The organism is uncultured Tenacibaculum sp. (assembly GCF_947494125.1).
Taxonomy (GTDB): Bacteria; Bacteroidota; Bacteroidia; order Flavobacteriales; family Flavobacteriaceae; genus Polaribacter.
In genome coordinates, this window is the sequence record NZ_CANLTU010000012.1 from 1 (window position 1) to 57671 (window position 57671).

A 57671-nucleotide genomic window follows, 5' to 3' on the forward strand; every position below is an offset into this window, starting at 1 on the left:
ATTCAACTCGTAGACAGAAAAGGAAAAATGCACCAACATCAAGGCCACTTCTCTATTTTAAGAAAATAATTTATTAAATTAGCTAATGAATTAATATTAATTCATTAGCTATGAATAAATTAACAGTATTTTTTATCTTTATTTTTTCCTTTTACGGCTTTAGTCAAAACGAAACCATTAATTGGTATTTTGGAAATGAAGCTGGAATGAAATTCAATAAAGCAACTCCAGAATCCGTAAATAATGGAAAAATGAAAGCTCCTGCTGGATGCTCTTCATTTTCCGACAATGACGGAAATCTTTTGTTTTATACTAATGGAAAAACGGTATGGAATAAAAATCATGAAATTATGGAAAACGGGGATAATTTAGCTGGTGACATAAATCATACTCAAAGTACTATAATAATTCCTAAACCCAATAATAACGATACTTTTTTTATTTTCACAACACGAAAAAAAAAATCTGATAAATTTATTGATGGTCTTTATTTTAATGAAATAAAAATAAATAATAATTTTCCTTTAGGTAAAGTTTCACAAAAGAACAGGAGGTTAAACTCTTTTTCTGCTGAAAAAATAACAGCAATTCATAGTGCTGATTCAAAATCTATATGGGTAATTACATTAACTAATAAAATTTCAGCAAATAAAGAGAATTTCAACTCCTTTTTCATTTATAATGTTAATGAAAATGGAGTGAATCTACTTCCACAAAGAACTTTAATAAATAATATTAAACCATCGATTGGAACATTAAAAGCTAGTCCTAATGGAGAAATTGTTGTATTAACTGTACCTGGTACATTATATTTTTATAAATTTAATACTTCAACAGGTGAAATATCTCAAGATAAAATAATTACTACGGCTATAAGTTTTACCAGTGGAATTTCAGCTTATGGTGCAGAATTTTCTCCAAATTCAAAAATAATGTATTATACAGGCTATGAATATGGTAATGGTCCTCCTAATTTTGTTTTAAAGCAATTTGATTTAAGCTCTAATGATATTTTCCAACTAGGTAAAACTATTTTTTCTAAACCAAACTTCTTTCCTTGCTCTATACAATTAGGCCCAAATAGCAAAATTTATGTTTCTTATAATAATGATTTTTATAATGGATCAATAAAAACAATAGGCGTTATTAATGCCCCAGATAAAGAAGGAAGTCAATGTGATTATATACATGATAAAATAAATTTAAACCCAAACAATTCAACTAGAGGGCTTCCAAATTTCATATCTTCTTATTTTAGAAATAGAATTATTACCGAAAATAAATGTGTGTTTGACTTATTTGAATTCTCTTTAGATTCTTATGCTCCAATTACTTCTGTTTCTTGGGATTTTGGCGATGGCAATACAAGTACACAAATGAACCCTAAACATAGTTATGTTACACCAGGAGAGTACACTATAAATGCCACAATAATTATTAATAACAAAAAAAATAATATTTATAAAAAAGTCAAGGTCTTTCCTTTACCTGAATTAATAAAAAATCAAAAATTAGTTCAATGTGATGATAATAACGATGGTATTAGTTTGTTTAATTTAAACAATATAAATGATAAAATTTCTAAAGATGACAGCCTTACGTACACTTTTTATAAAAGTTTAACAGATGCACAAGGTAATTTAAGCCCTATTCTAGATCCCGAAAATTTTTACAACGAGAGTAACCCTCAAGTTATTTATACAAAAGCTGTTAGTATTAATGGGTGTACAGAAATCGAAAACTTTACAATTGAATCTTTATTTAAACCATCTATAAATATAGCTCCTATTATTGAATGTGAAATACCTAATAGTAATAGTGAAAGTAATTTCGACCTACAAAGAAAAAAAGTAGAACTAAATACACTTTTAAATTTATCTAAGTTATACAAAATATCTTTTTTTCCTACTTTTGAAGATGCTCAAAAATCAACAAATGAATTATCTGATTTATATAAATCCTCAACAACAACTATTTGGGTTAGAATTGAAAATGAAAATGAATGTTCAGGTATATCATCAATACAACTTATTGTAAATAACTTACCTGTTACAGGAATAAACGAATCATATACAATATGTGTCGATCCAACAGCACATGTTCCAGTTATAGCATCCGCGGATAACAATAATAATAAATTTGAATGGAAAGATAATAATGGAAATATTATAAGTACTAATAACGAATTTACCTTAACTAAAACAGGAAATTATTCACTTACCGTATATAAAACACTAAATAATATAGAATGTTCCAATACATCTAATTTTGTTGTTATTAATCCTACTCCTCCAGAAATCACAAGTCTTGATTTTGATTCTCAAAGTGAACAAAAAAACAGTGTTTATGTTACAGTAAATGGTAATAGTTCGTATGAATTTTCTTTAAACAATATTGATTATTTTGGTAGTGGAACTTCTCATACATTTTATGATGTAATACCAGGAATAAACACCGTTTATGTTAGAGATATTAAAAAATGTGAAGCCATTACAACAGATAATATTAGTATTATTGGTTATCCTAAGTTTTTATCTCCAAATGGGGATAATAAAAATGATATTTGGACTGTCTACGGAGTAAATTCTAATTTTTTTAAAAAAATAACTATAACAATTTTTAACAGATTTGGAAAAGTTCTATACACAATTAATAATCAAAATGCTGAACAAGGTTGGAATGGAACCTTAAATGGTAAACCTCTACCGCCTAATGATTATTGGTTTTATGCAAAATTAGTCGACTTAAATGACAATATAATTGAAAAAAAAGGGCACTTTTCTCTTCAACAAAATAAATAAAAAATAGGAAAAACACCACTTAGATAAAAAAATATTTTCCCTATCTTTAAATGTTATAATAAATTCATAGCTATGAAAAAATTATTATTTATTTTTTTTCCATTATTTTGTTTCTCTCAAAATGAAACAAACAATTGGTATTTTGGAGATAAAGGTGGAATATATTTCAATAAAGGTGAAATTAGTATTCTAAATAATAGCCAAATGAACACTCCTGAAGGTTGTTCTACAATCTCAGATATTAATGGTGATTTATTATTTTATACTAATGGACAAACAGTATGGAATAAAAACCACGAAATTATGGAAAATGGAGAAGGATTAGCTTCCGATAAAGAAAATACACAAACTTCCATAATCATTCCTAAACCTGGAAGTAAAGAAAATTTTTACCTGTTTACTACCAAAATTTCAAACTCAACATCACCTTTACTTGCTCAAGGAATATATTATACAGAAATTGAAATCTCAAATAAGTATCCTTTAGGGAAAGTATTATTTAAATATATTCGTCTTATAGGTGGTTCATCTGAAAAAATTTCAGCTGTTCATCATGCTGATGGAAAATCTATTTGGGTTATGACCTATACCAGTTTATCAGGTCTTCCTAATAGCCCTATAAATGCGTTAACCTTATTTAAAATTGATGAAACTGGTATTAATTCTAGAATAGTCTCAATTCAAGAAGAAATACAATCTAAAAAAGGAGCCATGAAGGTTTCTCCTGATGGGAAATATATTGCAGTATCAGATTATAACAAGCAATTTATATACTTATACAATTTTAATAATGAAAATGGAACTGTTAATTTAAAAGAAAGAATTTTTGCAGATACATCTCTATTTAGCCCAAAGTATGTTTATGGTCTTGAGTTCTCTTCTGATTCAAAAATATTATATTATACAGCAGAAATTGGACAAACTGGTATTAGTACTGTTAATCAATATATTATAAATTCAGACACTAATGATCCTCTTTTCCCTAAAAAAACTCAAATATTTAGCTCTAAAGATGAATTTTTTGGTTCCTTACAATTAGCTAATAATAGTAAGATTTATGTTGCATTATGTAATAAAAATACAAACTCAATAATTTCATCAGAAAAAATAGGAGTAATAAATTTCCCTCAAAAAATTAACCCAGAAGCAAATTATCAACACCTATCTATTGATCTTGAAACTGGTGCCTCAAATAAAGGACTTCCTAATTTCATATCTTCCTATTTTAGAAATAGAATAATTACAGAAAATAAATGTGCTTTTGACTTATTTGAATTTTCTTTAGATTCTTATGCTCCAATTACTTCCGTTTCTTGGGATTTTGGCGATAACTCAAACACAAGTACAAATATAAATCCAACACACACATATACCTCACCTGGAAATTATATTGTAACTGCCACTATAACAATAAATAATCAACAGCAGAATATTTATAAAAAAGTCAAAGTTTTTCCTTTACCTGAATTAATAAAAAATCAAAAATTAGTACAATGTGATGATAATAACGATGGTATTAGTTTATTTAACTTAAACAATATAAATGATAAAATTTCTAAAGATAATAGCCTTACGTACACTTTTTATAAAAGCTTAAAAGAAGCACAAACTAATTCAAACCCTATTCTAAATCCTGAAAACTTTCACAACGAAAGCAACCCTCAAGTTATTTACACAAAAGCTGTTAGTATTAACGGGTGTACAGAAATTGAAAGCTTTACAATTGAATCTTTATTTAAACCATCTATAAATATAGTACCTATTATTGAATGTGAAATACCTAATAGTAATAGTGAAAGTAATTTCGATTTACAAAGTAAAAAAGTAGAACTCAATGCACTTTTAAATTTATCTAAATTATACAAAATATCTTTTTTTCCTACTTTTGAAGATGCTCAAAAATCAACAAATGAATTACCTAATTTATTTAAATCCTCAACAACAACTATTTGGGTTAAAATTGAAAATGAAAATGAATGCTCAGGTATATCATCAATACAACTTATAGTAAACAACTTACCTATTATTGCAATAAACGATTCTTATACAATATGTGTAAACCCTGCAATACATTCACCTATAATTTTAAATGCAGATAATCAAAATGATAAGTTTGAATGGAAAGATATTAACGACAATATACTAAGTACAAATAGCCAATTTACTTTAACTAAAACTGGTAAATTTTCACTCACAGTATATAAAACTGAAAATGGAGTACAATGTTCTACTAGCAAGGATTTTTTAGTTGATAATCCTACTTCTCCAAATGTTACTAATTTAGATGTTAGTTTTGAAAATGAACAAAGTAATACTGTTTATATTAGTGTAAATGGCAATAGTTCTTATGAATATTCTTTGGATAATATAAATTTCTTTGGCAGTGGAGCGTCACATACTTTTAATGAAGTACAGCCAGGTATAAACACTATTTATGTGAGAGATCTTCTTAAATGTGAGCCTGTAATATCTACAGATGTTAGTGTCATAGGTTATTCTAAATTTTTAACTCCAAATGGAGATGATAAAAATGACACTTGGATTATCTATGGCCTAAAATCTAAATTTTTCAAAAAAATAGACGTTACTATTTTTAATAGGTTTGGAAGAGTTCTTTATACTATAAATAACCAAAATGCTGAACAAGGTTGGAATGGAACTTTAAATGGTAAGCTACTCCCCCCTAATGATTATTGGTTTTATGCAAAATTAACTGATTTAAAAGATAATATTATTGAAAAAAAGGGGAACTTTTCCCTTCAAAAAAACTAAACTCAAGAATAGGAAAAACACTATTTATCAAGTAATTGAGGAAAAAACCTATAGTCCCAACTTTCTTTTTTAAGTAACTTTGTATTTAGCTACAAACTATTAAGAATGAAGAAAGTAATCATCGCTTTTTTCCTCCTCTCCTCTATAATAACAACTGCACAAAAAGAAGCTAACATATGGTATTTCGGAAGAAATGCAGGAATTGATTTTAGTGCGGGTAATCCTACTGCGCTCACAAATGGACAATTAAATACATTTGAAGGTTGTTCAACTATTTCAGATAAAGATGGTAACCTACTCTTTTATTCAGATGGTAGTACAGTTTGGAATAGAAATCACAATATAATGCCTAACGGCACAAATCTCTTAGGAAATAGCTCTAGTACACAATCTGCTTTAATAGTACCAAACCCAACGATAAACAATATTTATTATTTATTCACAGTCGATGCTCAAGAAAACAATATGCATGGAGTTAATTATTCTATAATAGATATGAATTTGGATGGAGCTAATGGAGATATTATCACCAAAAACATTCCTTTAATAAGCACAGCTACAGAAAAAATAACAGCAGTTATTGGTAAAAGTTGCGACGCTATATGGGTAATTACAGCAGATACCAATAATTTTTATGCTTATGAAGTTACTACAGCGGGAGTTAATACCACAGCAATACAATCAAGTTTGGTGAGTCCTTTAGGACTTTTATCAAGTAGAGGCTATTTAAAAACATCTCCAGATGGCACAAAATTAGCAATGGCTGCTGCTGAATCTGGATCTTACATCTATGATTTAGATACTAACTCTGGTTCTATTTCTAACGGAAGACGTCTTGACTTAGATTTTAATGATGGATATGGAATTGAATTTTCAATAACTGGAAATAAATTATATGTGGCTACTGGAATATCTTCCAATGGAGGGACAGCAAATCTTTATCAGTTTGACGTATCTAATCCAGACATAAATAATATAAACAATTCAAGAGGGGCTCCTTTTTATACCTATCAAGGCTCAAGAGCTGCTTTACAAATTGGGCCAAACGGTAGAATTTATCATGCAGTAAACAGACAACCTTTTTTAGGAGTAATTAATTCACCCGAAAACCCTAAAGTCTCAATAAATTACGTACATAATGGTGTAAACTTAAACGGAAGAGAATCATCTCAAGGCCTCCCCCCCTTTATTCAATCTTATTTTTTACCAACTACTATTTTAAATGCAGATAATGACCTTGTAATTAGTAATGATAAACAGTTTTTTTGTTCAGGAAGAGATTACCTTTTAAAAGCAGGTAGAATAGAAGTTGGAGCAACTTATACTTGGGTAAAGGATGGAAACATCATAGGAACAGATTCTATACTAACAACTAATGATATAAATTTTGGCCCTGGAATTTATGAACTAACTATTGAATTAAATAATGCATGTAATACTACTTTAACAGCTAATGCAGATATAGAATTTGTTCCACAACCAACAATAGTTAGCATACCTGATTTTGAAAAATGCGATACGGATTCAGATACTTCAGATCAGAGAACAACATTTGATTTAACTACAAAAGAAGGTCAATTAACTAATAATGCAACCAATGTTAGTGTAGATTTTTTTGACCAAGCAGACATTAATTTCTTAAATCCATTACCAAAAACTAATTACATTAATAACACCAATCCAGAAATAATTACAGTTCGTGTTAGTTATAATGCTTCAAATAATACAAATTGTTTTGTTACAGGTACATTAACTCTACGAGTTTTAAGCTCAAATTTCACTAGTAATTTAACGAATGTTTATGTTTGTGAAACAGATGTAAATGCAACGAATTTAAATGCTACAAGTAGTCTTGGTTCTGGCAATGGATATTATGATTTTTCAAAAAAAACAGAAGAGATTATCACTTTAAATCCAGCAATCTCACTCAATTCTCATTCTATTGATTTCTATAGAAGTTTAAATGATGCGAATAATCAAGTAAATCCCATAGTAATACCTTATGAAGATGATTTATTTACCAATGATTCTGATATTTTTGTTAGAATCTCACCCAAATCAGCATCTTCATGTTTTACAATTACTAGTTTTAAATTATTTATTGAACTTTTACCTGCCCCCAGAGGAAATCCTAATCCAATTCTTTTGTGCCTAAATGTTCCAAAAGATACCATACCAATAGCTACTGTAGATTTAGATGCTTCAACTGGAAATATATTAGATACATATCTGTGGTATAAAGACGGACAGTTAATACCTAATGAAACAAGTGCTATTTATAAAGCTTCAGATAAAGGTATTTATAAAGTAGAAGCCTATCGAAATAATTCATTAACAGAAAGTCCATGTGCAGGCTATAATACTTTTACAGTAACTGTTTCAAGCAAGGCTGTAATTGTAAATATTATTCCTACAGATGATACTTTAAATAACAATAATATAGTTATAACTGTAGAGGGTGAAGGAAGTTATGAATACGCTTTAAATGGTTCTAATATTTTTAATACCGGACCTTATAATCTCACTTATACTTTTTCAAATTTAAGTATAGGAATATATACAATTAAAATTAGAGATAAAAATGGTTGTGGGATTACAAATTCAAATGAAATTCCTATTATTTTCTTTCAAAAACATTGCACACCAAATCAAGATGGCATTTATGATACTTGGAGGATATTGGGAGTAGACAATGATTTTTTTCAATCTGTAGAAGTAAATATATACGATAGATATGGAAAAAGAATCGCTGTAATACCTAGCAAAGATCATAAAGGCTGGGGAGGAATTTACAATGGTAAAAAACTACCTTCTTCAGATTATTGGTACAACGCTATACTTCTTGATAAAAATGGAATAATTCGCACTAAAAAAAGCCATTTTAGCTTACTAAGAAAATAAATATTCATACTTAATTACTCTATCAAATCGAGTAGTATATCAATAAAACTATCCGTATTTTTGTTGTATGAACTTTGAATTACACTCAGAATTTAAGCCTACAGGAGATCAACCTTCAGCCATAAAACAATTAGTAAACGGAATAACATCAGATGAAAAATACCAAACCCTTTTAGGAGTTACTGGTTCAGGTAAAACCTTTTCGGTTGCCAATGTAGTTGCTGAAGTAAATAGACCAACTTTAGTTTTAGCTCATAATAAAACTTTGGCAGCTCAATTATATTCTGAGTTCAAACAGTTCTTTCCAAACAACGCCGTAGAATACTTTGTTTCTTATTATGATTATTATCAGCCTGAAGCATATATTCCGGTAACAGGAACATTTATAGAAAAAGATTTATCTATTAATGATGAAATAGAACGTTTACGAATTAGCACTTCGTCCTCTCTCCTATCTGGTCGTAGAGATGTATTAGTAGTTGCGTCAGTTTCTTGTTTATATGGTATTGGAAATCCAAATGAGTTTAAGAAAAATGTTATTCCAATTAAAGTAGATCAACAAATATCACGAACAAAATTCCTACATCTATTAGTAACTAGTTTATATGCACGTACAGAAGTAGAAATAAAAAGTGGTACATTTAAAGTAAAAGGAGATGTTGTAACTATTTACCCATCATATGGAGATAGTGGATATAGAGTTCACTTTTTTGGGGATGAAATTGAAGAAATAGAGACTTTCGATATAGAAAGTAATCAAATCGTTGAAAAGTTAGATGAATTAACTATTTATCCAGCTAATTTATTTGTTACATCTCCAGATGTACTACAAGAAGCCATTCATAAAATACAAGATGATATGGTAAAACAAGTGGATTATTTTAAAGAAATTGGCAAGCATTTAGAAGCAAAAAGGCTACAAGAACGAACAGAATTTGATTTAGAAATGATTCGTGAATTAGGTTACTGTTCAGGAATTGAGAATTACTCTCGTTATCTAGATGGTAGAGATCCAGGAACCAGACCTTTCTGTTTATTAGATTATTTTCCTGAAGATTATTTAATGGTAATTGATGAAAGTCATGTTACTATTCCTCAAACACATGCTATGTATGGAGGTGATAGAAGCAGGAAAGAAAACTTAGTAGAGTACGGGTTCCGGTTACCTGCTGCAATGGATAATCGACCATTAAAATTTGATGAATTAGAAATGCTTCAAAATCAAGTAATTTACGTTTCTGCAACCCCTGCTGATTATGAATTACAGAAAACAGAAGGTGTATTTGTTGAACAAGTAATTAGACCTACTGGCTTATTAGACCCTGTAATAGAAGTACGTCCAAGCTTGAATCAGATTGATGATTTAATTGAAGAAATTCAAATTAGAGTAGAAAAAGACGAACGTACACTGGTTACTACGTTAACCAAACGAATGGCTGAAGAATTAGCAAAATACTTAACTAGAATTCAAGTTCGTTGTCGTTATATACATTCGGATGTAGATACCTTAGAACGTGTGCAAATAATGCAAGATTTACGAAAAGGTATTTTTGATGTTTTAATTGGTGTAAACTTACTTCGTGAAGGGCTAGATTTACCAGAAGTATCTTTAGTAGCTATTTTAGATGCAGATAAAGAAGGTTTTTTACGTAGTCACAGATCAATAACTCAAACTGTTGGTAGAGCTGCTCGTAATGTAAATGGACTCGCTATTTTATACGCTGATAAAGTTACAAATAGCATGCAACGCACTATAGACGAAACAGAAAGACGTAGAGAGAAACAAATTAATTATAATACTAAAAACGGGATTACTCCTACTCAAATTAATAAAAAATTAGACAATACGCTTTCTAAAGATACTATTACTACATATCAATATGATAATGCTATTCAAAAAGCTGCGGAGCAAGATTTAGAATATTTACCTAAAGAAGAAATAGAAAAACGCATTCGTACTAAACGTAAACAGATGGAAGAAGCCGCTAAAGCTTTAGACTTTTTAGTAGCTGCGCAATTACGTGATGAAATTAAAGTTTTAAAAGAAAACTTATAACTTTAATCTTTACTTCCCCAAGGTGCACTTGGTATATTTATCTCTTTTGTTAAATCAAATTTTACAGAGAAGAACCTACCAACACCTACTCTACGTAAATTATAAGTAAAACTTGTTTTATCTATAGTTACCCACCAAACATTAGTAGAAGCATAAGGTATTAAACTCGCTGTATGTTGGTCAGCAGGGAAAAACTGAATATGAGCTAGGCCCTTATTCGGATTAACACCCCCATATTGAGTAATTTTATCTTCAGATCCATCTTTATGTCTATGATCATGTTTCAAACTAATAAATTTATCTTCATTTAATTTAAAAACCCAAGTACGTGATTTATTATTCCCCACAAAAAAAGGGATTCTTATTGTATTATCTTCGCAAACGCGAAAATGCATCACTAATTTTTCTCCAGTAAAACCATCACCTTCTTTTCCTCCTTCAACTATTTCCCCTTCATATGCTTTCCCGCAATGACTTTTTAAACTATTCCAAAATAACTCAGAATTAGATACCTCTTGCGCTATTAATTGCAAAGGGAATAATAGTAACATCAATAATAACTTTCTCATTTTTATAAATCTGTTTTCATTAAGTTCCACCAAGATAAAACAAAAAAACCTCACAAAAAGTGAGGTTTTTAATATATAACTAAGAATTTAATTTTTAAGCTTCTAAAACTTCTTGTACTTTATCAGCTGCTTCTTGGAACTCAGTAGCTGAGATAATTTCCATTCCACTATTATCAATTAATTCTTTTGCTTCTTTAGCGTTTGTTCCTTGTAAACGACAAATAATAGGCACATTAATTTTGTCTCCCATATTTTTATAAGCATCAACAACACCTTGAGCAACACGATCACAACGAACGATTCCTCCAAAAATGTTAACTAAAATTGCTTTTACATTAGTATCTTTTAAAATAATACCAAAAGCCGTTTCAACACGTTGAGCATCTGCAGTACCACCAACATCTAAAAAGTTAGCTGGATCACCACCTGCTTGCTTAATTAAATCCATAGTTCCCATTGCTAATCCAGCTCCGTTTACCATACATCCAACATTTCCATCTAAATCTACATAGTTTAAACCTGCAGCTTTCGCTTCAACCTCAATTGGGTTCTCTTCACGAATATCACGCATTGCTGCATAATCTTTATGACGATATAAAGCGTTTTCATCTAAAGTTACTTTAGCATCTACAGCCATAATTTTATCATCAGATGTTTTTAACACAGGGTTAATTTCAAACATTGCTGAATCTGACTTGATGTATGCAGTATATAAAGCGGTAACAAACTTTACCATTTCTTTTAAAGCTCCACCACTTAAACCTAAGTTAAAAGCAATTTTACGAGCTTGGAAAGGCATTAATCCTGTTGCTGGGTCAACTTCTTCAGTAAAAATTAAATGAGGAGTTTCTTCAGCTACAGTTTCAATATCCATACCTCCTTCTGTAGAATACATAATCATATTTCTACCAGTACCACGATTTAATAAAACCGACATATAAAATTCACTCGGCTCACTATCACCAGGATAATAAACATCCTCAGCAATTAAAACTTGGTTTACTAATTTACCTTCTGCTGAAGTTTGAGGTGTAATTAACATCATTCCTAAAATGTCATTAGAAATACTTTTTACCTCATCTAAGTTTTTAGCTAGCTTAACTCCTCCACCTTTTCCACGACCACCTGCGTGTACTTGTGCTTTAATTACATGCCAACCAGTTCCTGTTTCTTCAGTTAACTTTTTTGCTGCTTCAACAGCTTCTTCTGGTGTATTTGCAACAACTCCGCGTTGAATACGAACGCCAAAACTGCTTAATATTTCTTTACCTTGATATTCGTGTAAGTTCATTAGATATGAATTTTTTAAAGTCGAACAAAAATACAAATTCAAATGATAATACATTGCATTTTACCCTTTATTTTAATGTATTTGATAGTATATCACAAGATTTCTACTTTCACATATCTTTAACATTTGAAATGTAACGATCGCTTTTTTAACATGTCTTTACTCTAATTAACATGATTTTATGATTTATTTTATTAAATCATAAATAATTTAGCTTAACCATTTTACACTATCAATCAACTATGTATAAAATCGCTATATTAATCAGCGCTATATTTCTAATATCCAGCAGCATAACTGCTCAAGAAATTAACTCAAATAGGAAGAAAATTAATGCTACTCGTGTAGATTCTCCACCAAAGATTGATGGAATTTTAGATGATACTGCTTGGAGTAATACTCCTATTGCAAAAGATTTTGTGATGATGCGTCCTAATAATGGTGAAGCGGAACCAGATACTCATAAAACTGAAGTTAAAATAGTATATGATGATAATGCTATTTATATTTCTGCATTAATGCATACACCAGATGCTTCTAAAACTCCTGCCGAGTTTACCAATAGAGACAATTTTGGTAATTCAGATTTTTTTATGGTTATGATTAACCCAAATGATGATGGACAAAATCCAACCATGTTTATTGTAACTGCATCAGGTGTACAAATAGATTCAAAAGTTTCTAATGGGAACAATGAAGATTACAATTGGAGTGCTGTTTGGGAAAGTAGTATAAAAATTAATGATACTGATTGGGTTGCAGAAATGAAAATTCCATACAGAGCCTTACGATTTGCGAATGAATCAGTTCAATCATGGGGAATGAATTTCCATAGAGAAATTAGAAATTTAAATGCTCGTTATACTTGGAATCATATCAATAATCAACAAGGTTCTTGGACTCAATACGATGGTTTAATTGAAGATTTTAAAAATATTACACCTCCTACTCGATTAAGTTTTTACCCTTACGCATCAACAACAGTAACTTCTTTTGATGGCACTACTGATTTTGATTGGAGTGTTGGTATGGATGTAAAATATGGAATTACAGAAAATTTTACGCTAGATGCCACTTTAATTCCAGATTTTGGACAAACTGCCTTTGACAATGTAACCTTAAACTTAGGTCCATTTGAACAACAATTTAGTGAACAACGTCAATTTTTTACTGAAGGAACAGAACTTTTTACAAAAGGTCGTTTATTTTATTCTAGAAGAATTGGAGGAAATCCTATAGATCAATTTTCTGATGAGAGAAATTTAATTGATGAAGAAGTATTTACAAATGGTAAAAAAGTAAATGAAGAAATTACCGATTATCCTGATGTTAAAATGCTAAATGCTATTAAAATATCGGGAAGAACAAAAAAAGGGTTAGGTATTGGATTTTTCAATGCTATAACTGATAAAACTGAAGCTACAATTACCAAAACTGAACAAGTTATTAATGGTACAGAAACTATTTCTAATGTTAGTACATATAAAACGGTAACAAGTCCATTAACTAATTATAACATTATGGTCTTAGACCAGCAATTTAATCAGAATTCATCTGTAACATTAATTAATACTAATGTTACACGTGATGGTAGATATAGAGATGCAAATGCTACTGGTTTACTTTGGCATGTTGAAGATAAAGGGAGTAATTATAATATAGATGGTTCTTTTAAAATGACAAATATTTCTGATGATGTTGACAATCCTAACACGGGATATTCTTTCGACACAAGTCTTGGTAAGCAATCTGGAAATTGGAGAGGGGAAGTTGGATACAACTTCGAAAATAAAGACTTCAATCCTAACGATTTAGGAATTTTATTTAGAAATAATAGACAAAGAATTTATGGCTTTCTTGGATACAGGCTATTAAAACCAAAAGGAATGTTTAATAATTATGGAGTTAATTTTTATTATAATATAAACTTTTTACACAACCCTGGAACTTATACTGGAGCTAATGGAGGACTATCTTTTTGGTCTCAAACAAAAAAACGTTTTGGTTTTGGAGGGAATTTAAACTTTAGTACTGAAACAAAAGATTTTTTTGAACCGAGACAAGGTACCACAAGTGGTATATTTTTTAACAGCCCACAAAGGCTTAATGTTAATCATTGGGGGTCTTCAGATTACAGAAAAAAATTAGCTTTTGATTATAGTTGGTATTATACTTTTTTCAAGAATAACCCTAGAGAAGGCTACGGTTTTAGAATTTCGCCTAGATATCGTTTTAACAACCAGTTTTCTTTAATTTATGGTTTTAGGTATAATAAAACAAACAACGATCAGGGGTATGTAACTACCTTAGATAATGATGATATTATTTTTGGACAAAGAGATAGGTCTTCTTACAACAATTCTGTTTCTGGAAAATATAGTTTTAGTACAAAATCATCTTTGTCTTTAACATTCCGTCATAACTGGAGTAAAGTACCATATCAAAATCAGTTTTATAAATTAAACACAAATAACGGTTTACTTGAAGCAAATGCTTATTCAGATAATCATGATGTTAATTTTAATAGTTGGAATTTAGATCTTAATTATGTTTGGCAATTTGCTCCTGGTAGTCAATTAATTGCTTTTTACAGAAATTCAATTTCTAATTTTAATGAGCACGCGCACCAAGGTTTCTTTAAAAATTTAGATAGTTTATTTGATGAATCTAATCGACATACATTTTCTGTTCGTTTAGTATATTTTATCGACTACAATAATCTTAAAAATATATTATAATAGGGTTTATTATATATAGTTTGAAATAAGGTAAGCTTTAAAGTTTATCTTATTTCTTTTTTATACTTTCGTTACATTGAATTTAAGATTATGATTATTACTAAAAACATCCATAAGCAGTATGGTGATGTTGAAATATTAAAAGGAGTAGATCTTCATATTAAGAAAGGTGAAATTGTTGCTATTGTTGGTCCATCGGGAGCAGGAAAAACAACCTTACTTCAAATTTTAGGAACATTAGACAAGCCTAACAAAGAACAAGGTTATGATCTTTTAGTTGATAATGTTTCTATTAAAAATTTAAATGATGATGAAGTATCTTCTTTTAGAAATAAAAACATAGGGTTTATATTTCAATTTCATCAACTATTACCTGAATTTACTGCTTTAGAAAATGTTTGTATACCTGCATTCATTGGAGGAAAATCAAAATCATCAACAGAAAAGAGAGCTAAAGAATTATTAAGTTTTTTAGGATTATCTCATAGAGAAAACCACAAACCTAGCGAGCTTTCTGGAGGAGAACAACAAAGAGTTGCAGTAGCTAGAGCTTTAATTAATGAACCATCTGTTATTTTTGCTGATGAACCTTCAGGTAATTTAGATTCAAGTTCTGCTAAAAAACTACATGAACTTTTCTTTGAACTCCGAGATAAATTTGGACAAACATTTGTTTTAGTTACTCATAACAAAGAATTAGCGAAAATGGCTGACCGTACCCTAACTATGAAAGATGGAATTATTATTGATTAATGTAACAAATTCATGTTTAATGCTACTTATAGCAAACCAACTTAACCATGAGAGATACATTTTACGAGCTAATTTCTTTTTTAAAAAATCCTGTATTAGAAAAAGACAATAATCAAAATAATGCATATCGGTTTAAGAAGTTCTTACATATTCTTATTATAAGTATATTAACTGGTGCTGCATTATCTCCTTTATTTGTATTAATAGAACATTTAGGCTTGGTTAATATGGATGAACATGCTATGGAAGAGTTAATGAAAAACATGTCTAAATTCAAAATTTTTCTCTTCGCAGTAATAGCAGCTCCATTAATAGAAGAATTAATTTTTAGAGCGCCAATAACATTGTTTCGTCAACAAAAATCTTTCAGAGTAGCTTTTTATATTTTCGCTATTACTTTTGGCTTGATTCATTTAACAAATTTTACAATAACGAATAACGTACTTTTACTTGCCCCTATATTAGTTGCTCCACAAATAATATTAGGAGGTTATTTAGGGTTTATTAGAGTTCGTTTCGGATTAATTTGGAGTATTCTTTTACATGCCTCTTACAATGCTTTCTTTGTTTTTATTAGTTTTGCTGGAGATTTACTGTAAATGAATAAAACTGAACTAAAAGAATTTCTTGACGAAAAAGTAGTAAAGTATAATAACTTAGACTTTATTGAAAGTGATCCTATACAAATTCCTCATCGGTATAATTTAAAAGAAGATATTGAAATTATTGGTTTTTTAGCAGCAACAATAGCTTGGGGAAATCGTAAAATGATTATTAAAAATGCTTCTAGAATGACTGAATTACTCGGTAACTCTCCCTATGATTTTGTAATGAACCATACTGAAGATAATCTAGAAAATTTCGATGGTTTTGTTCATCGTACTTTTAATGCTGATGATTTTAAGTTTTTTATAAAATCTTTGAAAAACATTTATCTAAATCATAAAGGATTAGAATCTATATTATCAACTAAAGAAAATGATAATTATAAATTAGCTATCCATAATTTTAAACAAGTTTTCTTTGAAATCCCACATTTAAGCAGAACATTAAAGCACGTTTCTGACCCATTAAAAAATTCAGCTTCAAAAAGAATAAACATGTTTTTACGCTGGATGGTACGTGATAATAAAACTGGAGTAGATTTTGGTATATGGAAGACACATTCTCCAACTCACTTACATTGCCCTTTAGATGTACATTCTGGAAATGTTTCACGCAAACTAGGCATATTAACTAGAAAGCAAAACGATTGGAAAGCATTAGTTGAGTTAGATACTACTTTACGAGAATTTGATAAGAATGACCCGGTTAAATATGACTTTGCCTTATTTGGATTAGGTGTTTTTGAGAAGTTTTAATACTTTTAACTTTCTTAACAACCATACTATGAAAAAATTCATAATCATATTTGCTTTATTATTTTCAACTATTAGCATTGCTCAAGATAATCGAGTTCCTATTGACACTACAGTTACTACAACAAATTCTGTGGTTATTAAAGGAAAAAGAATTCAGTATAAAGCACAAACAGGAACACAACCTGTATATGACAAAAATGGTATTATTAAAGCTACTCTTTTCTATACATATTATAAAAGAACCGATGTAAATAATAGCGAAAAAAGACCTTTAATTATGTCTTTTAATGGAGGTCCGGGTTCTGCTTCAGTTTGGATGCATATTGCCTATACAGGTCCAAAAATCTTAAAAATTGATGATGAAGGAAATCCTATTCAGCCTTATGGTATTAAAGACAATCCTTATTCTGTATTAGATGTAGCTGATATTGTTTTTGTTAACCCAGTAAACACAGCATATTCAAGACCAATTTTACAAGAAAAAAAGAAGTTAGATAAAAAATATTTCTTTGGAGTTAACGCAGACGCTAAATACTTAGCTGGTTGGTTAAATACTTTTATTACTCGCAATAACAGATGGAACTCACCTAAATATATTATTGGAGAAAGCTATGGAGGTACTCGTGTTATGCAATTAGCTTACGAATTACAAAATAGTCAATGGATGTATTTAAATGGAGTCATTATGGTATCTCCTGCTGATTATCAATTATTAAGAACCAAAAACTCTGAAGATTATGCCATCAATCTTCCATATTTTACTGCTGCTGCTTGGTATCATAAAATGCTTCCTCAAAAATTACAACAACAAGATTTATTAGATATTTTACCTGAAGCAGAAAACTTTGCTATTAACAAATTACTTCCAGCTTTAGCGAAAGGTGGCTATATATCTAAAGAAGAAAAAGAAAATGTAGCTGATAGAATGGCTTATTATTCTGGAATAAAAAAAGAAGTGATCCTTAAACATAACTTAGAAGTTCCAAATCAATACTTTTGGAAAGAGTTACTTAGAAATACATCTGGTAAAACTATTGGACGTTTAGATAGTAGATATTTAGGTATTGATAGAAGAGAAACTGGAAGCTCTCCAGATTATAGTCCTGAATTAGTTTCTTGGTTGCATTCATTTACCCCTGCTATTAATTATTACATACAAAACGTACTTAAGTTTAAAACCGATATAAAATACAATATGTTTGGCTCTGTTCATCCTTGGGATTTTAGCAATAATAATGCTAGAGAAAATTTACGCAAATCAATGGCACAAAACCCTTATTTAAACGTATTAGTACAGTCTGGTTATTATGATGGAGCCACTACGTATTCTGCAGCCAAATACACTATGGGGAAAATAGACCCTAGTGGAAAGTTTAAAAATCGTTTAAGTTTTAAAGGTTATAGAAGCGGACATATGATGTACCTTAGAAAAAAAGATCTAGAAAAAGCGAATGAAGACCTACGTGAATTTATAAAAAGAAGTTCAGAAAATATAGGCCCAGCAAAATATTAAAATTTAGTTTTTAATTTATGAAGAATGATTTAAATAATATGATGTGTTTAGATACCTATTTATCTTCTTTAGATGAAGATAAATATCAAGAGACAACATCGTTAATTAATCCTACCAAAGCACAAAACATTAACTTACTTAGCTGGGGTATTCAAGATTTATTTACTGACAACACTCTTGTTTATGATCTTAAAAACATTCATAAACTAGCTACTAACTTTAATTGGAAGAATAACTTAAATTCTATTTTAAAAGAAAACTCCTACGAATCATTGGTTATCACCAACAGTGATAAAAAAATAATTTGGGTAAATAATGGGTTTAAAAAAATGACTGGTTATGAGAATGAATTTGCCTTAGGTAAATCACCAGTATTTTTGCAAGGAGAAAAGACTACTGAAATATCTAAAGAAAAAATCCGTAAAAAACTTCTAAAAAACAAGCCTTTTAAAGAAGTGATTATTAATTATAGAAAAGATAAGTCAACCTATAAATGTGAATTAAAAATTTTCCCGCTTTATTCTACAACTGAAACTACACATTTTTTAGCTTTAGAGAAAGAAGTGGTTTAATATTGAATTAATGCAAACATTTATTCATTACTTTTTACATTTTGGTTCCCCTATAATTATAGCTTATATATTTTTTAGAAAAGAATGGAAAAAGGCTAGCCTAATTTTATTAGCTACTATGCTAGTTGATTTAGATCACTTACTAGCCAATCCAATTTTTGCTTCTAATAGATGTAGTATAAACTTTCATCCTTTGCACACATATTATGCTATGGTTGTGTATGTGTTCCTTCTCTTTTTAAAAAAACCGTTTAGTATTATAGGCATCGGATTATTGCTACATATGCTAACTGATTATATTGACTGTTTATTGATGTAGTATTCCAAAGACATTTAAATAAGCGCAAATCAACCAAAAATTTAGTCCTTTCATCTACACATAAATACCTTTCATCTAATTTCACTTTTTCTCTTTTAACTTCAGAGTATATTTGATTATATAACTTATTAAATATGCTTCACTTAACTACAACAGACATAAATGAGATAACTTTAGAAATAAAGAACTTAGTAAAAAATAACACAGCGCTAATTTCTATTGGTGAACACACAGATATAAATATTGATAACCTTATTAGTTCTTTAAATGAAGCCAACATCAATTTTATTGGTGGAGTTTTCCCTATGGTAATTTGGAAAAATAATGTGCAAGACAAGGGTATTATTGTGCATGAATTGAGTAATGTAGTTGAGACTTATACAATCAGAAACATCAGTCAAAAAGAATTTAAAATTCCAAAAACTAATTTTAAGGAAAATACAGATTATAGCTTAATCACTTTTGTAGATGGTTTAACATCAAACATTTCAAATTATTTAAGTAAGCTTTATCAGGAATATGGAATGAAAACCAATTATTTTGGAGGTGGTGCAGGCAGTTTAAGTTTACAACAAAAACCTTGTGTTTTTTCTAAGGAAGGTTTTTTAGAAGATACTGCTGTAGTTTCTATTATTGAAATGAAATCCTCTATTGGTGTAGAACATGGTTGGCAAAAACTAGACGGTCCTTATGTTGTTACAAAGACCAATGGTAATTCAATTGAAGCTATAAACTGGGATGCTCCATTTGATTTGTATAAAAAAGTAATTGAGAAAGATTCTGGAATGAAATTTTGTGATACTGGCTTTTTCGAATTAGCCATGAGATACCCTTTAGGTATAATAAAACAAGGGACTGACTATATTATTAGAGATCCTTTATCTACAGATGAAAATAACTCTTTGGTTTGTGTTGGTGAAGTTGAAGAGAACACAATGATTAATATTATGAAAGGTGATAAAGACTTATTAATTAATGCAGCTAGAACCGCTGCTGAAAGTGTAGCCAATCAAGCTAAAAGACCAAAATTTGCTATGGTTATTGATTGTATTTCTAGAATCCTATACCTAAAAGATGATTTTAAACATGAATTAGAAAATGTTTCCGAAGCTATTTCAAATCAACATCCAACTATAACAACCTGTGGTGCATTAACACTAGGTGAAATATCTTCTTATGGAAATGGATATATCGAATTTTATAATAAAACTATCGTAGTTGGTTTATTTGAATAAATGGAAAAAGACAATAAAATACTAGATATTCTAAGGCTTTATGAGTACTCAATGAGTATAGGAAAATCTCTTGATTATTATGAAAATTGTGACTCATTCTTAAAACTTCTCCTTCATAGAAGAAACTTAAATGCTTGTTGGATTCTTAATTTAAATGAAAAAGATCAGTTAACAAAAAAGTATTCGATTCCTCATGGTAATACCATAAATTCAAAACTAAGTTCAAACTTAAAATCTTTCTTAAACTCAATAAACAATTATATTATAATTGAATATAATAATGATTTTAAAGAATTTATACCTATAAAAGTAACTGAAGGAACTATAGTAATATATAAGCTCTATCAAGACAACTATTTATTTTTATACACCAACACTTCTAATATTTTTAAAAAAAACTCTGAGCAACTATTACCAGTAATAAACAAACTATCAAATACTTTGGAAGCTTGCATGATTTTTGAAAATAAACAGAAATTATTAGAGCAACTCGAAGAAAAAAATAAAGACCTTAGCAATTACGCACATATAGTTTCTCATGATTTAAGATCTCCTCTGAGAAATATTGAAACGCTTATTACATGGTTAAAACAAGATCATGTAGATAACTTAAATAATGAAGCTATCCAATTCCTTAATTCTATAAGTGATAATATTTATATTATGGAATCATTGGTAAAAGGAATCCTAGAATACTCTACTATTAATCGAAATGATTTAAATTTATCTAAACTAAATTTAAACTCTATTATTAACAAAATTCTTGAGTACATTGATATTCCTGAAAACATAGAAATCAAAATTTCCAAAAACTTTCCTTCTATTTTAGGAAACGAGCATAGAATACAACAATTGTTTCAAAATTTAATAGGCAATGCTATTAAATATAACAATAAGAAACAAGGCTTTGTTGAAGTCGGATTTTACGAAGAAGATGAAAAAACTATTTATTATGTAAAAGATAACGGTAAAGGAATTGACAAAGCGTACCACTCTAAAATATTCAATGCATTTTTAAAACTAGAAGATACTAAAAACTCTATAGGTATCGGGTTATCTATAGTTAAAAAAATAATTACCAATTATGGAGGTGAAATTTGGTTAACTTCAGAAATTGATAAAGGCACCACTTTTTTCTTTACGCTGGAAAATTAATTTTATTATATCTTTTTTAAATCGCAATACCAAAAGCTCGTATCATAATTTTTCACTTTCTCTTTAGTTGAAGAATGACAGTTTTGAGAATTGTCTTTATTTAAAGTATAGGATTTTAAAACCTTCTCTCCTACTTCAAACTCTACTGGTTTTTTAAATATTGGTCCATCAAAACAAAAAGTATGAAATTCTCCATTTTCTCCGCAAACATCAATAGTATCAGGTAATTCATTGATAAAATCTTCATCAATTATTCTTCCTACAAATTCTTCTCCTAACAATTTAGCATTCACACATACTGTAATTGTTTTAAAACCTAATGCTAAAAATTCCCTCAATAATTCTTTAGTATCTTGTTTCCATAATGGATATACTCCTGTAATACCTACTTCTTTTAATTTAGAGTCTCTATATTTTTTTAAATCTTCTAAAAAAATATCTCCAAATATTGCGTGATTTAAGCCTAATGATTTTAATTCAGACGTTTTGTCTTTCATTTTCTCATTATATAAATCCATAGTTACATCAGCTGGAAAATAAATTTTCTCTAAAGGAATACCAATGCTTTCAGCTTGTGCTTCTAATAGATTTTCATGAAGACCATGCATAGAAACTCGCTCATAATCTTGATTTACATTCGTAATTAGTTTTTCTATATCATATTCACCTTGTTGCAATACTTTATACAAAGCATAAGCTGAATCTTTTCCTGAACTCCAATTAAAATAAGCTTTTTTCATAACTGTAAAGATGTATAAAAATCTTTTTTAAAACAATTTTTATACATCCTATTAGTAATACTTTATTTAGGAAAGAAATCTCCATTTCGAAGTCATAAATAAACGACGTGATTCTTGTAAATAAGCATCCATAATTCTAGGTTTTCGATTTAAAATAATTTTAACAGTATCTTCAGTTGGTTCTGGATACTTTATAGCTAAAATATCTATTTCTACTATATGTCGGGCTAACCAAATAGGCAATTTTGCTTGCTTTGTTAGTTTATGCATATATTCATCTCGTGTAATATTTTCATAAATAACTTTCTTATTCGTAACATGCGATATTCTAGCAGCCATACTTTGATGTGATATTGCTTCTGGTCCTGAAATTATCACCTGTTCTCCATTTAAAGAATCTTCTGTAAGTAAATACTTCACTGCAACCTCAGCCACATCTCTAGCATCTACATAATTTCTTTTTGCGTTCTCCATAACTCCAAATATTTTACCGAAATATTTAATTGAAAAAGTATTTCGTTCCCAGTTTTGCATGAACGAATGAGGTTGCAAAAAACAATAATCAATACCACTTTCTACTAAAGTTTTTTCAACTTTTCGATGCCAATCACTTACTTCTACATGTATATTATTTGGTACTACTGGGGCTGACAGTTTAACTATCTTTTTAATATTCAATTCTTGCGCTACTTCAATTATATTTGTTTCATAATTTATTTGGCTAGGAGAAGTTCCCGTTAATAAAAAAATAGTATCTGAATTAATGCATGCTCTTTTAATTTCTTCTTTTAATTTTAAATTTACTGCTATATAAGTAATGTTATTATTTTCTCCATTCAACTTTATAGGCACCTTTCTTCTAGGACTTCTTAATACTCCTCTTACAAAACAATTATACTTACTCAACTGTCTTAATACTTCTGTCCCTACTGTTCCTGTTGATCCAAAAACAACAATGGTTGGTTTATTAAAATTCATCTTATTAAAATTGTTTTTAATGGGAATTTCCATATAGTTATAATTGTTCCTAATGTTGATGAAAAAAGAATATCAAACATATATGGCTCAAGCTTAAATAGTTTTATTATTAGTAGAGATATAACTGCCATTAATATGATTATAAATAAAGCTCTTACATATCTATTTTTAGGGAACTTTTGCCCTTTTTGAAATTGTTGTAAAAGCAAATACACCAATATTGTTGCTATTAACGATGGTATTGCTATACTTACATAACTAGCTTTCATTAATGTTGAATTTTCTAGAATCCATCCAGAAGTCCAAGACATTATTGCTGGAAAAAAATATGACGGAACTGCTACTGATAAAAATGCTTTTGTTGTAAAACTATTATATTCTAAATCTTGATTTTTCATAGTTTTAATTGTTAAATGGTTTTATTTTTATTCCTGCAGAAAAATAACCTCTTAATTGTGTATCATAACCATAAATTACCTTCTCATTTATATCTTCAAAATCATATTTCTCATAAACTGAATGTGTCGCTCTAATCATAAGACCTATACTTTTACTTACCCAATAATTGTATTCAGCTCCAACAGTTACAGTAGTAAAAACTGATCTATCAATAGCTGCACTATTTGGTTGGTTTTGTACTAATGGCTTATTTATATCTACAGTAAAATCATTCAAGTCTCCTAATAATTTTATAGCATGCCTTTTATTAAAATTATACTTTATATAAGTATTAGGTAAACCTACAGCAAAGGTTATTTTATTATTTATACTCCCCATAAAATTTACTATTGGATTCACCATTGTTTTCCCCGACAATGTTAAATATCCTACTCCAAAACTTAGTATATAATAATTTTTAGCATTTTTACTTGTAAACCTTTTTTCAGCAAATAAAATTCCATTTATATTTAAATCACTACTGGTTACTTTCTCATTAAAGTTTCCAATAACATGTGGCATAAACAAAGCATTTAGAGACCAATTTCTTGAAATTCTATATTGTGCTAGTAAGCTATAATTTACATTGTAGTATTTTTCTTTCTCTCTTAGTAGAGGCAATTTATTATCTTTATATGATATTGAATGATAATCAGTACCTACTGTATTATATAAAGCTATTCTATTAAAAGTTATTGGAGGCAATCCTAACTTAGCACTTATCCTTTGATAATCATATAAAGAATTGTCTTGTATTTCAGGAGTATAATGTAAATAAAACATATCTCTGTCTTTATCTAAAACAAATACATCTCCCGTTACTTGTCCGTATGCTTTACCAATAAAGAGCAATACCACAATTACTATTTTTTTACTGTTCATTTTATTTGTATTAATTAAGTTTAATACAAAGATTGCTCGAAAATGTTTTCAGTAAATTACCAAATGATAATTAACGCATCATTTCGTATTTAATTGAGGGTTGGCTTTTTATTTAATACGTATTATTTACACTTTTGCCGTGCTTATTTCTTTACGTATTCTACTAAGTGATTGTGGTGTAATTCCTAAAAATAATGACAAGTCTTTTAAAGGGACTCTGAATATTAAATCTGAACGTTTTAGTAAATCTAAATAACGTTCTTTTGCTGTTAAAGTTTGAAAATTATGTATTCCATATAACACACTTGTAAATGCATCTTCCCATACTAATCTTCCAAATTTTTGCCATAATGGAAAACGGTCATATAGCATTTCCATATCATTATATGAAATACTGTATAACTCTGTATCTTCAATGGCTTTTATATATGATTTTGATCGTTTTTTCTTTTTTATCTTACTTATATCAGCTATCAGTTCATTCTCAAAAGCAAAATACCTAGTGTATTGTATATCATCTTCAACATCATAAATAATAAGTCCACCAGAAGCTATAAAGTAATAATCTGTTACTACCTGCTCTTTTTTCATAATAAACTTATCTTTTAACAATATTTTTCTTTTAAAAAAAGATAAAATCGTTTCTAATTCTTTTTTTTCAAGAGTAACATATTTACCAATGTATTTAATTAGTTTTTCCATTTCAACTATTCCTTAAAAACTTATTATAAAGGTGCATAAAAAAACCTGCTTAGAAGCAGGTTTTTTTATTAAAATTTATTTTCTTTTCTGATTTAAACTTACTGGTTTTTCTTGTTTAACCAAAGGCTTACCATATAAATCAAAATCTCCTGCTTCGTATATTTCTATATCAATGAATTCTCCTAATTTAATATAGTGTTCACGAGCATCAACAATTACATCATTATCTACATCTGGTGAATCGAACTCTGTACGTCCGTAAAAATATTCTCCATCTTTTCTATCAAACAAGCAGCGAAAAGTTTTCCCTACTTTTTGTTGATTTAATTCCCAAGAGATTTGAGACTGAACTTCCATTATTTCGTTTACTCTTCGAAACTTCACATCAGCAGGTACATCATCTTCTAAAACAAAAGCTCCTGTATTTTCTTCGTGTGAATACTCAAAAGCTCCTAAACGTTCAAAACGCATTTCTTCAACCCAATCTTTTAATTCTTGAAATTGCTCTTCAGTTTCTCCAGGATACCCTACAATTAAAGTAGTACGGATTGCCATATTAGGAACATACTCGCGAAATTTATGAATTAAACTCGTTGTTTTTTCGTGGGTAGTACCACGCTTCATCGATTTTAAAATCTCTGTATTAATATGTTGCAACGGAATGTCTAAGTAATTACAAACCTTAGGTTCTTCTCGCATTACATCTAATACATCCATCGGAAAACCTGAAGGAAATGCATAGTGCATACGTATCCATTCAATACCCTCAACTTTTGTTAACGCTATTAGTAAATCTGCTAAAGCTCTCTTTTTATAAATATCTAATCCATAATAGGTTAAATCTTGAGCGATTAACATTACTTCTTTAATTCCTTTTTCCGCTAATTTAGTCGCTTCAATAACCAAATTTTCTATTGGAGTTGATTTGTGCTTTCCTCTCATTAATGGAATTGCACAAAACGAACAAGGTCTATCACAACCTTCAGCTATCTTTAAATACGCATAATGCTTTGGTGTTGTTGTTAAACGTTCACCAATTAATTCATGCTTATAATCAGCTTCTAAAACTTTTAATAAAGCTGGTAAGTCATGTGTACCAAAATACTGATCTACATTTGTTATTTCTTTTTCTAAGTCTGGCTTATATCGCTCACTCAAACAACCTGAAACAAATACTTTATCTATTTCTCCAGCCTCTTTACGTTGGGCATAATGCAAAATAGTATCAACACTTTCTTCTTTTGCTTTTCCTATAAAGCCACAAGTATTAATTACTACAATATTTCCTTCGTCATTTTCATCTTCATGAACAACGTCTTTACCGTTAGCTTTTAATTGTCCCATTAAAACTTCACTATCGTAAACGTTTTTAGAACATCCTAAAGTAACTACGTTAATTTTATTTTGCTTTGTTGTTTTGGTACGCATCTTATATAACTTTTAAGCGACTGCAAAAGTACTGTATTAATAATTTTTATTGATAGTTTTTTGGCATTTTTCTAACTTTCGTTAATTGTTCAAAAGCATAAGCCAATTTTAACAAATTACGTTCTGAATAAGGCTTTCCTATAAAGGTTAAACTAATTGGCTCTCTTGACTCATAGCCCATTGGAACCGTTATCGTAGGATATTTAGCTACCGCTGCAATTCCTGAATCAAAATTATTAATTGACAAAATTGCGTCTAAATTCTGACTTATAATCTCTTTTAAATACTTCTTCCCTTCAGTATTTAAATTATTTTTTACAATTTCTAATTCTGCTAATGTTGTTGAATCTTTTATAATACCGTCTAATAATTGCTGACCATATGGCGCTCTTAATACTGAATCTTTTAAATTAAAAGTAACTACATCTTTTACTGAAGCTATTTTTATATTTTTATCTGCATTGTTTTTTAAATATTGAGGTAAATCATGTTTCATATCAATATTTAATAATGTTAAAAAGCCATCAAATGAAATTGTAGGCGGATCAATTTCGATAATCTCTGCTCCTGCTTCTTTTATTTTTGCTACTGATGCTTTATAAATTTCATTTTCAAGGTGCGGTTTTAAAACACCTAATTTTTTTCCTTTTAAAGTCGTACTAACTAATTCTTTTTCAAATTCATCTTCAAATTGTTCTATTTTTATTGAAGCTTCATCATTAATGTCATCTCCTAACATTGCATTATATAAAATAGCATTATCAATCACACTTTTTGTCATGGGCCCAGGTGTGTCTAATGTACTTGAAATTGGTACAATTCCAGTTCTACTTAATACTCCTACTGTTGGTTTTAAACCTACTACTGAGTTTTTACTTGATGGTGATGTTATCGAACCTGCTGTTTCTGTTCCTACCGCTGCTACGGCAAAATTGGCAGCAATAGCTACACCACTTCCTGCTGAGCTTCCTCCTGTTTCAAATACTTTTCTTCCATATGGATTTAGAGTCTGCCCTCCAACTGCTGAATATCCTAAAGGGCAATCTGAACAGAAAAAATAAGCCCATTCACTTAAATTTACTTTTCCTAAAATTAATGCTCCGTTCTCTTTTAACTTTTGAACAATAAAAGCATCTTCTGTTTTTCTGTTTTCAGCTAGTGCAATCGCTCCAGCTGTTGTAGGCATATTATTGGTATTAATATTATCCTTTAAAAGAATTGGCATTCCATAAATAGAAAATTCTGAAGCTTCACTTTTATTTAAATCTTTCTCCCTTGCTTCTTCTAATACATTTGGATTTAACACTATAATACTATTCAGTGATAATTCTGAATTACTTTCAAATAATACGATTCTGTATAAATAGAATAATGTTAGTTTTTCATAAGTTAATTTTCCTTCTTTTATATTTTTTTGAAGTGTTGGAATATTTTGTTCTAAAATTAACGGCTTTAACAAATCGTATTCTTCTTTAGAAAAGGTAGATAAACTATCTTCAAATGGTTTGAAAACCTCTTTTATATCTTGATATTTCGATTGAATGAGTTTAAATTTCATTCGTACATTCTCTTCTTCTTTTTGCTTACAAGTTGTAAACATTAAAGCTACTAGTAATACGAAAAATATATTTTTCATCTTTTAAATATTTGAAAACCAAATATAATTCTTTTAAAAAAGAAAAACTCATTTCTAAATTGAAAGGAATTTTATATTATTTTTCAGTCTTCTTATTAAAAAAACGATCTACAAATTTTAACTTAATTTGTTTCTGAAATAATTTTTATATTTATTCGCTAAAAAAATTGTGATTTAAATGAATAAACTAAATCCTTCGATTAAACATCATACATATGTTGGCCTTTTTGTTGGTTTTTGGATTTATTTTTTTACTTTCTATATCAGACCTTTTAATGGTCCTTCTTTTTCCGATTCTTTATGGTGGGAATTTTTAAGTATTGGCTTTAGCTTAATTACCTTTTTATCTTATTTTATCTCAACTCTTTTTCAAGATTCTATTTATCAACAGTTTTTTAAATGGAATATTTTTTTTGAAATATTGATTATTTTACTCTTTCTTTTTCTTAATCTCATATTTACATATTTGTATTACAAAAGTCCATTCTTAAATGGGATTTTGACATTTTCGGAATTTTCTAATGCTACTTTTAAATCTGCCATTATTTTCACCCCTATTTTGGTATTTTCTAGAAGATTTACAATTAAATTTCTTCCTAAAGAAAAAAAGAAAAAAGAAAATGAAATCTTAACTATTAAAGGAGATTATAAATTAGATATTTTAAAAATTTTAAAATCCGATTTAGTGTGTATTTCTAAATCTCAAAATTATATTGAAGTTTTTTTTATTGAAAACGGTATTTTAAAATCAAAACTTATGAGATCTTCATTAAAAAAAATTCAAAAAGAATTATTTTTTTTAATACAAGTACATCGTTCTCATTTAATAAATCCACAACATTTCAAATCTTGGAAGAATCAAAATATTGTACTTCTTACTCAAATAGAAATCCCCGTTTCTAAAAATTATAAAAAAAATATTTCGACTCTATAATTTCACACCTAAAACAGTCCTTTTTGCACCTATTTACTTATCTAAGAGTAGTAAAATATTGTTTAAGCATACTTTTATTTAATCAAAAATAAATACTTAAAACAAATATTTACATGAAAACAATCTTACAATTTTCAATACTCATTTTTTTTACATCAATTTTTGCTCAAAGTAATTCTTCTCTTTCAACAAAAACAATTAATGACATCACCAACTTCATTAAGGAAAAAAAAGAGTATTATAATAGTCCAAACATTGCTGTTGCTATAACCGATAATAATAAAACTATATATCTAAAACATTTTGGTAATTCACAAAAAGAAAATAAATATTTGATTGGTTCAAATGCAAAATCTTTTACCGCACTAATTACACTTATACTTCAAGAAAAAGGTTTATTAAATATCAATGAACCGGTAAATAAATATTTAAAATGGTTTAAGTATAAAAATAAAAACATTTCTAATAAAATTACTATTAAAAACCTGCTTCAGCACACTTCTGGAATAAGTACAGAAATGGGAGAAACATTTCTAGAAAGTGACAAGAATTTTGATTATACTAAATATTATTCTGAAATATTAAGAAAGATTGAAATCAATGATTTATCCGAACAATCTTATAGATACTCAAATGTAAATTATAGATTATTAGGTTTAATAATTGAAAATGTTACTAATAAAAAATTTAATGAGTGTTTAAACTTTTATATCACCAAACCTATGCGACTTAATGATACATCAGCTGACATAAACACAGATTTAATAGATAGCTATCAATATTTTTTATATAAACCTATATTAAAATTTAATAAAAGCTTTCATTCACAAGAAACTCCTTCTGGTTTAATTTCAAGTACAGCTAATGATATGGCTATTTATTTAAGAAATTTAATGAATAGTTATAATAGCAATTCAAACACTGTTTTAAACACAAATACAACAAAACAGCTATTTACTTCAAATCAAAACAATAAATCTGGATATGGGTTCGGTTGGCGTATTTTTAATGATCTTTTCTATCATAGCGGAACAAATAAAAGTTTTGAATCCAGTATGTATATATTACCTTCAATTAATAAAGCCATAATAGTATTAATTAATTCTAATCAAGCTCCTGATTCTGAAATTATAAATGGAATTGCAAGCATTTTATTAAATCAAAAGTTTAACAAAACTTCCTCTTTTCCTTACTATAGGAGTTTACCTCTTGTTGTTTTTATAATTTTAATAATCTTTCTCTTTCAAATTAGAAAATGGATGAAATTAAAGTTTCCCATAAATTTATCAAGAAAAATAATCCCTAACTTATTATTAATAACGGGTATATCTTTAACAAGTTACTTTTTATTTCTTTTTCCTAAATTAAATGGTGTTAGTTTAAAAACTGCTATTCAATTTGATCCTACAAGTAGTTACAGTATTATCTTAATAGTACTATTAATCATACTAACATTTTTACTAACTTATTTTAATAAAAATACTAAAATTATTAAGATATAATTCTCAATAAAAAACTCCCTAATAGGGAGTTTTTTATTTTAATTCTTATTTAAAAAAACTGTCTACAAATTCGTATTTATTAAACACTTGTAAATCATCTATTCCTTCTCCAACTCCAATATACTTTACTGGAATTTTAAATTGATCTGAAATACCTATAACAACGCCTCCTTTTGCAGTTCCATCTAATTTAGTTACTGCTAACGAAGTAACTTCAGTTGCTTTTGTAAATTGTTTTGCTTGCTCAAATGCATTTTGTCCAGTAGATCCATCTAATACTAATAATACGTCATGTGGTGCATCTGGAATTACCTTTTGCATAACACGTTTTATCTTAGTTAACTCATTCATTAAATTAACTTTATTATGTAAACGTCCAGCTGTATCTATAATAATTACATCTGCTTCTTGATTTACTCCTGACTTAACAGTATCGAAAGCTACAGAGGCTGGATCTGACCCCATTTCTTGACGAATAATTGGAACATCTGTTCGATCTGCCCAAACTTGTAATTGATCAATTGCAGCTGCTCTAAAAGTATCTGCTGCTCCTAATACTACTTTTAATCCTTTCTTCTTAAATTGAGACGCTAACTTACCTATAGTTGTTGTTTTACCAACTCCATTAACCCCAACAACCATTAAAACATAAGGTTTTTTATCTGCTGGTATTGTAAAATCTGTTTCGTCTCCTGTATTTGTTTCTGAAAGTAAACCTGCTATTTCCTCTCTTAAAATTTGATTTAATTCTTCTGTTCCCAAGTATTTATCACGAGAAACACGTTCTTCAATTCTATCAATAATTTTCAAGGTAGTTTCAACTCCTACATCAGACGACACTAATATTTCTTCTAAATTATCTAAAACGTCATCATCTACTTTAGCTTTACCTGCTACTGCTTTTGATAACTTTGAGAAAAAACTTGCTTTAGTTTTTTCTAATCCTTTATCTAAGGTTTCTTTTTTCTCTTTCGAGAAGATTTTTTTAAAAAAACTCATCGTTAAATTTTATAGTCGATTATATAAGTTAAAAACTATACCAAACTTATTATGCGGTCAAATTGTCATTATTCTAGTACCCTTTTCATGAATGAGTACTTTTCAAAAATACAGTTTTTTAATACATAAAAAAAGCTACTCTCATTAGAAAGTAGCTTTAGTTTAAACTGTATATACAAGTCTTAGTTTTTCGCGATGAAATCGTTTACTTGTGAAGGATCCATAATAGCTTCAACAAATGTATAAGCTCCTGTCTTTGGAGATTTTACCATTTTGATAGCTTTAGTTAATCTTTTTGCTCCTGTTTGTAACGATGCTACTGATTTCTTTGCCATGTTCCTATAGGTTATTTAAAGTTTTATAAAAACTTTTAATTATTTAATTTCTTTATGAACTGTCATCTTCTTTAAGATTGGATTAAATTTCTTTAATTCCATTCTGTCAGGAGTGTTCTTTTTGTTCTTTGTAGTGATATAACGTGAAGTCCCTGGTTTTCCAGTACCTTTATGTTCAGTACATTCTAATATTACCTGAACTCTGTTTCCTTTTTTTGCCATCTCTGTAAAATTTTATCTAAGTAAGGAATTATTTGGTTAAGAAACCGTTCTCTCTAGCTTCTTTAATCACAGCAGAGATTCCTTTTTTATTAATATTTTTTAATGCAGAAGCAGATACTTTTAAGGTAACCCACTTATCTTCTTCTGGAATATAGAAACGCTTAGTCATTAAATTAGCGTTAAACTTTCTTTTAGTTCTATTTAAAGCGTGAGAAACATTGTTCCCTACCATTGCTTTTTTTCCTGTTAATTCACAAACTCTAGACATCTTCTTGACAGTTTTATAGTGTTATTTCTAAACGAGGTGCAAATATACGAACTTTTAAGAGAATTAAACAAAATATTACTCGTAATTTTTTAAAATATTTTCACTTAATAATTCTAACGCTTTTGTAACCGTTCTATTTATTACTTTCTCTCTTGGCTGCCCAAAATTAAACTCCTGAACCTCAGCCTCATTTTCAGACACTAAAGCAATATAAACCAATCCTACACTCTTATCATTATGATCAGTTGTTGGACCTGCATTTCCTGTAACAGCAATTGCATAATCAGTTTTTAATCTTTTTAAACATCCTTTTGCCATTTCTAGAGCGACTTCTCTACTAACTACAGTATTCTTTTTAATAGTCTCTCTTGATACTCCCAATAATTGCTCTTTTAATTCTGCTGTATAAGTTATAAAACTTCCTTTATAATAAGCTGACGAACCAGAAACAGCTACTAAAGTTGACGCTATCTTACCTCCTGTTAAACTTTCCGCTGTACTTAATGTTTTGTTAGCTTTCTTTAACAACCTTCCTACACTCTGTTCTAAAGACGCTTCATCATCATATCCTACAATTATATCAGATATTAATAAATTTAAACTTGTCACTCTTTCTGAAACTTCTTTTTCTAAAACTTCTTTATTAGTTCCTTTTGCTGAAATTCGTAATCTAACTTTTCCAAATGAAGGTAAATACGCTAATTTTATATGCTCAGGCAAATCGTTTTCCCATTTTTCTATTCTCCCTGCAATAATACTCTCACCAGTACCAACTGTTAATATTGTTTTATGAAGTATAAATGGAAGCTTGAATTTTTGCTGAATCCTTGGTAAAACCTCATAAGTAATTAACCCTTTCATTTCATAAGGCACACCTGGTAATGACACAAAAACAGTTTCATTTTCATAAAACCACATACCTGGAGCAGTACCAAAACGATTCGTTAATAATTCTGCTTTTGATGGTAACTGAGCTTGAAATCTTTGTGCTTCATTAAACGGGTGATTTACCTTTTTAAAGAGTGCTTTAATATTTTCTATTACCTCAGGGTATTCTACAACATCATTATCATCAAAATATTCTGCGATTGTTTTCTTTGTAATATCATCTTTTGTTGGACCTAATCCTCCAGTTACAATTACAATATCTGCTCTATCTTCTGCTTCTTTTAATGCTTTCAATATATGCTTCCTCTCATCTTGTATTGATGTAATTTGATATACCGATACTCCTATTTTATTTAATTCTTGACCTATCCATTGCGAATTAGTATCCACTATTTGTCCGATAAGAATTTCATCTCCAATCGTAATTATTTCTGCGTTCATTTATTCTTATTAAAAGAGAATCCCGCCTATACAGCGGGATGATAATTTATTTTACTTTTATTTGAAAAGCTTGTTTTCCTTCAATAATTCCGGTTAATATATCATTTTCTACAACCTCACCAACTCCTGCTGGAGTTCCTGTGAAAATAATATCTCCTTTTTTTAGTGTAAAATATTGAGATACATAACTAATCAATTCGTCTATTTTCCACAACATACTAGAAGTGTTTCCATCTTGAACAACTTCATCATTTTTTTTCAATTGAAATGATAAATTATCCAACTCAAATTCTTCTTTAGGATAAAACTCACCTATAATAGCACTACCATCAAAAGCTTTTGCCTTTTCCCACGGCAAACCTTTTTCTTTACATTTTGCTTGCACATCACGAGCGGTAAAGTCAATTCCCAATCCAATTGTATCATAATATTTATGTGCAAATTTTGGAGATATATGCTTTCCTACCTTATTTATCTTAACCAATACCTCAACTTCATAATGTATATCATTAGAAAAAGGTGGTATAAAAAATGGCATTTTCTTTGGAAGAATTGCTGAATCTGGCTTCAAAAAAACTACTGGACTCTCAGGTTTCTCGTTTGCTAATTCTTCTATATGTTTTGCGTAATTACGCCCAATACAAATTATCTTCATATGTTTCTATTATGGTATCCAAGTTTTAGGAAAATTAGGCTTACGTTTTTCTAAGAAAGCATCACGTCCTTCTTTTGCTTCATCTGTCATATAAGCTAAACGTGTTACTTCTCCTGCAAATACTTGTTGCCCTACCATACCATCATCAGTTAAGTTCATAGCGAACTTTAACATCTTAATAGAAGTTGGTGATTTTTCTAAGATTTCTTGTGCCCAATCAAAAGCTGTTTGTTCTAATTCATCATGAGGAACCACTGCATTTACCATTCCCATTTCATAAGCCTCTTGAGCTGAATAATTTCTTCCTAAGAAAAATATTTCTCTTGCTTTCTTTTGACCTACCATTTTTGCTAAGTATGCTGATCCATATCCTGCATCAAACGAAGTTACATCTGCATCTGTTTGTTTAAAAATTGCATGCTCTTTACTAGCTAAAGTTAAATCGCACGTAACATGTAGACTATGTCCACCTCCTACAGCCCAACCTGGAACTACACAAATAACAGCTTTTGGCATAAAACGAATTAATCGTTGTACCTCTAAAATATTTAATCGATGGTATCCATCTTTCCCTACATATCCTTGATGTCCACGAGCATTTTGATCTCCTCCTGAACAAAAACTCCAAACACCATCTTTTGTTGATGGTCCCTCTGCTGACAATAATACAACGCCAATATTAGTATCTTCATGAGCATCTTGAAATGCATCTAATAATTCCGATGTAGTATGCGGACGAAATGCATTACGCACATTTGGCCTATTAAATGCTATTCTTGCTACATTATGTGACTTTTTATAAGTAATATCTTCGTACTCTTTGGCAACTTTCCATTGAGGTTGTATCATAATTCAATAATATTTTCGTTATTTAACAAAGCAAAAATAACATAATAACTTTATTTTTCTTTTCTATATTTGAACGATATAATATTATCCCTTATGAAACAACTATATTTTTTACTTACTGTATTAATTAGCTCAAGTCTTTTTTCGCAGAAAGTTATTACTGAAAAGATTAACTCTAAAGAGTTTAACACTGATAGAACCGTAAAAATTTACATTCCTAAAGATTATGATAAAGATGATACGGCTAGTTATCCTGTTGCTGTTGTTTTAGGAGATGAATATCTTTTTGATTTATATCTTGGTAATGCTAAATTATACGCAGATGTAGATAAAGCCCCTAAACAAATTGTTGTTGGAATAGATATGAAAGACACTTATGCTAAAGATGTATCTGTTATTCCTTCTAATAATGCATTGACAAGCCATGCTACAAAATTTTATGATTTTATAAAAAAAGAATTAATTCCCCATATGGAAGGGAACTATAGAACCTCTCCTTTTATGACAATTGTTGGTCAAGGTAGAGGCGCTAATTTTCTTACACATTATTTAAAAGATGCTGAACCTATTTTTAATTCATTTATATGCATTACTCCTAGCTTTTCTGAATTAGCAGCCAATACTATTGCTTCATACTCATTAAATAGATTAGCTTCGGTAGACAACTCTTACTTCTTTTATGCAAGTAATAACAAAAAATTTATTACAAAGAAACAAAATGATAGATATAACGAAATAGCAACATACCTATCTTCTTTTGATGCTAAAAACCTTCATTTTACTTTCAATGAATTTAAAAATGCGCCAAATCATTTATCTGTTATTAGTGAAACTATCCCTAGAGCTTTTGCTAAGATGTTTTCTATTTATTCAAAAATCACAAAAGATGAATTTGACAAAAACATTAAAGATTTAGATCCTTTAGCTGCTATAAAATATTTAGAACAAAAATATTTAGACATTCAGTTTTTATATGGCTCAAATTTAAATGTTCGTTTAGATGACATTTTTGCTATTGAAGGAATCGTTATAGATAAATTAGATGGAGATTACCTTAGAGTTTTAGGTGATTTTGTAATGATTAAATACCCTGATTCTCATATAGGAGATTTTTATGTTGGAAAGTATTATGAATTAGGTAAAGATTACGAAAAAGCTGATTTCTACTATAAAGCTGCTTATGGTAAAATGGATCCTTCTGATCCAAATGCTAATGCTTTTTACGAGAATATTAAACGTGTAAACGATTTAAAAGGAAGTCAACCAAAAGAACAACCTCTAGATGAAGAACTTCCAGAAGAAGATCAAGAAAAAGAAGACAAAGGAGAAGATAATGAATAACATTTTTTTCTAAAAAAATAAAAGCACGTTTAAATAAATAAACGTGCTTTCTTTTTATATTTTATTTGGCTTATTTCTTAACCAACTCTATTCTGTCTTCTTTTAGTTCGATTTTTTTATCTTTATATAAGACTCCAACAGCTCTTTTAAAAGCCTTTTTACTCATTTGTAAACGGAATTTAATAGACTCAGGAGAACTTTTATCCGTTAGCATTAAAAAACCTTTTTCATCTAATTTACGTAGAATTACATCTGCATCTGTATCAATTACATTTCTAAATCCTTGAGGTCGTAAAGAAACATCTATTTTACCATCTTCTCTTATATTTTTAATATAACCGTACGTTTCCATACCTTCTTCGATATCTTGGTATACTTCACTATTAAACAATAACCCATCAAATTCATCATCAATTAAAACATTGTATCCTAATGGAGTTTGCTCAACTATTTTCAAATTTACCTGATCTCCTTCTTGTAATTCCATTTTATAAGTTTTTAAAATAGTTCTTTAAAACTACGTCATTTATTTCTTTTGGAGTAAATATCTCCATTATTTTTGGCTGATTTGATTCTAAATATAAATCATTCAATCCAATATTTAATTCTTCTAAATTTGAAACAGCTGTATAATCAAAATTATACATTTTTGCCAAATGCTCAGCTGTTAAGCTATGTGGTGTTTCAAAATAATCAGTCGCATTAGTAGTCAATGGACCTGGAATAAATCTAAAAATTCCACCACCAGCATTATTTAAGATAATAATTCTAAAGTTTTTTGGAATATCACTATTCCATAAAGCATTACTATCATAAAAAAAGCTTAAATCTCCTGTAATAAAAGTAGTTATTTCTTTAGTAGCAAATGCAGCTCCAATTGCCGTACTTGTACTTCCATCTATACCACTTGTTCCTCTATTACAAAAAACTTTTAATGTTGGATTTAAATTAAACAACTGAGAATATCGAATTGTAGAACTATTACTTATTTGTACTTGAGAAGCATCTGGCATAGATTTTAAAATAGTTTCAAAAACTTTTAAATCTGAATATACCGTATTTACTAAATACTCAGTATGTTTTATAGCCCTACTTTTATTTTTAGTTAGCCATTTATTCTGATAAGCCTCACCTCCTTCATCAGATATTTCTCCATGTATCGTTAATAAGGTATTAAGAAAATGAATAGGCTTTTCTTTTATATGTTCAGACAAACAATGATAAGTATTCATTGCTTTTAATTCGTCAATATGCCAATGTTCAGTTGGCTGATATTTTCTTAAAAACTGTTTTATTTTTTTAGAAATCACCATCCCTCCTAAAGTGATTAAAACTTCGGGTTGTAAATCTAAAAATTCAGATTCTATCAAAGGAAAAATAAGTTTATCTATAGAGTTAACAAACTTTGGATGGTATAAATTTGAAGTTGTTTCTGTTAAAACTAAAACAGACTCATCTCTTACTAATTTACTTAAAACATTTTGTAATTCTGTGTCTGGAAAATTACTTCCAACTAAAATCATTTTTTTGGTAGAAGACTTCCACCTACTAATTAATTCCGTATAGTCATTTTGTAATTTCACATTCTGATTTAAAGCAGTTTTTGGAAAATCAAAAGATTTTAAATTAGAAATCGTTTCATATAAAGGTTCATCAAATGGTACATTTATATGAACAGGTCCTTTATTCAAAACTGAAGTTTCCAAAGCTTTAATTAATAAGCCTGAATTATTTTCTAGTTCACCTTCTTCATCAATTAAATTAGCAGAAAATAAAATGTGATTCTTAAAAACATTTTCCTGACGAATTGTTTGACCATCTCCTATATCAATTAAATGCTTAGGTCTATCGGCAGAAATCACCACTAAAGGAATATTACTATAAAATGCTTCTGCTATAGCAGGATAATAATTTAACAATGCAGAACCCGATGAGCAAACTATTGCTACAGGCTTTTGTTTTTGCTGCGCGATTCCCATAGCAAAAAAAGCAGCACACCGCTCATCAACAACACTTAATGTTTCTATAGTAGGGTGATTTGAAAACCCTATCGTTAACGGAGCGTTTCTTGATCCTGGTGAGATAACAACCGTATCAATATTAAATTGATTACATGCTGAAATTACTAATTGTGCAAGTTCTTTTTTTGGGAACATTATTTTAGTTTAAAAATGTCATTCTAAAGCAGCAACTTTAAAATGACATTTTATAATAAAATCAACTTATGTTGATTAATTTCCTTTTTTATAATCTGCTAAAAACTTAGCTAAACCAATATCTGTTAAAGGGTGTTTTAACAATCCTTCAATAGCACTTAAAGGCCCTGTCATTACATCAGATCCTAATTTAGCACAATCTATTATATGCATTGTATGACGTACTGATGCAGCTAAAATTTGAGTTTCGTACATATAGTTATCGAAAATTTGACGAATCTCTGCGATTAAGTTTAACCCATCTGTAGAAATATCATCTAAACGTCCAATAAATGGAGAAACATATGTTGCTCCTGCTTTTGCAGCTAATAATGCTTGCCCTGCAGAAAATACCAATGTTACATTTGTTTTAATTCCTTTATCTGAAAAATATTTACAAGCTTTAACACCGTCTTTAATCATTGGTAATTTTACCACGATTTGTGGGTTTAAAGCAGCTAAAGCTTCACCTTCTTTTACCATTCCTTCAAAATCAGTAGAAATAACTTCAGCAGAAACATCTCCATCAACAATTTCACAAATAGCTTTGTAATGATTGATAATATTTTCTTCTCCTGTAATTCCTTCTTTAGCCATTAAAGATGGGTTTGTTGTTACTCCATCTAAAATCCCTAAAGCTTGCGCCTCTCTAATTTGATCTAAATTAGCTGTATCAATAAAAAATTTCATTTATATAAATTTAAAAAAGTTGTGTTCTATTATAAAACTATTTAAAGGACAAAGATACTTACCTTAATGTAATTTATTACTACTCGTAAATATTTAATTTTTACTATTCATATTTTTCAAAACCATTTCACTAGAGTCTACACGAACTCCAAACAAAATCATTTCTTTAGAATTTACTACCTTTACTAATGCTACATCTTTTATTTTTCCTGCACTATATGTAGAAATCACAAAAGTTTCATCTATTTTTTGAACAAAGAACTTTTCCTTAAAAAAGTCTTGATTTTCTTTTTTAATTTCTCCTTTATATTTCTCAAGGTCTTTATCAAAGTCAACAACACCTATACTAGTTCCATATATACTCTCCTCTATTTCTTCTTTTGTTAGTTTGGTAATCGTAGGAATTATTTTCACATAGAGTATGGAATAAATAGATTTATTTCCATTATTATTAAGTACATAATCTACCTCTAGCATATTTTCTTTAATAAATCGATAAGGCCTCACTACAGTCTGTTTATCATAATAAATTTTTATGCTATCCTTGATAATCGAATAACGTCCCTGATCTATTATTGATAAGGAACCATCAAAACCATATGATTTTACAGCTCCATTCTTAAACTCTATAATATACACAGTCGGAACTGAATTTACATCAAGACTATTCCCAAGACTCACTAACCACTTTCCTTCTATCTCTTGTGCGGAAGTTATTAAAGAATACCAAAATAATACTACTGTAATAGCTATTCTCATAGCTTATAATGATTCATTAATAATTTTTCATAGACTTTATCTGGCAATATTCGTTTTAAAACAATAGAAAATTTCTCCATAAAGCCACCTATTTTATAATGTATTCTTGGGTTTTTATTTTTTATAATCTGATGAATCGCTTTCGCCATAATTAACGGGTCTTCACCAGAACTAACATGTGAATCCATTAACGCTAAGTTTTCAGCATACTTTTCTTTATATGCAGACTCTTCAAAAACGGGAGTATGATATCTACCTGCTGCTATATTCGTTGCAAAATCACCAGGAGCAGCATTTACAATTCTAACTCCAAATTGCTTTACCTCCATGCTCAATGCTTCGGTTACCAATTCTAAAGCTCCTTTACTTGCTGAATAAATTCCTCTAAATGGCAATCCCATATAACCTGCAATAGAAGTAGTGTTTATAATCAATCCTCTTTTTTGCGCTCTCATACTTGGTAACACAGCCTTCATTACATCAATAGCTCCAAAAAAATTTGTTTCGAAATTGGCACGCATTTCATCAGTTGGAGTATCCTCTATAGGTCCAGTAATTCCTTTCCCTGCGTTATTAATTAAAACATCAATTCTACCTTCTTTAGTAATTACTTTTTCTATGGCTTCTTTTATCGAAACTTCATCAGTAACATCTAAGGCAACCATAGCAAAAGGTAATTTTAATTTATCTGGATTTCTACTCGTACCATAAACAGTGTACTTATTATTATGTAAGTAAGTTGCTATTGACTTCCCTATTCCTGATGAAGCTCCTGTTATAAATATAACTTTAGACATTGATATAATTTTAAGCAAATATCTAAAAGAAAGCATCAATAAAAAAAACATTAAACACTTATATTAGCATTTTAATTAGTGATTATGCGCAAAAAATATATACTCGTTACTTTAACTTTATTAAGTTCTTATTTCTCTTTTTCACAAACTTCCCTTTTCAATCACTCTAAGAACTTTACACGTCAAGATTCTTTACGTGGAAGTATTACTAAAGAACGTTCTTGGTGGGATTTAACTTACTATAATTTAAATGTTCAAGTAGATCCTGATAAAAAGCTTATTCAAGGAAAAAACACGGTCCAATACAAAGTATTAAAACCGTATAAAGTTTTACAAATTGACCTACAAGCTCCTTTAAAAATAACGAAAGCAGTACAAAATAGGAAAGAACTAAAAGTGATTTCTGAAGGAAATGCCCATTTTATTCAGCTTAAAGAAAAGCAAAAAACTGGAAGTATTAATTCTGTAGACATTTATTACGAAGGAAAACCAAGAGAAGCAAAACGCGCTCCTTGGGACGGTGGTTTTTCATGGAAAAAAGATAAAAACGGAAAACATTTTGTAGCAACATCATGCCAAGGATTAGGAGCTAGTGTTTGGTGGCCTAACAAAGACCATATGTACGATGAAGTAGATAGTATGGCTATTAACGTACGTGTTCCTAAAAGCTTAATGAATATTTCCAACGGAAGATTACGTAAAACCGAACATCATAAAGACAATACCACTACTTATCATTGGTTTGTAAATAATCCGATTAATAATTATGGAGTAAATATCAATATTGGTGATTACACTCAATTTTCTGAGAAATACAAAGGAGAAGACGGTGAATTAGACATGAATTATTATGTGTTAAAATATAATTTAGAAAAAGCTAAAAAACAATTTAAAGATGCTCCAAAAATGATGAGAGCATTTGAACATTGGTTTGGAAAATATCCTTTTTATGAAGACGGATTTAAATTAGTAGAAGTTCCGTATCTAGGAATGGAACATCAAAGTTCTGTTACGTACGGAAACCAATATTTAAATGGCTATTTAGGACGTGATTTATCTGGAACTGGATGGGGTTTAAAATTCGACTTTATTATCATACACGAATCAGGACACGAATGGTTTGCCAACAATATTACCTATAAAGATATTGCTGACATGTGGATTCATGAAAGTTTTACTGCCTATTCAGAAAACTTATTTTTAGATTATTACTATGGTAAAAAAGCATCTGCTGAATATGTTATTGGTACTCGTAGAGCTATTCAAAACGACATTCCTATTATTGGTCAATACAATGTAAATAGCGAAGGCTCTGGAGACATGTATTATAAAGGAGCTAATATGTTACATACTATTAGACAATTAGTAAATAATGATGAAAAATGGCGAGATATTTTACGTGGATTAAACAAGAAGTTCTATCACAAAACAGTGACAACTAAAGAAGTTGAAAGCTATATAATTACTAAATCTGATTTAGATCTAACCAAAGTTTTCGATCAGTACTTACGAACAATTAAAATACCTATTTTTGAATATAAAATTGAAAATGAAAAATTATCATACCGTTGGAATAATGTAATCAAAGATTTCAACATGCCTTTAAACATAAAAGTAAATGGTAAATTACAAGTATTAAAACCAACAGAAAATTGGCAAACAAAATCGATAAACTCTAACAACATAAAAATTGATGCAAATTTTTATATAGAAACTAAAAGAATAAAATAATCCCCCACAACTAAAATGACAGAAGTAAAAATTGCAAAATTCGATGAACTCTTAAAGGAGTTTGAAAGAGAAAAAGAAAGTCAGAATTTTGTTTTCAGAGGCCATTCAAATTCCAACTACGAATTAAAAACATCTTTAGGAAGATGTGATTCTTTTTATGGAAGAACAACACTACAACTAGAAAAACGATTATTAAAATTATTTAAAGAGTCTTCTTTACCCTATTTAGAACATAAACCAACTTCTGAACTCGAATGGCTTGCCGTAGCACAACATTTCGGACTCCCAACACGTCTTTTAGATTGGTCATACAATCCACTAGTAGCAACCTATTTTGCTGTAGAAGGCAATCCTGAAAATGATGGAGCTTTGTTTATGCTATCGGGATGTAGTACAATTCAAAGTCCAGATACTTTTAAAATAGGAACTCTTAAGAAAGTACAAAAATACAGACCTCCTTATATTTCTTCAAGAATTCAAAATCAATCAGGATTATTTACCATACATAATAATCCGGAGGAAGTGTTTACACATGAGAAAATGAAAAAAGTAATCATTCCAAAAGAAGTAAAAAGAGATATAAAAAGAACATTATTCAAATACGGAATTAATCAACGAATGATTTACCCAGGATTAGAAGGAATTGCTAAAGATTTAAAGTGGTTAGAAACCAAGGTGTATTAAATTCCATACACCAACAAAATCGTATAAGTTATAGAGTTGTTAAACATCATATAACACTTTATAAAAAAATCTATTTGGCGTATATTGCCACCCCATTAAAAGGCACTAATTATGCAAGACAATAAAAGCTTAAACTATATAAAAGATGTACTAAAAAATATGCCATCAGATTGGTTGAGCATAACAACACATCGATTAGATATATATAATGAAGAGTTAGCTAAAACTCAGTTTACAGAACAGTTTGAAACTTTATGTGAAAACAATAACTCTGAAACATCGGCACTTAATGAATTACCTACCGCGTATGACTATATCAGATTAGGACACCCATTATCTTGTGTATTAGAATGGGGAGTGGCTAGTATAAACAAACTAAATTCAGAAAGTGTAATTAGTTTCTCATCACAGGTAGTTCCTGTTTTAGCAATTTTAAGAAAAAACTTATTAGAAAATAAAAGCACACAAATTCTTTATACAGGGAAATTACCTAATTCATTTGATGCTGAAATTATCCAGCATGTTTATGGTTATAATTTTGACTTAAAACAAGTAGAAAATACAACTGATATTTCTGAATTTGATGGTAGCACTATTTTTATTTCAGAACAAGAAAAAGTTAGTGCAAGTAACCTAAACTCAAATATTGATTTTTACATTAATCTATATCCAAGTTTAGGAAGTATTTTATTAGTAAATGGTTCACAAAACGAATCTTACATTTCAGAAATACAGCATGTACGACGTAGAGAAACTGTAGCCATGACTCCTGCAAATTGTTTGGATGCATTAAAAATGTTAGTCGAAAACACTACAAATAAGCAAACAGGTAATAATGTAGCAGCTAACAAAGCATCCGTTTTAAACTCAATCGCTACAATTACTGGTTCAAACACAAAAGCATTGGTAGGTTCTAGCGGATTATCTATACAGTATGCTATTTTAATGGGACTTGTTCACTATGCAAAAGACACACATAAAGGAAAAGCGATTAAATTTGTAGTACCACCAAACTGTTATGGAGGAACAAATGACCAAGCAAGACGTGTTGCAGCATGTATCGACAATGTAGAAATAGTAGATTTACCTGTAGATGGAGGTAATGACATGGTACAGAGTATTGAGATTGTTTTAAATAAAATAGCTAGCGAAGATGCAGTACCATATATCATAGCTGAAATTCCAACAAACCCTAGAGTAGAAGTTCCTAATCTTATAAAACTACAAGAAACCTTAAGTAAAAAACGTACAACACCATCGGGAGAAACTGCTATTGATCCAGTTTTCATTTTAGATCAAACATTTTGTCCAAACGTACACTTTTTAGGAAAAGGAGAAATACTCTCAACCGTAAGAACAATTTCATTTGCAAGTGGATCTAAATTCCCTAGTGGAGGAAAGTGTACTGCGGGTTATTGTGTTGGGAATAAAACTACAGATGCATTATTAGATAAAATAGAAAAGCACTTAAACCTTTGTGATAATGAAGCTACAGACTTACAATACGAAATACTAGCAAAACAAATGCCTTCAATGGTACAAAGAATTGCAGGTGCCTATAAAAACACACGTGAGTTTGTTAGTTTTATTGAAGAAACATTACCTAAAGCTAAAATCAATTTTGTCTCAGAAGAATTAGCAGCACAAGGGTTTACACCTTCTGTATTTTCATTAGACCTCCCAACAAAAGGAAATACAGCAGAAGAAAAAGAAACTTATAAAAGAGCATTAAATCATAAGTTAATTAGCTTAATGATTACGGAAATTCCAAATGAAAGTAAATACTGTGTAAGTTACGGACAGTTAAAAGGATGCTACTGGACCATTCCAGCAACCTCAACTCAAGGAACAACAAAAGAAGGAGACAAAGATTATATTGCTCGTGTAGCACTTTCTCCAGATATGGATCTTGAATTGCACAAAAAAATATTTTTAGATTTCGTTAAAAGTATTTAATCAAAGGAAATATATAAACTCCTGGCTACTTGTAACTTTAAAAATTACACGTAGCCATTTTTTATACAAATCATTATACATTCATAAAAAATGATTGAGATAAAGGAAGCATCAACAAAAACTGAGTTTAAAATAATTGAAAAATTAGCAGCTATAATTTTACATGAGGTTTACGACCCTATAATTCCAGCAGAACATACGCGTTATTTTTTAGAACAATTTCAATCAGAAAATGCTATTGAGAATCAAATAAAAAATGATAATTTTAAATACTTTCTTTTAAAACACAAACATACAGACGCAGGGTACTTAGGAATTCAAAAGTTAGATAAGAAACTAATACTAAGCAAACTTTATATTCTAAAAACATTTCGTGGCTTAAAAATAGGTAAGAAAGCGCTGGAACATGTTTTTCAGTATGCAACAGATAATAGTATCGAAAATATTGAACTAATTGTCAATCAACAAAATCAAAATACAATTGACATCTATCTTAAAAATGGATTTAAAATAACAGAATCTATGGTAAACTCATTTCCTAATGGACATTCAGTTGAAGATTATAGGATGGAAAAGAAACTAATCTAGAAAACAAACTTTTACACACTCCACACAAATTCGTATCTTGCCCTTTGCATATGATACAATTTATACTTAACAATCAGATTATCAAAACATCCGAAAAATCGGGTGTTACTTTACTCGACTTTATTCGAGAACAACAACAATTAAAAGGTACAAAAATAGGATGTCGAGAAGGAGACTGTGGAGCTTGTACTGTTTTAGTTGGTGAATTAAATAATAACAATATTGCTTATCAAAGCATTACTTCTTGTATTTCTCCCTTAGGAAATGCAAATGGAAAACATATAGTTACTGTAGAAGGTATCAATTTACCTAAAGAATTGAATACCGTTCAAAAAGCAATGACCGACAATTACGCTACCCAATGTGGTTTTTGTACACCAGGTTTTGTGGTTTCAATGACAGGTTATGCCTTAGAACAAAATAAAACGAATACATGCAACGACGCCATTAGTGGTAATATTTGCAGGTGTACAGGATATAAATCTATAGAGAAAGCTGGTTTAGAAATTGAACAAAAGCTTGAACAAAAAGATGACAATCATCAAATAGCATGGTTAATCAAAGAAGGTTTTATTCCAAATTATTTTGAAACAATTCCAGAAAAACTAACACAATTACAACCAAAGGTTTTTGAAAAAACTGGAGTTAAAGTCGCAAACGGAACCGATCTTTATGTACGTCATGCCGATAAAATGGCAGAGGAAGAGGTACATTTACTAGCAGATCAAAATGCTTTAAAAGGAATTTCTTTTTCAGAAGGAATATGTACACTAGGAGCGAATACTACGGTTACAGAAATAGCAGAAAACAAAAGACTACAAACCTTGTTTCCAAAATTAAAGCAGTTTTTAAAGCTAGTTTCTTCAGAGCAAATTAGAAACATGGGAACGATTGGAGGAAACTTTGTAAACGCCTCACCTATTGGAGATATGTCTATTTTCTTTTTAGCGTTAAACTCAACCTTAACCATTCAAAAAGAAGATGGATTAGAACGACAAATTCCGTTTCAAGAATTCCATAAAAATTATAAAAAGTACGATTTACAGGAAGGTGAAATTTTAAAAAACATTTCATTTAAAGTTCCACAAGCAAACGATTCTTTCAATTTTGAAAAAGTAAGTAAACGTACACATTTAGATATTGCTAGTGTAAACGCAGCAGGAAGAATTACAGTTGAAAACAATACCATAACAAACGCACATTTCTCTGTAGGAGGTGTAGCAGCAATTCCAAAGTATTTATACAAAACAAATACTTTTTTAACAGGAAAAATAATCGATTCAGCAACCGTAAAAGAAGCAGAAACAGTTTTACAATCAGAGATATCACCAATTAGTGATGTAAGAGGAACATCAGAATACAAACGATTATTAGCAAAACAATTATTCTTTGCACATTTTATTGAATTGTTTCCTAGTCAAGTTGAACTAAATAAACTAATTGCCTAATGAAGACGATGAAGAATATAGACAGTTACACACATGTTCGAGGAGAATCGCTATTTGTAGACGATTTAATGTTACGACAAGATGCGTTAATCGGATTGTGTTTCGATTCACCAAAAGCACACGGGAAAATAAAATCGGTAGACTATTCGAAAGCGGAAGCCTTAGAAGGAGTTATAAAAATATTTACCTATAAAGACGTAATAGGAGAAAATCAAATTGGAGGAATCATTCCAGATGAGCCACTTTGGGCAGAAGATGAAGTGCACTTTTGGGGACAACCTATTGCATTTATAGTAGCTAAAAGTGATGCCATTGCGAAGAAAGCAAGAGCATTAATTACCATTGACATTGAAGAACTTCCAGTAATTACAACAGCAAAGGAAGCGAAGGAGAAAGAGAGTTTTATCAATGCACCACGTTCATTCAAATTAGGAGATTCAGAAAATACATTCTCAGAATGTGAATATGTGTACGAAGGAGAAACTTTTTCAAACGGACAAGAGCATTTATATTTAGAAACACAAGGATGTTATGCCATTCCGCAAGAAAATGGAAACATCAAATTAATATCATCTACCCAAGGACCTACAGCGGTGCAAAAAATAGCAGCCAAAGTATTAGGGATTCCAATGCATAAAATTGAGGTAGATGTAATTCGATTAGGTGGAGGTTTCGGTGGAAAAGAAGATCAAGCAACACCGTGGGCTGTTATGGCAGCCGTTGCAGTACAACATTTAAACCGTCCAGTAAAATACATGCTAAACCGTCATGACGATTTACGCATGACTGGAAAGCGACACCCCTACTCTTCATTCTATAAAATCGGACTAACAAAAGAATTAAAAATAAAAGCATTTGAAGTGGAGTTCTTACAAAATTCTGGAGCAGCTGCCGATTTATCGCCAGCCATTGCAGAACGAACATTATTCCACGCAACAAACAGTTATTTTATTCCAAATGTAAGCACCACAGTTTTTAGCTGTAAAACAAACTTACCCCCAAATACAGCTTTCCGTGGTTTTGGTGGGCCGCAAGGAATGTTTGTTATTGAAAGTGCAATTGCAGATGCTGCCGATAAAATTGGAGTGAATAGAAGACAAATTCAAGAAGCCAATTTAATTGATGAGAATGATGAATTTTCATACGGGCAAATAGCAACACAAGTAGAAGCAAAAAATACGTGGTTTACAGCCAAAGATAAATTTGACTTAGAAAAGTTAGAAGAAGAAGTAGCGTCTTTTAACAAAGAGAATACAGTATATAAAAAAGGAATTTCGTTAATGCCAATTACCTTCGGAATTTCATTTACAAACACTCCAATGAATCATGCACGTGCATTAATTCATATATACCAAGACGGAAGTGTAGGAATATCAACAGGAGCTGTTGAAATGGGACAAAGTGTAAACACAAAAATGTTACAGGTAGCCCAATCGGTTTTTGGAATTTCAGCTACTAAGTTAAAATTAGAAACTACCAACACCACACGTGTTGCCAACACCTCTCCTACTGCGGCAAGTTCTACTGCCGATTTAAATGGAAAGGCAGTTGAAATGGCATGTACTTCTTTAATAGAAAGATTAACAGTAGTGGCTACTGAAATGCTTTCTTCCAAAGGAAAAAACATTTCCTTTAAAGAAGATGTAATTTTTGTAGATGACAAAAAATCATCACTAACATGGGAAGCTTTAATAGCAGAAGCTATGTTACAACGTGTTGCATTGTCTGAAAACGCACATTATGCAACACCTATCATACACTTCGACAAAACCAAAGAAAAAGGACATCCATTTGCCTATCATGTATACGGAACAGCAATTACCACCACAACGGTAGATTGTTTGAGAGGAACCTATGAAATTGATGCCGTTAAAATTGTACACGATTTTGGAAAATCAATGAATATAGGAATCGATTTAGGGCAAATAGAAGGAGCACTAGCACAAGGAATTGGTTGGATGACTATGGAAGAAATTGCCTACAATAAAGATGGACGTTTATTATCAAACGCCTTATCAACCTATAAAGTTCCTGATATTTTTTCAGCACCAAAAACAGTAGAAACAATACCAGTAGAAACGCAAGGAAACGATATGGCAATTCAAAAATCGAAAGCTGTAGGAGAGCCACCTTTAATGTACGGAATTGGTGTTTATTTTGCCATTCAACAAGCGGTAAAAGAATTCAATCCAAATTATAAATTAAAATTCCATTCGCCATTTACACCAGAAAAGGTATTAATGGGATTATACGAGAAATAGCATGGAGCATTCAATAAACGAAACTGTTTTCGAAAAGTTTCCAGAATTAGAAAGTGAGCGTCTTCTTTTTACAGAATACAAAAAAGAAGATGCAGCAAGCTTGCTCTATATTAGATCGCATCCTAAAGTTTCAAAATACATGGACTCTGAAATTCCTAAAACTATAGAAGATACAGAGAAAAGAATTGAAGGTATTCAACAGGCATTCTCCGAAAAGAAAGGAATTACTTGGACTATTATTGATAAAGAAACCAACACTCTTATCGGAGACTTTGGTGTTTGGAAATTAGATAGACAAAACTTTAGAGGAGAAATTGGCTATGTTTTAAGTCCAGATTACTGGGGAAAAGGCTACATGAAAGAGAGTATGCTTACACTCATCAATTTTGCCTTCAACACATTAAAATTACATAGTTTAGAAGCCAATGTAAACCCAGAAAACGAGAACTCAAAAAAAGCATTATTAAAACTCAATTTTAAGCAGGAAGCCTATTTTAGAGAAAACTATTATTACAATGGCAAGTTTTTAGATAGCGAGATTTATTCGTTGTTAAAATCAGACATATAATTAAACCCTTTTAAAGCTATCAAACTACAATACACCAAACAGAATATAATTAAAGGCGCTATAATTTATAGTGCGGGAGATTCCATAGCAGCATTAGTATTAAATGAGTTTTCAATTTATAGACTCCTCGGAATAATGTTAGTTGGCGCAACCATTTACGCCTTTGAAATCCCCAATTACTTTGCTTGGATAGATAAGAAAACAACAAATTTAAACGGAGTAAAAAAAACATTAGCAAAAACAGCTTTGGCTATCGCTTATTTTAATCCCTTGTGGATTTTTAGGCACTTGGCTTTTATTAAATTATTCTCGGGTAATTACGAACAGATAAACGAGCAGTTGTTAATCATAGCATGCTGGTCATTTTTAGCAAACATTCCAATATCTTTCGCAGCCAATTACCTGATTCAAAACAAAGTTCGTTTAGATTGGCGATTCATGGCAAGCGCTATATTTTCAGCAGTAATGGCTATTTACTATGCCCTAAGTGAAACAATTTTTAATTAACTTGTCATTGCGAGTAAAACGAAGCAATCTTTTTATAGAGATTACTTCACTCCGTTCGTAATGACGATAGTAAAAAAACAATGAAATTCTGGAAACACATATTAAATAAGCTTCAAGACAATCAGAAAGTATATGTCTTAACAGTCATAGAAAACTTTGGAAGTTCACCAGGTAGAAAAGGATTTAAAATGCTGGTTGCACAGAATAAATTCATCTACGGTTCAGTAGGTGGTGGTGTTATGGAATTCTCTTTAGTAGAGGAAGCACAACAATTACTGCAAGAAAACAACTCCCCTACTTTTATAAAAAAACAAATACACAAAGGAAACATTAAAGACGGATCGGGAATGATTTGTTCAGGAGAACAAACAGTCGCTTTTCATTGTTTAGATGCCAATCACATTCCAACAATTCAAAACATTCTGAATTGTTTGCAAAATGGAGAAAAAGGAGCCTTAAACTTAACACCAACATCTTTTTCGTTTTCAAATAAGTCCTTAGAAAATCAATTCGACTATCAAATAAACACGACAGATGATTGGTTTTTCAAAGAGCACATAGGCTTTAAAGAAACCTTATACATTGTGGGTGGAGGCCATGTAGGAGTAGCCGTTTCTGAACTCTTTATAAAGCTTGATTTTCATGTGGTGATTTTTGACAATAGAGAAAACCTCAACACTTTAGAAAACAACAAATTTGCACATCAAAAACATATTATTGACTATAACAATATTGACAGCTACATACCAGAAGGAAATGCTAGTTATATAGCGATTATGACCAACAAATACACCGATGACAAATTAGTACTGAGCAAACTCCTTAAAAACAACTATAAGTTTATAGGTGTTTTAGGTAGTAAAGCCAAACTAAAAACTATGTGGGATGTATTGTTACAAGATGGTTTTACACAAGAAGAAATAAATACAGTATATGCTCCAATAGGTATTTCTATAAAAAGCGAAACCCCTGAAGAAATAGCAATAAGCATCGCTGCTCAGATTATTCAAGTTAAGAATTTAAGAAAGTAATTAACAATAGATATTGTACAATATGTGCAAAATGATTTAAAATCATTTGCATATGATATTTAGTGAATCATACAAACTGACTTTTTCGATTTATCATCGACCTTAAATCTAAAAATCACACAGTATCTTAGTAGTAAAAATACTATTTTACATGTATATTGTTATCTACAGTTATTTATGTCAAAACATTTCAATTTTAAATAACTCATCTTCATCATAATCTTCAGTTTCGTTTATTTTTTCAATGTCTACTTCCACTTTTTCTTTTTCATCGTCACTATCTTTTCTGTCTTCTATTTTTATATACTTCTCATCAAAATAAGAATCGAATTCAGCTATTGATATACTGTATAATGACAAATCAATATCTGTGGTCAACGAATTTTTGAAATATTCCAAACCATTTTCATTATCGTGAAATTCTATTTCCCTCAAAACTGAATCCTTTATTTTTTCATTTATCAGTTCTTCATTGTCTTTCATATAATTGTCAAAAGTAGTTTCATTGACACTTCTTAATAATGTTAGATTTTTCACATTGTCATACCAACTAATGTTGTTAACTACTAGTTCAATAATATCAACAAGTTCAAGTTCGAGTTCTTTTTCATAATCGATATAAAATTCAATATATTTTTTTTCTTGATTAAAGTTAAGGTGCTGTAAACTAACACTTTTAAATTCATCAATGATAAATTGATTTAAAGTTTTGTCTTTAGATTTTTTAAAATAGAATTTGAGATTATGAATTTTTAGAAGAGAGGAAACAACTATTGATGTTTCTCTTTGATTTGGGTGTATTTTTTGAGGGTTTGAAAATGTGTTGAAATCAGCCAGTATTTTAGAATTGATAAGATTTATAACATCATTATCCTCAATAAAATTCACAGCTAGATATCTAATTGTATATATAAATTGGTCAAAATAAAGACAAGATTTTATTAATAAAAGTACAAGGTCTTTATCATCTCTAACAAATGAAAGTAAAAAATCCTTAATTGACGGATTAAGAAAATCTACGTAATGATTATTTTTATCAGTTACATTTATTTTTATAAAACTGTTTTCAAGTTCTTTAAGGTAGTTTTTAAAATCAAAAGGCTTAAAGTTTAATTCATTATGTTTTGTTCCATTGTTGTAATAATATTTTAAGGCATTTTTAAAGTCGGATAACAGAATCGGATTAGAAATTGAAAGTAATGAATATAGAGTGTATTGTGAACCCTGTGAAATTTGAGAATTAAAAGCTTTAGCCCAAATCCCAAATGGATAGTCTAAATTATAAATGAATTGAGTAGCGTAATCGCTAGCTTCAATATTATTAAGTTTCGTGGTGAGTTGTTCAATGATTCTAGGGCTATAATTTTTATGATTTATAATTTTCTTATATGCCTTGTTTGAAATTATTGACTCTATATATTCTATTGGTATTTTCGAATAAAATAAGTGGTTATAAAGAATTTGTGCTCTAATTCTCTTACTATAAGTAGATAAATCTAAGGTATGCTTAGCTATATTTAAATCTGTTGTGTCTAACTTTTCGTAAACCTCCTTTGCTTGATTTAGAATATACTCCCTTGTAGTCATTATCAGGATTTTATCTTTTGAATTTTTAATTCTATTAATGAATTGTATTAAGTCGTTTGACCTACCTTCAATAACATCAAATTTTAAAAAATTTTCTCCAAGAAAATCATCATAATAAAAGACTTGACGTTTATCGGAATCTTCTGTAAGTATTTGTTCTCCTTCTAGAACTTTACGTATTTCGATAATTTCAAAACCTCTTTGTAAATATTCCCAAAGTACAAGTTTCGCTAATGTTGTTTTACCTATCCCTGGAATACCACTAATAACTATAAATTGGTTATTATTTAAAATTTCAAACGCCTGTTTTAAGCTATCATTTTTGACATAATATTTATAATCTTTTTTTAAATCTGTGATTAGTGATTTTGCTCTTTCAAATAAAGGTATGTTTATTAAATCATTGAAAATGGTAGCTGTATTAAGCCAAAGTTTATAATGCCTTTGATGAATGCTTTTATGTTTATCTAAAAGTTGGTTTAATTTACTTCTAGTATAAATGCTATCATCGTTTTCCATCCAATCTCCAAAAGTCTCTTTTATGAAGTCGAATTTATCAGGACTTAAATCATTTGAAACTACGAAAATGTATTTTTCTGGATTGAGTTTTTTAATTTTAGGTAATTCGGAAAAGATTTGTTTTTTTGAAATAGTCTTAACTCTTTTACATTGGACTATCGTTTTTCTAGATTTATTATTTGCGTATCGCAAGTCAATTCCAGAATCTTTGCCCTCTGCAAATGAAGTAAGTTCAATATTCAATTCTTTTGATAATAAATCTCTTACTAGATATTCAAAATCTAACGGTGACAATATTGTTTGAAAATCATAATTTGTCATTAATTCATTATTATAATTTTGAAACAGCTAGTTTATGAATATTAATAAATTCATCTTCATTTCCATCAAAAAAGGTAGTTCGTAATTCAGCAAAAGTTAAGTTTTTAAAATGTCTGTCTGCAACTCCTCGACCTCCAAGTCTACCTGCTAGTTGATGTCTAGCACACAATTGTTTTACGTTACTCCAATCATCGTGATTTGTGTTCGAATGAGGAACTAACCTATTCAATGCAGTTGATGAAATATAATTTTCTAAATTTCTTTTCTTTGAAATGATGAAATCAGTACCATCAACGAAACCTAAACTTTCCAATGCAGTCTTTGTTGGTGATTGTTCTCCTGCATTTGTTTTATCGCTGTCTTGAAAAATTAAAAAGGGTTTGTCCAAAGTTGATAGAAGGTTTAAAGAGACCCAATGTTTAATACTGTCACAACCTCCAATTGGTATAATAGCAATTTCAAGTTCAGTAAAATCGTGAGTTATAAGACCATTAGCTTTATATTCTTGACATAAGTGATTTAATGCATTTGCATCATCAATTCCTTCTACTAACATTAAAACTTTTGCTTTGTCAAATAGCGAAATAAATTGGTTGTCAACTTTTATTCCTAAATCAGTTGCGATAGCTGTTATATCGTCAATTTGTTGTTCAACATTATAGGCTCCTCCTGTTTTATGTATGTGGGTTATTTTTTCTTTTTTGCTATTAGATACGATTATAGGGGAATGAGTTGACACAATAACTTGGTAATCATTTTCGCATAAGGCAATTAGTTTATGGAAAAGACTTTCTTGTGCTGATGGATGCAGAAAAGTTTCAGGCTCTTCCAAGCCAAAAATTATTTTTTGGTGTTCAGACTTTTGTTGTTCAGCGAGATATTCGAAATAAGCCATTATTGTGATTCTTCTGAAACCATCTCCCCTTGAACTTAAAGGAACTTCTGTTCCATCTTCTGTACTTTTGAATTTTGTAGATACTAATTTTGTCCAATCAAAATCTATTACTGGCTCGACATTTTCTTCACTTGGGACAACATCATTGATTTTAGTCGTAATTTTTTCTAATACTTCACCAAGTTTTGCTTGTATTGTGTCTTCAACATCGGAAGTGTCAATTTCTTCTTCAAGTGTTTTTATTGCTAAAGTTTTAAAGAATTTTTGAATTGTTGAATCTGTTTCAGATAGCGATGTGTCTGCTTTGAAATACTCAAATCTTGGCAGAATTCCTTTAATTCTGTCGTGTATTATTTTGAAGCGATTACTACCAGAAGTTGGAAGCTTTTCCACTTCAAATGTAAAATCAGTTCCAGAATCTACATTATGCTGTCTTATTTTTTGTCGCTTTTCTTTATTGTTAAAATCTTCTCCGTTTGCCTTTTGTGTTGCAATACCTAAATTTCCACAGGCCGTCATTAATTGAGCTTCTGTTAAAGAAATAAAGTCATTTTCAGCATATTGTTTTCGCTCTATAAATGTGTCTGCTGTTATTCTAGATTTGGAAACATCCCACACCTTTTTTATTACGAGTTCGTTAGTGCTATTAACCAGTTCTTCTTCTTCAAAAGTCGTCTCAATATTTTGGTCAATTATAATACTTTGATTAGATGGGTTGAAATGAAGCGTTATTGTAATTAGGTTATTTCCAGATTTATTATTTAAGTCGTCAGATGTAGGATTATTGGAATTTAAAAAACAATCCAATGATTTAAGAATTGTTGATTTTCCCGCATCATTTTGTCCGACAATTAGATTGAAATCATCTATCGTTATTTCTTTTTCATCAGAAACTCCTTTGAATTGATGTATTTTAATTTTTGTTAAAATCATTTTTTTCTAATTAATGGCAACTTGTTTATATAATAATACATGAATACTAAACTAATAAAGGTTAAAAAATTCTATTATTATATATTTTACGCCTTGTTAAAACATATCCATAAATATAAAAAGAAGAAAAAACATAAAATTGCGAAAACCCATAATTAAAGTAAGGTTCCCCCTACTTATTCATTTTTTAAATAAAAAAGCAAATTTTAAGAACCCAAACTATAAAACTCTTAACCCAATTTGCGGTACAAGCAACCAAAACTATAAAACTGCTAACCCAATTTACGGTAATTGCATCCTAATTTGCGGTACAAGCGACCAAAACTATAAAACTGCTAACCCAATTTACGGTAATTGCAACCCAATTTGCGGTACAAGCGACCAAAACTATAAAACTCTCAATCCAATTCTACATTTTAATAATAGACACTATACAGTTCCTAACTACAAATAATTATTCTTTAAAATAATAGATAATTAAGTAATCACACCTAGATAAAAACTAAATTTGAAATTTATATATCTCAATTAATTAACTTTAACAGAGTTTAACCTCTTCTATTAATACCTTTATTTAATTTCTTTTTATATTTCGTTTCAAAAAATTAGCAATATGAGAAATCAAGCATGTTTCATGCTTTTATTTATTACAACTATAAGTTTTAGTCAATTAAAATCAGTTATAATAGATAGCGAAACCAAAGAAAGCATTCCCTTTGTAAATATTTGGATAAACAACGAAAACATAGGAACATCATCAAATGAAAAAGGGGAATTTCAACTAAAAATTAAGACTCCAAAAATCATTGTTCTTTCAGCTATAGGCTATAAAACCAAAAAGATAAGTTCTGATTCTATTAAAAGAAATATTGAATTAACACCTCAGCTAACACAATTAGATGAAGTTATTATTACCTCTAAAAAGAA

At 29.6% G+C, this 57671-nt stretch carries 49 protein-coding genes (1 of these 49 running past the window's edge); 26 read left to right on the forward strand and 23 right to left on the reverse strand.

The window, feature by feature from the left end; genetic code table 11:
• Positions 1 to 110: 110 nt before the first annotated feature.
• The 4 genes from Q0881_RS14980 (at position 111) to uvrB (ending at position 10530) form a co-directional block, all read left to right on the forward strand.
• Positions 111 to 2801 carry a T9SS type B sorting domain-containing protein gene (locus Q0881_RS14980; protein ID WP_299161949.1) on the forward strand — a complete coding sequence of 897 codons (2691 nt, stop codon included), beginning with the start codon at positions 111 to 113 and terminating at the stop codon, positions 2799 to 2801.
• A gap of 72 nt (positions 2802 to 2873) precedes the next feature.
• Positions 2874 to 5573, forward strand: a complete 2700-nt coding sequence (locus tag Q0881_RS14985) for a T9SS type B sorting domain-containing protein (protein WP_299161951.1) — start codon at positions 2874 to 2876, stop codon at positions 5571 to 5573.
• A gap of 105 nt (positions 5574 to 5678) precedes the next feature.
• Positions 5679 to 8474 carry a T9SS type B sorting domain-containing protein gene (locus Q0881_RS14990; protein WP_299161953.1) on the forward strand — a complete coding sequence of 932 codons (2796 nt, stop codon included), beginning with the start codon at positions 5679 to 5681 and terminating at the stop codon, positions 8472 to 8474.
• Positions 8475 to 8541: 67 nt separating this feature from the next.
• Positions 8542 to 10530 carry an excinuclease ABC subunit UvrB gene (uvrB, locus tag Q0881_RS14995; protein WP_299161955.1) on the forward strand — a complete coding sequence of 663 codons (1989 nt, stop codon included), beginning with the start codon at positions 8542 to 8544 and terminating at the stop codon, positions 10528 to 10530.
• A gap of 2 nt (positions 10531 to 10532) precedes the next feature.
• Here the strand turns inward: uvrB and Q0881_RS15000 are convergent, their stop codons facing one another.
• Together Q0881_RS15000 and sucC are read right to left on the reverse strand one after the other, a co-directional pair.
• Positions 10533 to 11099, reverse strand: a complete 567-nt coding sequence (locus Q0881_RS15000) for a hypothetical protein (RefSeq protein WP_299161957.1) — start codon at positions 11097 to 11099, stop codon at positions 10533 to 10535.
• A 94-nt stretch (positions 11100 to 11193) separates the two neighbouring features.
• Positions 11194 to 12390 carry an ADP-forming succinate--CoA ligase subunit beta gene (sucC, locus tag Q0881_RS15005; protein WP_299161959.1) on the reverse strand — a complete coding sequence of 399 codons (1197 nt, stop codon included), beginning with the start codon at positions 12388 to 12390 and terminating at the stop codon, positions 11194 to 11196.
• Between the two features lie 242 nt (positions 12391 to 12632).
• On the opposite strand from sucC, the gene Q0881_RS15010 reads away from it, so the two are divergent.
• From Q0881_RS15010 to Q0881_RS15050, 9 genes are all read left to right on the forward strand, one after another.
• Positions 12633 to 15128 carry a DUF5916 domain-containing protein gene (locus tag Q0881_RS15010; protein ID WP_299161962.1) on the forward strand — a complete coding sequence of 832 codons (2496 nt, stop codon included), beginning with the start codon at positions 12633 to 12635 and terminating at the stop codon, positions 15126 to 15128.
• Positions 15129 to 15218: 90 nt separating this feature from the next.
• Entirely contained in the window at positions 15219 to 15881 is a 663-nt protein-coding gene (locus tag Q0881_RS15015; RefSeq protein WP_299161965.1) for an ABC transporter ATP-binding protein, read from the forward strand.
• A 47-nt stretch (positions 15882 to 15928) separates the two neighbouring features.
• A complete protein-coding gene (locus Q0881_RS15020) occupies positions 15929 to 16480 on the forward strand; it encodes a CPBP family intramembrane glutamic endopeptidase (protein ID WP_299161967.1) in 552 nt (183 codons plus the stop codon).
• Positions 16481 to 17242, forward strand: a complete 762-nt coding sequence (locus tag Q0881_RS15025; RefSeq protein WP_299161969.1) for a TIGR02757 family protein — start codon at positions 16481 to 16483, stop codon at positions 17240 to 17242.
• 28 nt (positions 17243 to 17270) lie between these two features.
• Complete coding sequence (locus tag Q0881_RS15030) at positions 17271 to 18755, forward strand: carboxypeptidase (RefSeq protein ID WP_299161971.1); 1485 nt, start codon at positions 17271 to 17273, stop codon at positions 18753 to 18755.
• A 17-nt stretch (positions 18756 to 18772) separates the two neighbouring features.
• Complete coding sequence (locus tag Q0881_RS15035) at positions 18773 to 19327, forward strand: PAS domain-containing protein (RefSeq protein ID WP_299161973.1); 555 nt, start codon at positions 18773 to 18775, stop codon at positions 19325 to 19327.
• 10 nt (positions 19328 to 19337) lie between these two features.
• The gene (locus Q0881_RS15040) at positions 19338 to 19646 is read left to right on the forward strand and encodes a DUF6122 family protein (RefSeq protein WP_299161975.1); all 309 of its coding nucleotides are present in this window, start codon (positions 19338 to 19340) and stop codon (positions 19644 to 19646) included.
• Between the two features lie 134 nt (positions 19647 to 19780).
• Positions 19781 to 20881 (forward strand): FIST C-terminal domain-containing protein, encoded by a 1101-nt coding sequence (locus Q0881_RS15045; protein WP_299161977.1) that lies wholly within the window; start codon positions 19781 to 19783, stop codon positions 20879 to 20881.
• Positions 20882 to 22036 carry an ATP-binding protein gene (locus tag Q0881_RS15050; RefSeq protein WP_299161979.1) on the forward strand — a complete coding sequence of 385 codons (1155 nt, stop codon included), beginning with the start codon at positions 20882 to 20884 and terminating at the stop codon, positions 22034 to 22036.
• 5 nt (positions 22037 to 22041) lie between these two features.
• On the opposite strand, the gene Q0881_RS15055 is transcribed toward Q0881_RS15050, so the two are convergent.
• The 7 genes from Q0881_RS15055 to Q0881_RS15085 all read right to left on the reverse strand — a co-directional run bounded on the left by Q0881_RS15055 (position 22042) and on the right by Q0881_RS15085 (position 28840).
• On the reverse strand, positions 22042 to 22776 hold the full coding sequence (locus Q0881_RS15055) for a diphthine--ammonia ligase (RefSeq protein WP_299161981.1): 735 nt from the start codon (positions 22774 to 22776) through the stop codon (positions 22042 to 22044).
• Positions 22777 to 22842: 66 nt separating this feature from the next.
• Positions 22843 to 23754 carry an NmrA family NAD(P)-binding protein gene (locus Q0881_RS15060; protein ID WP_299161983.1) on the reverse strand — a complete coding sequence of 304 codons (912 nt, stop codon included), beginning with the start codon at positions 23752 to 23754 and terminating at the stop codon, positions 22843 to 22845.
• Positions 23751 to 24152 carry a hypothetical protein gene (locus Q0881_RS15065; protein ID WP_299161985.1) on the reverse strand — a complete coding sequence of 134 codons (402 nt, stop codon included), beginning with the start codon at positions 24150 to 24152 and terminating at the stop codon, positions 23751 to 23753. Before Q0881_RS15065 ends, Q0881_RS15060 begins: the two co-directional genes overlap by 4 nt.
• Positions 24153 to 24156: 4 nt before the next feature.
• Positions 24157 to 25074 (reverse strand): DUF6268 family outer membrane beta-barrel protein, encoded by a 918-nt coding sequence (locus Q0881_RS15070; protein ID WP_299162001.1) that lies wholly within the window; start codon positions 25072 to 25074, stop codon positions 24157 to 24159.
• Positions 25075 to 25200: 126 nt separating this feature from the next.
• Entirely contained in the window at positions 25201 to 25776 is a 576-nt protein-coding gene (locus Q0881_RS15075) for a hypothetical protein (protein ID WP_299162003.1), read from the reverse strand.
• 75 nt (positions 25777 to 25851) lie between these two features.
• Positions 25852 to 27204, reverse strand: a complete 1353-nt coding sequence (rimO, locus tag Q0881_RS15080; protein WP_299162005.1) for a 30S ribosomal protein S12 methylthiotransferase RimO — start codon at positions 27202 to 27204, stop codon at positions 25852 to 25854.
• A gap of 46 nt (positions 27205 to 27250) precedes the next feature.
• Entirely contained in the window at positions 27251 to 28840 is a 1590-nt protein-coding gene (locus tag Q0881_RS15085; RefSeq protein WP_299162007.1) for an amidase family protein, read from the reverse strand.
• 178 nt (positions 28841 to 29018) lie between these two features.
• Here Q0881_RS15085 and Q0881_RS15090 point away from each other — a divergent pair, with 178 nt between their 5' ends.
• Positions 29019 to 29774 (forward strand): LytTR family DNA-binding domain-containing protein, encoded by a 756-nt coding sequence (locus Q0881_RS15090; RefSeq protein ID WP_299162010.1) that lies wholly within the window; start codon positions 29019 to 29021, stop codon positions 29772 to 29774.
• Between the two features lie 113 nt (positions 29775 to 29887).
• Complete coding sequence (locus tag Q0881_RS15095; protein WP_299162012.1) at positions 29888 to 31276, forward strand: serine hydrolase domain-containing protein; 1389 nt, start codon at positions 29888 to 29890, stop codon at positions 31274 to 31276.
• A 45-nt stretch (positions 31277 to 31321) separates the two neighbouring features.
• Here Q0881_RS15095 and ftsY read toward each other — a convergent pair whose 3' ends face one another.
• The 7 genes from ftsY to Q0881_RS15130 all read right to left on the reverse strand — a co-directional run bounded on the left by ftsY (position 31322) and on the right by Q0881_RS15130 (position 35933).
• The gene (gene ftsY / locus Q0881_RS15100) at positions 31322 to 32275 is read right to left on the reverse strand and encodes a signal recognition particle-docking protein FtsY (protein ID WP_299162014.1); all 954 of its coding nucleotides are present in this window, start codon (positions 32273 to 32275) and stop codon (positions 31322 to 31324) included.
• A gap of 182 nt (positions 32276 to 32457) precedes the next feature.
• Positions 32458 to 32610, reverse strand: a complete 153-nt coding sequence (locus tag Q0881_RS15105) for a DUF4295 domain-containing protein (protein WP_150901225.1) — start codon at positions 32608 to 32610, stop codon at positions 32458 to 32460.
• A 39-nt stretch (positions 32611 to 32649) separates the two neighbouring features.
• A complete protein-coding gene (gene rpmG / locus Q0881_RS15110) occupies positions 32650 to 32832 on the reverse strand; it encodes a 50S ribosomal protein L33 (RefSeq protein WP_182125037.1) in 183 nt (60 codons plus the stop codon).
• Positions 32833 to 32860: 28 nt separating this feature from the next.
• Positions 32861 to 33100: a 50S ribosomal protein L28 gene (gene rpmB / locus Q0881_RS15115; protein ID WP_299162018.1), complete on the reverse strand. Its 240-nt coding sequence runs from the start codon at positions 33098 to 33100 to the stop codon at positions 32861 to 32863.
• A gap of 75 nt (positions 33101 to 33175) precedes the next feature.
• Positions 33176 to 34429 (reverse strand): competence/damage-inducible protein A, encoded by a 1254-nt coding sequence (locus Q0881_RS15120; protein ID WP_299162020.1) that lies wholly within the window; start codon positions 34427 to 34429, stop codon positions 33176 to 33178.
• A gap of 46 nt (positions 34430 to 34475) precedes the next feature.
• Entirely contained in the window at positions 34476 to 35084 is a 609-nt protein-coding gene (locus Q0881_RS15125; RefSeq protein WP_299162022.1) for a fumarylacetoacetate hydrolase family protein, read from the reverse strand.
• Positions 35085 to 35093: 9 nt separating this feature from the next.
• Positions 35094 to 35933 carry a 1,4-dihydroxy-2-naphthoyl-CoA synthase gene (locus Q0881_RS15130; protein WP_299162024.1) on the reverse strand — a complete coding sequence of 280 codons (840 nt, stop codon included), beginning with the start codon at positions 35931 to 35933 and terminating at the stop codon, positions 35094 to 35096.
• A 93-nt stretch (positions 35934 to 36026) separates the two neighbouring features.
• Between Q0881_RS15130 and Q0881_RS15135 the strand changes: the two genes are divergently transcribed.
• The gene (locus Q0881_RS15135) at positions 36027 to 37274 is read left to right on the forward strand and encodes an alpha/beta hydrolase-fold protein (RefSeq protein WP_299162026.1); all 1248 of its coding nucleotides are present in this window, start codon (positions 36027 to 36029) and stop codon (positions 37272 to 37274) included.
• 70 nt (positions 37275 to 37344) lie between these two features.
• On the opposite strand, the gene Q0881_RS15140 is transcribed toward Q0881_RS15135, so the two are convergent.
• From Q0881_RS15140 to Q0881_RS15160, 5 genes are all read right to left on the reverse strand, one after another.
• Positions 37345 to 37761: a DNA-binding protein gene (locus Q0881_RS15140; protein ID WP_299162028.1), complete on the reverse strand. Its 417-nt coding sequence runs from the start codon at positions 37759 to 37761 to the stop codon at positions 37345 to 37347.
• 1 nt (position 37762) lies between these two features.
• Positions 37763 to 39430: a 2-succinyl-5-enolpyruvyl-6-hydroxy-3-cyclohexene-1-carboxylic-acid synthase gene (gene menD, locus Q0881_RS15145; RefSeq protein ID WP_299162030.1), complete on the reverse strand. Its 1668-nt coding sequence runs from the start codon at positions 39428 to 39430 to the stop codon at positions 37763 to 37765.
• Positions 39431 to 39505: 75 nt separating this feature from the next.
• Positions 39506 to 40159, reverse strand: a complete 654-nt coding sequence (gene fsa / locus Q0881_RS15150; RefSeq protein WP_299162032.1) for a fructose-6-phosphate aldolase — start codon at positions 40157 to 40159, stop codon at positions 39506 to 39508.
• 93 nt (positions 40160 to 40252) lie between these two features.
• A complete protein-coding gene (locus Q0881_RS15155; RefSeq protein WP_299162034.1) occupies positions 40253 to 40918 on the reverse strand; it encodes a hypothetical protein in 666 nt (221 codons plus the stop codon).
• The gene (locus tag Q0881_RS15160; RefSeq protein ID WP_299162036.1) at positions 40915 to 41715 is read right to left on the reverse strand and encodes an SDR family oxidoreductase; all 801 of its coding nucleotides are present in this window, start codon (positions 41713 to 41715) and stop codon (positions 40915 to 40917) included. The genes Q0881_RS15155 and Q0881_RS15160 overlap by 4 nt, the downstream gene beginning before the upstream one ends.
• An 84-nt stretch (positions 41716 to 41799) precedes the next feature.
• Here Q0881_RS15160 and Q0881_RS15165 point away from each other — a divergent pair, with 84 nt between their 5' ends.
• The 9 genes from Q0881_RS15165 (at position 41800) to Q0881_RS15205 (ending at position 52489) form a co-directional block, all read left to right on the forward strand.
• Entirely contained in the window at positions 41800 to 43446 is a 1647-nt protein-coding gene (locus Q0881_RS15165) for a M1 family metallopeptidase (RefSeq protein ID WP_299162038.1), read from the forward strand.
• A gap of 15 nt (positions 43447 to 43461) precedes the next feature.
• Complete coding sequence (locus tag Q0881_RS15170; RefSeq protein ID WP_299162040.1) at positions 43462 to 44130, forward strand: FRG domain-containing protein; 669 nt, start codon at positions 43462 to 43464, stop codon at positions 44128 to 44130.
• Between the two features lie 111 nt (positions 44131 to 44241).
• Positions 44242 to 46086, forward strand: coding sequence for a cystathionine beta-synthase (locus tag Q0881_RS15175; protein ID WP_299162042.1), 1845 nt, complete (start codon positions 44242 to 44244; stop codon positions 46084 to 46086).
• 90 nt (positions 46087 to 46176) lie between these two features.
• Complete coding sequence (locus Q0881_RS15180) at positions 46177 to 46674, forward strand: GNAT family N-acetyltransferase (protein WP_299162044.1); 498 nt, start codon at positions 46177 to 46179, stop codon at positions 46672 to 46674.
• 50 nt (positions 46675 to 46724) lie between these two features.
• Entirely contained in the window at positions 46725 to 48122 is a 1398-nt protein-coding gene (locus tag Q0881_RS15185) for an FAD binding domain-containing protein (RefSeq protein ID WP_299162046.1), read from the forward strand.
• Positions 48122 to 50383 carry a molybdopterin cofactor-binding domain-containing protein gene (locus Q0881_RS15190; protein WP_299162048.1) on the forward strand — a complete coding sequence of 754 codons (2262 nt, stop codon included), beginning with the start codon at positions 48122 to 48124 and terminating at the stop codon, positions 50381 to 50383. Before Q0881_RS15185 ends, Q0881_RS15190 begins: the two co-directional genes overlap by 1 nt.
• 1 nt (position 50384) lies before the next feature.
• Positions 50385 to 50951 carry a GNAT family protein gene (locus Q0881_RS15195; RefSeq protein WP_299162050.1) on the forward strand — a complete coding sequence of 189 codons (567 nt, stop codon included), beginning with the start codon at positions 50385 to 50387 and terminating at the stop codon, positions 50949 to 50951.
• A 135-nt stretch (positions 50952 to 51086) separates the two neighbouring features.
• On the forward strand, positions 51087 to 51458 hold the full coding sequence (locus Q0881_RS15200) for a hypothetical protein (protein WP_299162052.1): 372 nt from the start codon (positions 51087 to 51089) through the stop codon (positions 51456 to 51458).
• 80 nt (positions 51459 to 51538) lie between these two features.
• On the forward strand, positions 51539 to 52489 hold the full coding sequence (locus Q0881_RS15205) for an XdhC/CoxI family protein (protein WP_299162054.1): 951 nt from the start codon (positions 51539 to 51541) through the stop codon (positions 52487 to 52489).
• Positions 52490 to 52669: 180 nt separating this feature from the next.
• Here Q0881_RS15205 and Q0881_RS15210 read toward each other — a convergent pair whose 3' ends face one another.
• Together Q0881_RS15210 and Q0881_RS15215 are read right to left on the reverse strand one after the other, a co-directional pair.
• Complete coding sequence (locus Q0881_RS15210) at positions 52670 to 54916, reverse strand: restriction endonuclease (protein WP_299162056.1); 2247 nt, start codon at positions 54914 to 54916, stop codon at positions 52670 to 52672.
• Positions 54917 to 54926: 10 nt separating this feature from the next.
• Entirely contained in the window at positions 54927 to 56744 is a 1818-nt protein-coding gene (locus Q0881_RS15215; RefSeq protein WP_299162058.1) for an AAA family ATPase, read from the reverse strand.
• Between the two features lie 613 nt (positions 56745 to 57357).
• On the opposite strand from Q0881_RS15215, the gene Q0881_RS15220 reads away from it, so the two are divergent.
• Positions 57358 to 57671: the 5' end (the start) of a carboxypeptidase-like regulatory domain-containing protein gene (locus tag Q0881_RS15220; RefSeq protein WP_299162060.1), read on the forward strand. It continues 577 nt past the right edge of the window; the window shows 314 of its 891 coding nt (coding positions 1-314); it begins with the start codon at positions 57358 to 57360; the stop codon falls past the right edge of the window.

Bases quoted from the DNA above. Each gene is read 5' to 3' on its own strand.
- Q0881_RS14980 (WP_299161949.1), top strand. From the start codon at position 111: ATGAATAAATTAACAGTATTTTTTATCTTTATTTTTTCCTTTTACGGC.
- Q0881_RS14985 (WP_299161951.1), top strand. From the start codon at position 2,874: ATGAAAAAATTATTATTTATTTTTTTTCCATTATTTTGTTTCTCTCAA.
- Q0881_RS14990 (WP_299161953.1), top strand. From the start codon at position 5,679: ATGAAGAAAGTAATCATCGCTTTTTTCCTCCTCTCCTCTATAATAACA.
- uvrB (WP_299161955.1), top strand. From the start codon at position 8,542: ATGAACTTTGAATTACACTCAGAATTTAAGCCTACAGGAGATCAACCT.
- Q0881_RS15000 (WP_299161957.1), bottom strand. From the start codon at position 11,099: ATGAGAAAGTTATTATTGATGTTACTATTATTCCCTTTGCAATTAATA.
- sucC (WP_299161959.1), bottom strand. From the start codon at position 12,390: ATGAACTTACACGAATATCAAGGTAAAGAAATATTAAGCAGTTTTGGC.
- Q0881_RS15010 (WP_299161962.1), top strand. From the start codon at position 12,633: ATGTATAAAATCGCTATATTAATCAGCGCTATATTTCTAATATCCAGC.
- Q0881_RS15015 (WP_299161965.1), top strand. From the start codon at position 15,219: ATGATTATTACTAAAAACATCCATAAGCAGTATGGTGATGTTGAAATA.
- Q0881_RS15020 (WP_299161967.1), top strand. From the start codon at position 15,929: ATGAGAGATACATTTTACGAGCTAATTTCTTTTTTAAAAAATCCTGTA.
- Q0881_RS15025 (WP_299161969.1), top strand. From the start codon at position 16,481: ATGAATAAAACTGAACTAAAAGAATTTCTTGACGAAAAAGTAGTAAAG.
- Q0881_RS15030 (WP_299161971.1), top strand. From the start codon at position 17,271: ATGAAAAAATTCATAATCATATTTGCTTTATTATTTTCAACTATTAGC.
- Q0881_RS15035 (WP_299161973.1), top strand. From the start codon at position 18,773: ATGAAGAATGATTTAAATAATATGATGTGTTTAGATACCTATTTATCT.
- Q0881_RS15040 (WP_299161975.1), top strand. From the start codon at position 19,338: ATGCAAACATTTATTCATTACTTTTTACATTTTGGTTCCCCTATAATT.
- Q0881_RS15045 (WP_299161977.1), top strand. From the start codon at position 19,781: ATGCTTCACTTAACTACAACAGACATAAATGAGATAACTTTAGAAATA.
- Q0881_RS15050 (WP_299161979.1), top strand. From the start codon at position 20,882: ATGGAAAAAGACAATAAAATACTAGATATTCTAAGGCTTTATGAGTAC.
- Q0881_RS15055 (WP_299161981.1), bottom strand. From the start codon at position 22,776: ATGAAAAAAGCTTATTTTAATTGGAGTTCAGGAAAAGATTCAGCTTAT.
- Q0881_RS15060 (WP_299161983.1), bottom strand. From the start codon at position 23,754: ATGAATTTTAATAAACCAACCATTGTTGTTTTTGGATCAACAGGAACA.
- Q0881_RS15065 (WP_299161985.1), bottom strand. From the start codon at position 24,152: ATGAAAAATCAAGATTTAGAATATAATAGTTTTACAACAAAAGCATTT.
- Q0881_RS15070 (WP_299162001.1), bottom strand. From the start codon at position 25,074: ATGAACAGTAAAAAAATAGTAATTGTGGTATTGCTCTTTATTGGTAAA.
- Q0881_RS15075 (WP_299162003.1), bottom strand. From the start codon at position 25,776: ATGGAAAAACTAATTAAATACATTGGTAAATATGTTACTCTTGAAAAA.
- rimO (WP_299162005.1), bottom strand. From the start codon at position 27,204: ATGCGTACCAAAACAACAAAGCAAAATAAAATTAACGTAGTTACTTTA.
- Q0881_RS15085 (WP_299162007.1), bottom strand. From the start codon at position 28,840: ATGAAAAATATATTTTTCGTATTACTAGTAGCTTTAATGTTTACAACT.
- Q0881_RS15090 (WP_299162010.1), top strand. From the start codon at position 29,019: ATGAATAAACTAAATCCTTCGATTAAACATCATACATATGTTGGCCTT.
- Q0881_RS15095 (WP_299162012.1), top strand. From the start codon at position 29,888: ATGAAAACAATCTTACAATTTTCAATACTCATTTTTTTTACATCAATT.
- ftsY (WP_299162014.1), bottom strand. From the start codon at position 32,275: ATGAGTTTTTTTAAAAAAATCTTCTCGAAAGAGAAAAAAGAAACCTTA.
- Q0881_RS15105 (WP_150901225.1), bottom strand. From the start codon at position 32,610: ATGGCAAAGAAATCAGTAGCATCGTTACAAACAGGAGCAAAAAGATTA.
- rpmG (WP_182125037.1), bottom strand. From the start codon at position 32,832: ATGGCAAAAAAAGGAAACAGAGTTCAGGTAATATTAGAATGTACTGAA.
- rpmB (WP_299162018.1), bottom strand. From the start codon at position 33,100: ATGTCTAGAGTTTGTGAATTAACAGGAAAAAAAGCAATGGTAGGGAAC.
- Q0881_RS15120 (WP_299162020.1), bottom strand. From the start codon at position 34,429: ATGAACGCAGAAATAATTACGATTGGAGATGAAATTCTTATCGGACAA.
- Q0881_RS15125 (WP_299162022.1), bottom strand. From the start codon at position 35,084: ATGAAGATAATTTGTATTGGGCGTAATTACGCAAAACATATAGAAGAA.
- Q0881_RS15130 (WP_299162024.1), bottom strand. From the start codon at position 35,933: ATGATACAACCTCAATGGAAAGTTGCCAAAGAGTACGAAGATATTACT.
- Q0881_RS15135 (WP_299162026.1), top strand. From the start codon at position 36,027: ATGAAACAACTATATTTTTTACTTACTGTATTAATTAGCTCAAGTCTT.
- Q0881_RS15140 (WP_299162028.1), bottom strand. From the start codon at position 37,761: ATGGAATTACAAGAAGGAGATCAGGTAAATTTGAAAATAGTTGAGCAA.
- menD (WP_299162030.1), bottom strand. From the start codon at position 39,430: ATGTTCCCAAAAAAAGAACTTGCACAATTAGTAATTTCAGCATGTAAT.
- fsa (WP_299162032.1), bottom strand. From the start codon at position 40,159: ATGAAATTTTTTATTGATACAGCTAATTTAGATCAAATTAGAGAGGCG.
- Q0881_RS15155 (WP_299162034.1), bottom strand. From the start codon at position 40,918: ATGAGAATAGCTATTACAGTAGTATTATTTTGGTATTCTTTAATAACT.
- Q0881_RS15160 (WP_299162036.1), bottom strand. From the start codon at position 41,715: ATGTCTAAAGTTATATTTATAACAGGAGCTTCATCAGGAATAGGGAAG.
- Q0881_RS15165 (WP_299162038.1), top strand. From the start codon at position 41,800: ATGCGCAAAAAATATATACTCGTTACTTTAACTTTATTAAGTTCTTAT.
- Q0881_RS15170 (WP_299162040.1), top strand. From the start codon at position 43,462: ATGACAGAAGTAAAAATTGCAAAATTCGATGAACTCTTAAAGGAGTTT.
- Q0881_RS15175 (WP_299162042.1), top strand. From the start codon at position 44,242: ATGCAAGACAATAAAAGCTTAAACTATATAAAAGATGTACTAAAAAAT.
- Q0881_RS15180 (WP_299162044.1), top strand. From the start codon at position 46,177: ATGATTGAGATAAAGGAAGCATCAACAAAAACTGAGTTTAAAATAATT.
- Q0881_RS15185 (WP_299162046.1), top strand. From the start codon at position 46,725: ATGATACAATTTATACTTAACAATCAGATTATCAAAACATCCGAAAAA.
- Q0881_RS15190 (WP_299162048.1), top strand. From the start codon at position 48,122: ATGAAGACGATGAAGAATATAGACAGTTACACACATGTTCGAGGAGAA.
- Q0881_RS15195 (WP_299162050.1), top strand. From the start codon at position 50,385: ATGGAGCATTCAATAAACGAAACTGTTTTCGAAAAGTTTCCAGAATTA.
- Q0881_RS15200 (WP_299162052.1), top strand. From the start codon at position 51,087: ATGTTAGTTGGCGCAACCATTTACGCCTTTGAAATCCCCAATTACTTT.
- Q0881_RS15205 (WP_299162054.1), top strand. From the start codon at position 51,539: ATGAAATTCTGGAAACACATATTAAATAAGCTTCAAGACAATCAGAAA.
- Q0881_RS15210 (WP_299162056.1), bottom strand. From the start codon at position 54,916: ATGACAAATTATGATTTTCAAACAATATTGTCACCGTTAGATTTTGAA.
- Q0881_RS15215 (WP_299162058.1), bottom strand. From the start codon at position 56,744: ATGATTTTAACAAAAATTAAAATACATCAATTCAAAGGAGTTTCTGAT.